A 57,671-nucleotide genomic window follows, 5' to 3' on the forward strand; every position below is an offset into this window, starting at 1 on the left:
GGAACGCGTGCGGAATTCCGGGCCCGAGAAGGCCGGGAAAAGGGAACGCACGCGGGATCGGTACAGGATTCGCGCAGGATTTACGCAGAATGAAATGAGCGCTTCACACGCGGCAACGTGTCAGCAACAAAGGGTGCGACAGCTCACGAACAGGCTCATGAGCAGGATGTTCCCCGTTATTCACGACCCTTGTCAACATTGTGAGTTGCTGAATTAAATAAGGCGAGGTGACGCGGCCAGCGGATCGCGGTAGAGCACATCCAGTGCCACCGCGCCGCCTGCCACCGCGAGCACCGTCTCCGGGAAACTCGTCGGCACGACGCAGGCGGCACGCAGGTCGCCGACCTCTTCGCGCAGCGCGATCAGGCAGTCCTCCCGGTGGATGATCCCGACCTCGGTCACGACCACCGTCTCCGGATTGAGCACGTCGAGCAGCAGCCGGGCCGCCCGCCCGACGGCGCGCGCCCGCTCCACGAGCAGCCGGGCCGCCTCCGGGTCGCCCGTCGCCGCCGCCGTGACCACGTGCATGGGGTTCGTGCCGTCGACGAGGCCCGCCTCCCGTGCCCGGCGGCACAGCGTCCGCTCGCTCAACTCGGCCTGGAGGCAGCCGGTCCGCCCGCAGTCGCAGGACTCCGTGCCGCCGGGTACGGGCAGATGGGCGATCGCGCCCGCCTGGGAGCGGGGACCGTGGTGCACCTCGTCGTTGGTGGCGAAGGCCGCGTCGACGACGTTCCCGACGAACAGATGCAGCACGCTCCGGCTGTCCCGCGCGAGGCCGAACAGCCGCTCCGCGTTGACCAACGCCCGTGCGTGGCCGTCGACATGGACGGGCAGCCCGGTGCGCCGGGCGAACAGCTCGCGCACCGCCACGTCCCGCCAGCCCAGCAGCGGGTGCTCCACGACCGTGCCGGACGCGCGGTCCACCCAGCCGCCGACGGCCACGCCGACGCCGAGAGGCCGGCAGCCGGGGAGGCCGGCCAGGAGCGCGGTCAGTCCGTCGGCGGCCCGCGCCAGCACCCGGCCGGGCTCGCTGTGCTCGTGCTTCAGCTCACGGTGGGCCACCACCCGGCCGCGCAGATCGAGCAGCGCGACCGTGGTGTACGGCACGGCCACATGCACCCCGCCGACCACGAACCGCGTGTCGTCCAGGTCGACGGGGACGTGCGGGCGACCGACCCCGTTCGAGCGCCGGGGCACGGACGCCTCGCGGATCAGGCCGAGTTCGGTGAAGCGGGCGCAGTAGTCCGTCACCGACGCCGGGGACAGGCCGGTCAGCCGGGCGATCGTGCTGCGGGCCACCGGGCCGTGGTCGAGCACGGACCGCAGGACGACGCTCGCGCTCGTCCGGCGCCGGGAAGCGGGGGCGGGGGAGGAGGAGATGGAGGGGGAGATGACCGGGGTTGCCGCGGTGCGGGGCATGGAAGACCGTCCAGGGGAACGGGGCCGACACGTCTCGGAGGCCGAGGCGCGCCGGAGCCCGCCTCACGCGATGGTGATGACTCGCGTGCGGCGACAGGTGGCCGCGCCCTGGCGTCGCAGGTCGACATAGCGACGCGACGTGAAGTTCCGGGCCTGGGCAACCATGGCTGGAAGGGTAGACCGGGAAAGGTGAATCCGGCCAGACCACTAGGATTCATTTGGCGGGACCCTACAGACCCGCCCCCGCCCCGCCAGGTGAGCCCGGCCTCGCTGCCTCCGTGACCGGCGTCACGCCGAAGCCCGTGTAAGCCGCATCCTTTGTCCGGAGCCCACCAAGCCCGCCGTCCAGCCTTTGTCGATCGCTGACGGTGATCGGCCCGGGACCGCTGGGATAGCGTCACCGTGTCCCAGCATGTCCTCGTCACTCGCGGAGTCCTCATGAGCACCGCTGCCGCCACCGCCCGCCCCCGTGAGGTCCTCGCCGACCTCCTGCCCGCGACCCGTCTCCGGGACGTGGCCCTCGTGCTCGGCGGCGCCGCGCTCACCGGCCTCGCGGCCCAGATCTCCGTGCCCGTCCCGGGCTCCCCGGTGCCGGTGACCGGCCAGACCTTCGCCGCCCTGCTGGTCGGCGCCACGCTCGGCGCGAGCCGCGGCCTGGCCTCGCTGGTCCTGTACGCGCTGGCCGGCCTCGCCGGTGTGCCGTGGTTCGCGGGCGGCACCTCCGGCGTCTCCGTCTCCTTCGGCTACATCATCGGCATGATGCTCGCCTCCGCCGCCGTCGGCGCCCTGGCCCGCCGCGGCGCCGACCGCTCCGTCGTGCGCATGGCGGGCACGATGCTGCTGGGCGAGGCGATCATCTACGCCGTCGGCGTCCCGTACCTCGCCTACGCCGCCCACCTGTCCCTGACCGCGGCGATCGCGGCCGGCCTGACGCCGTTCCTGATCGGCGACGCCCTGAAGGCGGCCCTGGCGATGGGCGTCACGCCCACCGCCTGGAAGCTCATCGGCAAGCGCTGACGCCGAAGTCGTCACGGAAGAGGCTCGCCGGGTCGTACTGCGACTTCAGCCCGGCGAGCCTCTCGCGCGTCCCGGCGTCGTAGAACCCCTCGGTCCGGTCACCGGCGCCGAACGCGAAGCCGCGGGCCCGGCCCAGGGTCACGTCCGCGAGCAGCGCGAACGCCGGGTCCAGCACCGCACGTGCCTGCTCACGGTCCCCGGCCGTCAACAGCCGCACCAGGAAGCGCCCGTCGCGATGGGGCACCGAGTTCGGCGCGGGCCGGGCGAGCGCCCCGCCCAGGTGATTGATCTGCACGACGCACATGGGGCCGCCGGCGTCCGGACCGGTACGCGCGAGCACCTCTGCGGCTGCGGCGAGGTCCAGCTCGCCCAGCACCGCGCTGTCCCCGTAGTAGGCGTGCGGGAAGTCCGGATCACTGTGGATGGTACGGCTCTCGGCATACGGCATCTCCCGCAGCGAGTCGGCGAGCACGGGGCCGAACTCCCTGAGCGGGGCGGCCAGTTCCGGCCCGTCGGCGCCGGTGTACGCGACGCGTACGGAGACGACGTACCGGCCGCGCAGATGCGGCGGCAGGGCCGGGACGTCCGGATACGGTACGGCCGCGAAGGACGAGGTCAGCCCGTCGGGCACGGTCCGCGTCCACGCCTCGTACGCCCGCAGCAGGGCCGCCGGGTCGGTCTGGCGGCCGTCGAAGGAGACGGAGCCGCCGTACAGCGTCCGTACCGGGACCAGACCGATCTCCAGCTCGGTGACGATGCCGAAGCCGTGGCCGCCGCCGAGGAGGGCCCAGTACAGGCCGGGGCCGGACTCCCGGGTCACGTGCCGGAGCCGGCCGTCCGCGGTGACGAGGTCCAGGGAGCGCACATGGTCGGCCGCGTAGCCGAACTCCCTGGCCAGGATGGGCAGTCCGCCGCTCAGGGTGTAGGAGACGGCGCCGACGCTCGGGGCCGAGCCGTTGAGGGGCGCCAGGCCGTACGGTCCGGCGGCGGCCACGACCTGGCCCCAGCGGACGCCCGCCTGCAGGCGGACGGTGCGGGCCACCGCGTCGACGCTCACCCTGTCCATGCGCTGCGTCGTGACGAGGACGCCGCCCTCGGACGCGCCGGGCAGCCCGTGGCCGGTGGCCTGGACGCCGATCGGCAGGTGCTCGGCGGCCGCGTACCGTACCGCGGCGCGCACGTCGTCGGCCGAGGAGACGGCGAGGACCACGGCGGGACGCTGTGCGAACCCGGTCTGGAAACCGGCGATCTCCTCGTCGTAGCCGGAGTCGCCGGGGCGAAGGACGAGCGGGCCGGCGGTGTTGTCGGTCGTGTCGGCGATGTTCATGAACGGCATCGTTCCCGCATTACCTGACATCCGCCGTCAGCTTTTCGGGTGAGAAGAGGGCCGGGGTGCGCGGGCGCCCCGGCCCTCTTGCGGAGGTTGCGCAGCCGTCGGGAGTGTCAGCCGCGAAGCTGCCGGGTGGGACGCCGCGACGTCCACCACAGCCCCGCCGCACCCGCCGCCATCAGCGCCGCGCCCGCCGCACCCAGCGGCAGGACGTCCCGCCCGACGCCCGTCTTCGGCAGCTCCTTCTGGTCGCCGCCCGGCGCCACCGGCTTGTTGTCGGTGCCGAGCAGCAGCGGAGTGGCCGGGGCGTTCGGCGACGGGTTCGTCGTACCGAACGGAACCGGGCCCTGCTGCCAGTACGTCTTCTTCCCGTCACCGGACGTCACGGGCAGACAGATCTTGCCGGTCTTGTTCAGGTCGTAGGTGGCATCGACGGCGTACGACTTCGACTTGCCGGCCGCGAGATTGTCGATCGGGCAGGAGAAACCGCTGTTCGAGCCCTTCGGAAGATTACTTTCGGCAATCTGGGAGCAGCCTTGCACGCTCTTGACCGTGAGGCCGTCGAAACCGACGACCAAAAGCTGGATCTTTCCGCTGTCCTTGGTCCCCTCGTTCTTGACCGTGGCGGTAATCGCCGTCTTTTGCGAGCCGTTGTCGACCGAGATCTTCGAAGGCAGGAGCGTGGTCAGCTTCACGCCTGCCGGCGCCTCGTCGACGGCCTTTCCGCCCTTGCTGCTGCCGGGTCCCTGGTCGTCCGCACTGGCGGTGAACGAAAGGATCATCACCGTCGAAAAAGATGCTGCGACCAGCGATCCCGCGATGGTCGTCATGCGACGAGAACTCATGTTCACATCCCCCTTGGCTGCGCCTGAATTCGCAGTACTTGAAGAGCTACCACAAGATTTCTCCGCACTATGCTGGTACGGCCTGAAGTGTGACCATTGTGGGACAGTCGGGACGTTGCAGCGGTAATTGAGGGGGTGCAGCGGATTGCCGGGGAATACGAGAAGCGGCGGAGTTCCAGGGTTGCTGGTGACGGGGCGCTACCGGCTGGTCGAGAGTATCGGCCAGGGGGGAATGGGGCGGGTGTGGCGGGCCGCCGACGAAATGCTCGACCGCCCGGTCGCCGTCAAGGAGATGCGCATCGACGGACTCGACGCCGAGGACACGCGCACCCGCCGCGAACGGACACTGCGCGAGGCCAGGGCGACCGCCCGGATCGACCATCCCAACGTGGTGCGGGTCTACGACGTCGTCGACGAGGGCGAACGGCTGTGGATCGTCATGGAGCTGGTCGGCGGCCGCTCCCTGGAACGGATCGTGGCGCAGGACGGCCCGCTGGCGCCGGGCGCGACGGCACGGATCGGCCTGGGGCTGGTGAGGGCCCTGCGCCAGGTGCATGCGCGCGGTGTCCTGCACCGTGACATCAAGCCGGGCAACGTCCTGGTGGAGGACGGCGCGGAGCGCATCGTGCTCACCGACTTCGGCATCGCCGCGATCCAGGACGCCAAGGCGCTCACCATGGTCGGGATGCTGGTCGGCTCACCCGACTACATGGCGCCCGAGCGCATCTCCGGCCGCCCGCAGGGCCCGCCGTCCGACGTGTGGTCGCTGGGCGCCACGCTCTGCGCCGCCCTGGGCGGCCGTTCCCCCTTCTCCCGCGACACGACCCTGGCCACGCTGCACGCGGTGCTGTACGAGGAGCCCAAACTCCCCGCCGCGGCCGGTCCGTTGCGGGACGTCCTGGCCGCGCTGCTGGAGAAGGACCCCTCGGTCCGCCCGAACCTGGACGACCTGGAGGAGGCACTGCTCCCGATCGCCTTCCCGCCGACCCTGCCGACGCTTCCCGTGGGCGCGGGAGAGGGGAACGGCGGCGCGGAGGAGGACGAGGCGGACGAGCCCGGTGAACCCGCGGCCGAGGAGCCGACGAAGCCTGAAGCCGGGCCCGCCGTGCCGCCCGAGCGGCCCACCCCCGTCTACCTGGACACCCGTCTCGTGCAAGCCGCACGCGACCCCAGGCGACGCGAACCCGAACCTGAACGCGCACCTGAACCCGCGCCTGAACCCGCCGCCGTCCGGGACGCGATACCGCAGGAGACGCCGGAGCCCGCGGCGCCCTCCGCCCACCACCACGTCAACGCCTCCAGCGAGGTCGCCTCCGAAGTGCGCTCGGAGGTCCGTTCCGAGGCCCCGTCGGCCCAGCAGCCGGCCGGTGTCTCCCTGGTCCGCACCCCTACGGTCCCCGAGCAGCAGTCCGTGAACCCGAACGCGGCTGCACCCGGTGCCCGCCGGAGCCCGGCGCCCGTCCCGGAGCTGTCCACCCGCCCCGCCCTGGGCCCGCACCCGCTCCGCACGCCGCCGCGCGAACTCCCCGTCCCCGCAACCCCGGACGGCCCCCGCCGCCCCCGTCGCCGAGCCGGCCTCATCGCGGCCGGCGGCCTGGTCGCCGCGGGTGCCGTCGTGGCCGTGGTCCTGCTGGCGAACTCCGGCTCGCCCGGCGACAATCGCGCGGACTCCTCCTCGTCGTCCGCCGGCACGTCGTCCAGCAGTGCTCCGCCCACCGTGGAAGGCACGGCGAGGCCGCAGACGCTGCCGCCGGGGGTGCATCGCGAGGCGGGCGGGTTCGCGTGGGCGACTCCCAAGGGCTGGCGGCGGGATCTGAAGACGGGGTCGGAGGTGCACTACACGTCACCCGACGCCACGCAGGAACTGGTGGGCAAGTCCTCGATCGCCCGCGGCGACCTGATGGAGACCTGGAAGCAGTCCGAGCAGAACGCCCACCAGGGCCAGAACTACCAGAAGATCCGTCTGGAGCGGACGACGTTCCGCGGCAACCCGGCGGTGATCTGGGAGTACACATTCACCCTGCAGGGCACCCCCTGGCACGCCCGGCTGCTGGGCTTCGACCAGGAGGGGAAGTCGTACCAGATCAGCACGTGGTACCAGCCCGACATCGAGACCCAGGCCCTGAAGGTCTACGACAAGACCAAGGACAGCTTCATCGTGCTGTGAACCACGTGGACACAGGGCAGGGGCCCGCGGCGTCCGCCGCGAGCCCCTGCCTTCATCCGCACTCGTACGTGCGCAACGTCCTTGGCGTCAGCGCGTCTTGACCTCGTCCGGCGCCGTCGCGGCGGACTCGGCCGTCACGGCCGTACGCCCGCCCGACACCTTCTCCTTGACCAGGGCGACGATCAGCACTACCGCTGCCACGAGCAGCGACAGCAGCACGGTCTCGCGTCCGTCGTGCTCCGTGTCCGTGAGCATGTAGCCCAGCACGAACACGATCACACCGGCCGCGGCCCAGGTCAGGTACGGGTACAGCCACATCTTCACGACCAGCTTCTCCGGCGCCTCGGCCTGGATGATCTTCCGCATCCGCAGCTGCGAGAAGCAGATGACCAGCCAGACGAACAGGGCCACGGCACCACTGGAGTTGACCAGGAAGAGGAAGACCGAGTCCGGGAACTTGTAGTTGAAGAACACCGCGACGAAGCCGAAGAGGACGGACGCGATGATCGCGGCCCTCGGCACACCACGGGACGTGGTCCGCGCGAACATCTTCGGCGCGTCACCCCGCTCGCCGAGCGAGAACGCCATCCGGGAGGCCGTGTAGAGGCCGGAGTTGAGACAGGACAGCACCGACGTCAGCACGATGAAGTTCATGATCTGGCCGGCGTGCGCGATGCCGAGGGAGTCGAGGGCGGCGACGTAGGAGCCCTTCTCCTTGATCGTCGGGTCGTTCCACGGCACCAGCGAGACGACGACGAGGATCGAGCCCAGGTAGAAGACCGCGATACGCCAGATGATGCTGTTCGTGGACTTGGTTACCGCCTGCTGCGGGTTCTCCGACTCGCCGGCGGCCAGGGTGGCGATCTCGCTGCCCATGAAGGAGAAGACGACGAGCAGCACGCCGGTGAGGATGGCGCCCGGCCCGTGCGGCAGGAAGCCGCCGTGGTCGCTGAGGTTGCCGAAGCTCGCCTTGTCGCTGTGGACGCCCGGCAGCACACCGAAGATCGCGAGCGCGCCGACGACGATGAACGCGCCGATCGCGACGACCTTGATCCCGGCGAACCAGAACTCGAACTCGCCGTAGGAGCCGACGGAGACGAGGTTGGTGGCGGTCAGCACGAGCATCACGATGAGGGCCCAGCCCCACTGCGGGACGGCCGGTATCCAGCTCTCGAGGATCGTGGCGCCGGCGGTGGCCTCCACCGCGAGCACCACGACCCAGAAGAACCAGTAGAGCCAGCCGATGGAGAACCCGGCCCAGCGGCCGAGCGCCCGGTCGGCGTGAGCGGAGAACGAGCCGGAGGTCGGGTTGGCCGCGGACATCTCGCCGAGCATGCGCATCACGAGCACGACGAGGGTGCCGACGAGGGCGTACGAGAGAAGGATGCCGGGCCCTGCGGTGGCGATGCCCGAGCTGGAGCCGACGAACAGTCCGGCTCCGATGACACCGCCGATGGCGATCATCGTCAGATGACGGTTCTTGAGTCCGGCCTGAAGACCAGTCATGGGGGAATTCCTTCGCGCCTTGTGAGCGGTCGCCGTACGAGCGGTGTACGGGTCGGACCAGTGAAACGGAGGCTATGGAATTCGTGAACCTTTGAAATGGGATCGTTACTTGAGGTTTCCTTGAGGTTCTGTGGCTGAAGACACGGTTCCCCCTGGCCGACACCCGGGGCTGCCAGCCGGAAACAGCCGTGTCACACTCGGAGTCATGCGCGTGTACCTCGGCTCCGACCATGCCGGCTTCGAACTCAAGAACCACCTCGTCGAGTGGCTCAAGGCGGCAGGCCACGACCCCGTCGACTGCGGCCCGCACATCTACGACGCCCAGGACGACTACCCGCCGTTCTGCCTGCGTGCCGCGGAGAAGGCGGCCGCGGACCCCGAGTCCCTCGGCATCGTGATCGGCGGCTCCGGCAACGGCGAGCAGATCGCGGCGAACAAGGTGAAGGGCGTGCGCGCGGCGCTCGCCTGGAGCGAGGAGACCGCGTCGCTCGGCCGCCGGCACAACAACGCCAACGTCGTGGCGGTCGGCGCCCGTATGCACACCACGGAGGAGGCGACGAAGTTCGTCGAGACCTTCCTGGGCACCCCGTTCTCGGGTGACGAGCGCCACATCCGCCGCATCGACATGCTCGCGGACTACGAGACGACCGGCGAGCTGCCGCCCATCCCGGCGCACCACCCGCAGCAGGACTGACGCCCCTCAGGGGGCCGGAAGGACACAGGCACCGTGCCAGAGGGGCACACGATCCACCGGCTGGCGTCGGACTACGCCGACCGCTTCTCCGGCACGGCACCGCGTGTGACCAGCCCCCAGGGCAAGTTCTCCGACGCCGCCGCACTGCTCGACGGCGCCGAACTCACCCGCACCGAGGCCCACGGCAAGCACCTCTTCCTCGGCTTCCGCGACACCGACTGGGTCCATATCCACCTGGGCCTGTTCGGCAAGGTCGCCTTCGGTGACGCCCCCGCCCCGCCCACCGACACGGTCCGCCTCCGGCTGGCGAACGACACCTCGTACGTCGATCTGCGCGGACCGACCACCTGCGCGCTCATCACGGACGCCGAGAAGGTCGCGGTCCACGACCGGCTGGGCCCCGACCCGCTGCGGGCCGACGCCGACCCGAGGGCGGCGTACCGGCGCGTGTCCCGCAGCCGTACGACGATCGCAGCCCTGCTCATGGACCAGAAGGTGATCGCCGGCGTCGGCAACGTCTACCGCGCCGAGGTCCTCTTCCGGCACGGCATCGACCCCTATCGCGCGGGCAGGGACATCACCCCGGCCGAGTGGGACGCCGTCTGGGCCGACCTGGTCGAGCTGATGCGCGAAGGCGTCCGCAACAACCGCATCGACACCGTCCGGCCCGAGCACACCCCGGAGGCGATGGGCCGCCCGCCGCGCGTGGACGACCACGGCGGCGAGGTGTACGTCTACCGGCGGGCCACGCTGCCCTGCCGCCTCTGCGGCGGCGAGATCCGCACCGCCGGCCTCGCCGCCCGCAACCTGTTCTGGTGCCCCGCCTGCCAGCAGGGCTGACGCCCCGGGAGGGTGGCTAGAACCCGTGCGGCAGCCACGGCGCCACGGTGGACGCGAAGGCCACCGACACCTCCGCCAGCGTGCCCTGTCGCAGCTCCCGCACCCGCCCGGCCGCGGCGAGCGCGTCCAGGGGCACGCCGCCGAGATAGGCCGAGCCCAACTCCCGTACGGACAGGGCGAGATCGGGCGCGTCCTCGGTGCGCGTGCAGGACGCGCCCTTCGCGTCGCCGGTCAGCCGCCAACGCCCGGTGTTCCAGGGGCAGAAGGCGTCCTCGACGTCCAGCACGACGTCCACCGGCGCCTGGTACGTCCGCGCCTCCAGCGCCGCCCCGACGTCCACCAGCCGTACGTACAGCGAGTCCCGTACGAGCAGTGAGCAGCGCCGGATGTCGGAGACCAGGTGCTGCCAGCCCTCGCCCATCGGCCGCCCGCGCGTGGTCACCTTCGACGTCAGATCGATGTCGAAGAGGAAGCGCCACAGCGCCGCCTGGGCCGCCGGGTCCAGCGCGTCCAGGTCCTGCAGGACGACCGTGCCCTTGGGGCCCTCCGACTCCCAGCCCGGCTTGATCCGGAAACGGGCGTACCCGACGGTCTCCCCGCCCCGCTGCGCGAGGACGCACTGCAGGGGCGACGCACCGTCCCGCTCGCTCTCCGGGTCGAGCACCCACATCCGCTCCCAGCCCGGAATCCGGGCCACCATGCCGGCACGCCGCGGCACCAGCCGGGCGTACACCGCCTCGCACGCGCCGAGCGCCTCGGCGGGTGATGCGTACCGCAGCCGTACGTCATCGGTGCCGGGCGGCACGGACAGCCGTACGCGGGTCGTGTCGATCTCGGCGGTGACGTGGTACGTGCCGACGCCGTACCCGAACCGACCGTAGATGGCGGGCTCGGAGGCGGTCAGGACGGCCAGCGGCTCGCCCCAGGACCGTACGTCGTCCAACTGCCGCCGCATCATGGACGTCAGCACACCGCGCCGCCGGTGCGTGGCGGCCACGGAGACCATGGTCACGCCCGCCGCGGGCACCGCCGCGCCGCCGGGCACGGTCAGCCGGAAAGCGAATGCCCCGGCCGTCCCCACACACGTATCGTCGTCCCAGGCACCTATGGAACGGTCCGTCCGAGTGAGCTCGCGGAACAGGGCGCGCTCCTCGGCCGCCTCCGGGATTCCGCCGAAGGCACGGATCAGGTTGTCGTACCACTCGTCCCAGTCGTCCTGCCGCAGCACGCGCAAGTCAGTCGCCATGAACCATGCCTACCAGGGCGTTGCGGGACGAGCGAGGGAATTTCGTCTTGGCGGACCCGCAACGGCTTTCTGTGAAGTTCACTGTGAAGTTGAACCTCGGACGGGGGACAAGTGGGACCTCCCGTGCCAAGCAGCTGGTCCGATGGATAGGGTCCCGAACTGATGGCAGCAGGACGAGAGCGGCGCGCGGAAGCCGATACGTTCACGGCCCGGTGGAAAATGCAGTGGCACCGGGTCCGCGTCGGCCTGCGCAGAAGCGCCGTCGACTACTTCCGCGGGGACGGCTCGGACTGGGTCGCGCTGGCCGGACTGCTCATCATGGTCCCGGTGATCGCGGCCGTCACGCTCGCCAACTCCGTGTGGTGCTCCCCTGCCGTGCTGGTCCTGCCGATCGTGGCGGGCGGCCTGCTGCTGCGCCCGGCCAGCCTGCTCGGCCTGTACGCGGCCGCGGCCACGGCCCTGATCGTGGAGTCGGTGAAGCTCGGGCCGTACACGGAGGGCCCGTCCCGGGTCACCCCGGGCGTGGTGCTGGTCGTCGCGGCCTGCGGCTTCTTCGGCCTGCTCATCGCCCAGTTCCGCAGCAGGGTCGGCGTGCCCTGGAGGCGCGGCGGCACCATGCTCTTCGACCTGCGCGAACGCATCCGGGTGCAGAGCAAGCTGCCGACGCTGCCGATGGGCTGGCACCGGGAGATGGCGCTGCGGCCGGCGGGCGGCCAGTCCTTCTCGGGCGACTTCGTGGTCGCCGCCCGCACCAACGGCGGCCGCACGCTGGAGGTCGTCCTGACGGACGTCTCCGGCAAGGGCATGGACGCCGCGTCGCGTGCGCTGCTGCTGTCGGGGGCGTTCGGCGGACTGCTGGGCTCGCTGCCCCCGCACGCCTTCCTCCCGGCGGCCAACGGCTATCTGCTGCGCCAGGACTGGCAGGAGGGGTTCGCCACCTCCATCCACCTCGTCCTGGACCTCGACTCCGGGGACTACGAGCTGTACTCCGCCGGGCACCCCCCGGGCCTCCAGCTGAGCGCGGGCAGCGGGCGCTGGGAGGAGAAGGCCGCCGAGGGCCCGCTCCTCGGCGTCTACGACGGCGCGCAGTTCGACCCCGTGAAGGGCTCGCTGCGCCCCGGCGACGTGCTGATGCTGTTCACGGACGGCCTCGTGGAGACCTCCGAACGCGACATCGTGGAGGGCATCGACCGCCTCACGGGCGAGGCCGACCGCTATGTCGCCGGCGGCTTCCACGGCGCCGCCTGGCACCTCATCGAGGCGGTGGCCAAGGACGTCAACGACGACCGCGCGCTGCTGCTGATCTGCCGCGAGGGCCCGACGGCGACGTCCCAGCCGCCGGCCCTGCGCTGAGCCGCCGGAAGACGGCGGGTGGGGTTTACCCCCGCCCGCATTCGCCAGCCGCCCTCATCGCCCGCCCCACCTCCGGTCCGTAGGTTCGAAGCACCATCCCGGACCGGAAGGAAACAGGCATGTCAGGCGACTGGGCCGTAGAACTGCACGGAGTCCGCAAGCGCTACGGCCGTGGCGGCGGCGCCGTGCACGCCCTGCGCGGCATCGACCTCACCCTGCCCCGGGGCAGCTTCACGGCCGTGATGGGCCCCTCCGGCTCCGGCAAGTCCACCTTCCTGCAGTGCGCGGCGGGCCTGGACCGGCCCAGCGCCGGTACCGTCCGCCTCGGCGGCACCGAGATCACCGGCATGAAGGAGAACAAGCTCACCGCGCTGCGCCGCACCCGCCTCGGCTTCGTCTTCCAGGCCTTCAACCTGCTGCCGTCCCTCACCGTCGAGCAGAACGTCGTCCTGCCGATGCGTCTCGCGGGCCGGCGCCCCGACCGCCGCCGCGCCGCCGAGGTCCTCGCCGAGGTCGGTCTCACCGACAAGGCGCGGCGCCGCCCCGGCCAGCTCTCCGGCGGCCAGCAGCAGCGCGTCGCGATCGCCCGCGCGCTGGTCACCCGCCCCGACGTCGTCTTCGCGGACGAGCCCACCGGCGCCCTGGACACCACGACCGCCGCCGAGATCCTCTCCCTGCTGCGCCAGGCCGTCGACAGCCACGGCGCCACGGTCGTCATGGTCACCCACGACCCGTCGGCCGCGGCCTGGGCGGACCGCGTCCTGTTCCTCGCGGACGGCGAGATCGTCGACCGCCTGGACCGCGCGCCCGCCGAGCGGATCGCCGCCCGCATGACGGCCTTGACCGCGCGCCCCTCCTTCGCACAGGCGGCGGCGTGATGTTCACACCCAACGGTCTCGCCCGCGCGGCGCTCCGCTTCCGGCCCTCCGGGTTCGCCGGCACCTTCGTCGCGCTGGTCATGGCCGCGATGGTGGTGTCGGCGTGCGGCATCCTGCTGGAGACCGGCCTGCGCGCCACCGTCCCGCCCGCCCGCTACGCCGAGGCCCCCGTCGTCGCGGCCGCCGCCCAGACCGCTCCCTACGGCCACGGCGACAACGCCGACAGCGAGCCGGTGCCCGACCGCGCCCGTCTCGACGACTCCCTGGTGGCGAAGGCGGCCACGGCGCCCGGCGCCCGTACGGCCGTCGCCGACGTCACCTTCCCCGGCCGCGGCCCGAACGGCCCCCTGAGCGCCCACAACTGGGGTTCCACCACCTTCACCGGTGAGAAGCTCACCTCCGGCCGCCCGCCGGGGCCGGGCGAGGTCGTCCTGGCCGCGGGCAAGGCCACCGCCGGTTCGCACGTCACCCTCACCACGCCCGAGGGCAGGCACACCTACCGCGTCTCCGGGACCGCCGGCACCGGCGACGCCGCCGCCTGGTTCGCCGACGACGAGGCCGTACGCCTCTCCGGCCACCCCGGCCGCATCGACGCCATCGCGGTGTTCCCCGAGGCCGGCGTCTCCACCGCGGCTCTCCAGTCCCAGGTGGCGCACGCGCTCGGGAAGCACGCCAAGGTGCACACCGGCGACGACCGCGGCGCCGTCGAGGACCCCTCCCTCGGTGAGGCCAAGGAGATGCTCACCGGCATCGGCGGCTCCTTCGGCGGCGTCGCCACCCTGGTCGCCATGTTCACCGCGGCCGGCACGGTCGCGCTCGCCGTGGGCCAACGGGCCCGTGAGTTCGCCCTGTTGCGGGCCATCGGCACCACCCCGCGCCAGATCCGCCGCACGATCGCCACCGAGACACTCCTGGTGGCGCCCCTCGCCGGCGCCCTCGGCTGCCTGCCCGGAATCGCCCTGGCCCGCTGGTGGTTCGGGCAGCTCAAGGACAAGGGCGCCGTGCCGGAGGCGGTCGACCTGTCCGTCTCCTGGATCCCCCTCGTCTCCGCGGCCGGCGCGGTCCTGGTCACCGCCCTGCTCTCCGGCTACACCGCCGCCCACCGCAGCTCCCGTATCAAGCCCGGCCAGGCGCTGAGCGAGGCGTCCGTGGAGCGGCTGCGCATCGGCTGGATCCGTACGCCCCTCGGTATCGCCGCCGCGGCCGGCGGCTTCGTCTGCGCGGGGTTGTCCGCCTCCCTGACCGGCGACGACGCGGCCAACGCGGCCCTGGGCATCGTCTTCCTGTTCATGCTGGCCGTGGCGCTGCTCGGCCCGCTGGTCGCCCGCGCCTGCGCCGGCCTCTTCGGCCTGCCGCTGCGCGGCGCCGGCGCCCCGGCCGCGCTCGCCGCAGCCAACTCCCGTACGAACGCCCGCCGTCTGGCCTCCGCGATCACCCCGATCGTGCTCGCCATGGCGTTCTCCTCGGTCCTGATCTTCATGCAGACCAGCACCGACCGCGTCACCGCCGACCAGCAGCACGCCGGCGTCCTCGCCGACCACATCGTCACCGCCGACCCGGGCCTGACCCCGGACGCCGTACGACGGGCCGGGCACAGTCCCGAAGTCACCGCCGCGGTCGGCCTGTTGAGGACCTCGGTGCTGGTCCCGGCCTCGGGCGGCCTGGAGTCGGCCTCCGCACAGGGCGTCACGGGCTCCGCCCGCGACCTCGCCGCCGTGCAGGACCTGGACGTCGAGCACGGCCGGCTGTCCCTGAAGCGCGGCGAGATCGCGGTCGACGGCCGGCTGGCCGGCAACGCCCACGTCAAGGTCGGGGACCGCCTCCACCTCCGGCTGCCCGACGGCACCAGGGCAGCCCCGGTGGTCGTGGCGACGTACGGACGCGGCATGGGCCTGTCCCAGGTGACGATGGCCCGCGCCGACCTCGCCACCCATGTCACCTCCGCCTACGACACCGAGCTGTGGACGAAGGGCGGAACGGCCGCCGGGCTGGGGCGGATCGGCACGGTCCTGGACCGCGACGGCTACACCACCGCCCAGTCCCTCGACCGCGAGCTCAACGCCTGGGCCAACTCCGTGATGGCCGGCGTCCTCGGCGGCTTCGCGGCCGTCGCCGCCGTCAACACGCTGGTGATGACCGTCCTCGACCGCCGCCGCGAACTCGGCACGCTGCGCCTCATCGGCTCCACCCGCCGCCAGGTGCTGCGCATGATCCGCTGGGAGGCCCTCCTGGTCGCCCTCGCGGGCATCGCCCTCGGCACGGCCATCGCGCTGGCCACCCTGGTCCCGATGATGAAGGGCCTGACGGGACAGGGACCGTACATTCCCCCCATGGTCTACAGCTCCTTCGCCGGCGCGATCGTCGTCCTCGGGGTGACGGCCGCGACCCTCCCGGCCCGCGCGGCGCTGCGCAAGGAGACACTGGACGAGTGACCGGAACATCCCGAACGCCGATGACCCTGGCCGCCGTCGAGGCCACCGCCCGTGCCGCCCATGAGGGGCAGACCGACAAGGCGGGACGGCCCTACGCCGAGCACCTGAGCGCCGTCGCCGAGGGCGTCCGCGCGCGCGGCGGCGACGAGGAGCAGATCGCGGCCGCCTGGCTGCACGACGCCGTCGAGGACGACGCGCTCTCCGCCCAGTGGCTGGAGGAGGCCGCGCTGAGCCGGCGTACGAAGGACATCGTGCGGGCGGTCACCAAGCGGGCGGGGGAGGAGCCGCAGGAGTACGCGGCACGGATCCTCGCGACGCCGGGCGCGCTGCTGGTGAAGGAGGCGGACCTGGCGCACAACGCCGACCCGGCCCGCCTCGCCCGCCTCGCCGACGAGGCGACCCGTAGAAGACTGACCGAGAAGTACACACGGATGCGCGCACTTCTCGGTCTTCGGCAGCCGTCGGTCTAGGCGTTCGCCATCTCGCGCTGCCGCTGCTGCTTCTCGCGCTCGCGGGCCAGCTCCGCCGCGTCCCGCCTGAAGGCCCACTTCATCTCGGGCTCCATCGCGAACCTGAACATCCGCTGCACCGGAGGAGTGCACAGCGCCGTGACCACGGCCGCCGCGGCGAGCGTCACCGCGATCTCACCGAGCGGCTTGTGCATCCACTTGTGGCCGAACCAGCCGTAGAAGTCACCGGCCTTGATCACGAAGCCGTGCAGCAGATAGCCGTACAGCGTGCCCGCGCCGAGGGCGGTGAACCACATCCTGCGGCGCGGCACCCAGGCGAAGAAGCACGCGGTCAGCAGCAGCGAGCAGCCGAACAGCGCGAGCACCATGACCGGCCCGGTCCACCACGGCGCGGCCAACTCCTGGGCGGCGTCACGGTGGTAGAACCACGCGGTGTTCATCCGCGGCACCGCCCACCAGCCGAAGACCAGCGCGGCCGCGAGCACCGGCACCGCGACGATCCGCATCGCCCGCGTGCGCACCATCTGGAAGTGCTCGGGCTTCATGCACAGACCCAGCACGAAGTACGGCAGGAACTGGAGCACACGCTGGAGGTCGAGGTCGTTGCCGATCTCCGGCGAGACCGACCCGAACATCGCGACGCCGAGTGCGATCGGCAGCGGCCGACGCAGGTTCTTCCACAGCGGTGTCGTCAGGCGCCAGATGAACAGCGCGACCAGAAACCAGGTGAGATACCAGGGGTCGAGCAGGCTGACGTCCATGCCCGGGTCGTGGTCGCCGTACCGCTTGAAGAGGGAGTACGCCGTCTCGAAGACGACGTAGGGCACCAGGACACCGGTGACCAGGCGCCTGAGGCGGTCGGGGCGCATGTCGAAACTGCGCGAGAAATAGCCGGAGATGATGATGAAGGCCGGCATGTGGAAGCTGTACACGACGGTGTACACGCCCTCCAGGATGCGGCTGTCACCCTTCAGCGGCTCCCAGGAGTGGCCCATGGCCACCAGCACGATCGCCAGATACTTCGCGTTGTCGAAGAACGCGTCGCGCTGTTTCCCGGGTCCGGCGGGCCGGGCCTGCCGTTCCTGCGACGGGCGCGGACTCGGCACTCCCGACGCCGGCGTGCGTGCCGGAGGGAGCGGCGTTCTGTTGTGGCCGTGCGGCGGCAACGAGTTCGTCACAGACCCTCCCCCCGAAAACGGGGGGAGGCGATCCCGGACCTCGCTGCACATGCGGGGGACGAGGCAGCGTGAAACATCTGAGGAACCCTAGCGTCGTCTGTGGGTTTTCGTAAAACTCCCCACGTCTTTCCTGGTTATTGGCTTCGAGTACCCATCATTAAGGGAAGTTGACTTCCCTGTGTAGGTGATGGTCAACACACCATTACATGTCCCGGTTGTCACGACTCGTCCTGACTAAATGGGGCATATGACCTGGGGGCGACTCTGGTGGAATGTCCGCTTCATTCGCCTTTGCTGGAGCTGCCGTTGAGAGCTGCCGGGTAACCGTGACGACAATTCGAAATGCCTGCGAACGCGTTGTGTGGACATGGAAACGATCCCGTTGAATTCCCTGCGCGGGTGCATCCTCGAAATGCCGTGCGGGGGAGCCGAGTTGGCCCCGCCCGCGGGCCGCGGCCGCCCGCGCCGGGCAAAGGTCCGACATGCTGTGGCCGACGATGCCTCAGGTGCCGCATACCCGGGCCCCGTTGGTGGCACGATGGTTCTGGCGGGGGTGCGCGGGCGCCGGCACCCCCGGGCCGGGAGAGCGGACCGACCTAGGGTGTGATCAGTTGTGGCCATTTCACTGTCAGTGGTGCTTCTGTTGGCGATCATCCTGGTGGTGTTGATCCGGGGAGGCTCGATCAAGGCCGGCCCCGCCATCGTGGCGATCCTCTTCGGCTTCTTCCTGGCGTCGACCGGCATGGCGCCGTCCATCAACCGGTTCCTGAACTCGATAGCCGAGACGATCAACTCGATCAGCTTCTGAACCGCAGCAGCTTCCGGGCCGGCCGGTCTGTGCGGGGCCGCCGCGCGACCGCGCCGCGCCCCGGGCCGGCCACGCCCCGCTCGCCGGCCGTGACGCCCCGCGCAGACACTCAGGGCCCGGTTCCGCGGAACCGGGCCCTGAGTCGTGTGGAGCGGGCGACGGGAATCGAACCCGCGTAGCCAGTTTGGAAGACTGGGGCTCTACCATTGAGCTACGCCCGCACAAGGTGCGCCACGGATCGGTGATCGCGGCACGGTAAGCATCGTAGCGGGTCGGATGCGCTCGGCGCACACCCCTTCCCCGCCCGCACCGGCCCGGCGTCACCGCCCGGGAAATGCGGCGTCCGCACTGACTGCGGGCATGTACCCTACGTGTCGCACCTGACGGGGTGTGGCGCAGCTTGGTAGCGCGTCCGCTTTGGGAGCGGAAGGCCGTGGGTTCAAATCCCGCCACCCCGACCAGCACCGGTCAACACCGGACTCAGGCGCGATCACCTTGGGTGATCGTGTCCCGTGATCGCCTTTGGGGCGTGTCGCCGCTGCCGTTACTATGCAAGCTGCACGCCCGTGTGTCTCTCCTCTACAGAAGTCCTCCGGGCGGCGAAATCCGCCGGACCAGTCTGGCTCCGGCAGAAACCCAGAAGTCAGCCACAAGGAGACCGAACCGTGAAGAGCGCCGTGGAGACCCTGAACCCGACCCGGGTTCGGCTCACTGTCGAGGTGCCCTTCGAGGAGCTCAAGGACAGCCTCGACGCGGCGTACAAGAAGATCAACCAGCAGGTCACGGTGAAGGGCTTCCGGAAGGGCAAGATCCCGGCGCGCGTCATCGACCAGCGGTTCGGCCGCGGTGCGGTCCTCGAGGAGGCGGTCAACGACGCGCTTCCGAAGTTCTACACCGAGGCCGTCAACGAGGCCGAGCTGAACGTGCTGGGTCAGCCCGAGGTGGACATCACGGAGCTGAAGGACGGCGAGACGCTGAACTTCACCGCCGAGGTCGACATCCGCCCCGCCCTGGAGATCCCGGACTACTCCGGTATCGAGGTCGAGGTCGACGCCGTCGAGGTGACCGACGAGGACATCGAGAAGTCCGTGGAGCAGCTGCGTGAGCGCTTCGCGTCGACCTCTCCCGTCGAGCGTGCCGCCGAGGACGGCGACGTCGTCACGATCGACCTGGAGGCCAAGGTCGAGGGCGAGGTCCTCGAGGACGGTGTGGCGAGCGGCGTCTCCTACACCATCGGCTCCGGCGAGCTGCTGGACGGCATCGACGACGCCGTGAAGGGCCTGGAGGCCGGTGGCGAGGCCACCTTCGCCTCCGAGCTCAAGGGCGGCTCGGCGGCCGGTAAGGAGGCCGAGGTCACCGTCAAGGTCACCCAGGTCGCCGCGCGCGAACTGCCCGAGCTGGACGACGACTTCGCGCAGCTCGCGTCCGAGTTCGACACCCTCGACGAGCTGAAGGCGGACAGCCGCAAGCGCCTCGAGAACATGAAGCAGTACGACCAGGCCACGCAGGCCCAGGAGCGCGTCCTGGAGAAGCTGCTGGAGCTCGTCGAGGTGCCCGTCCCCGAGAAGCTGCTCGAGGACGAGATCAACACCCGCAAGCACAACCTGGAGCACCACCAGCTCGGCCAGATGGGCCTCGACCTCGAGAAGTACCTCGAGATCCAGGGCAAGACGGTCGAGGAGTTCGACGCCGAGACCGAGGAAGCCGCGGTCAAGGGCATCAAGACGCAGTTCGTCCTCGACGAGCTCGTCAAGCAGGAGAAGCTCAACGTCAACCAGGAGGAGCTCACCGAGCACCTCATGCGGCGTGCGGCCTCCTCCGGCATGAGCCCCGACCAGTTCGCCCAGGCCGTCGTCGAGGGCGGCCAGGTTCCGCTCCTGGTCGGCGAGGTCGCCCGCGGCAAGGCGCTCGCGGTGGTCGTCGAGTCCGCCACGGTCAAGGACACCAACGGCGAGGTCGTCGACCTCGACGACGAGGACGAGACCGAGCCGGCCGCGGACGTCGCCGCCGAGGCCACGGAGGCCGACGCCACCGAGGCCGAGGAGAAGACCGAGGGCTGACGCCCACGGCGCCTGGCAGGTCGCAGGACGGGCCCCTGGGGACGCGATGTCCCGGGGGCCCGTCGCCGTACGGTGGAACTGTGCCGCGAACAGCCGCGGCGCAACCCGTACGCGGCTGCGAACCCCGCGTCCCCGCGGCGCTACGCCCCCGGCGAACACCCCACTCTCCGGGATTCTCCGAAGGGACCAGCGCGTTAGGGTCCATGAGTACGGGGGCAGGGAAGTCCCGGAAACAGCCCAGCCCCCGGATGGGAACACGTGAAGACGGCCCGGCGCCGTCGTAAGACGAGCAGGTGGATACGTGACGAATCTGATGCCCTCCGCCGCCGGCGAGCCTTCCATCGGTGGTGGCCTCGGCGACCAGGTCTACAACCGGCTGCTCAACGAGCGGATCATCTTCCTCGGCCAGCCGGTCGACGACGACATCGCGAACAAGATCACCGCACAGCTGCTGCTCCTTGCCGCGGACCCGGACAAGGACATCTACCTCTACATCAACAGCCCCGGCGGATCGATCACGGCCGGCATGGCGATCTACGACACCATGCAGTTCATCAAGAACGACGTGGTGACCATCGCCATGGGCCTCGCGGCCTCGATGGGCCAGTTCCTGCTCAGCGCGGGGACCCCCGGCAAGCGCTTCGCGCTGCCGAACGCCGAGATCCTGATCCACCAGCCCTCCGCAGGTCTGGCCGGTTCGGCCTCCGACATCAAGATCCACGCCGAGCGGCTGCTGCACACCAAGAAGCGCATGGCCGAGCTCACCTCGCAGCACACCGGCCAGTCGGTCGATCAGGTCACCCGCGACTCGGACCGTGACCGCTGGTTCGACGCCTTCGAGGCCAAGGAGTACGGCCTCATCGACGACGTCATCCCGACGGCCGCCGGAATGCCGGGCGGCGGCGGCACCGGGGCGGCCTGAGGCCCCCCGTACAGCCCCCAGCCGACCGCCACAGCTCCTAGGAGACAGACAGTGAACGACATCCCCGGCAGCGGCCTGTACGACCGCGCGCGTGCCGAGTACACGGGTCCCGCCGCCGAGTCCCGCTACGTCATCCCGCGCTTCGTCGAGCGCACCTCGCAGGGCATCCGCGAGTACGACCCGTACGCGAAGCTCTTCGAGGAGCGGGTGATCTTCCTCGGCGTGCAGATCGACGACGCCTCCGCCAACGACGTCATGGCGCAGCTGCTCTGCCTGGAGTCGATGGACCCCGACCGGGACATCTCGGTCTACATCAACAGCCCGGGCGGCTCCTTCACCGCGCTTACGGCCATCTACGACACGATGCAGTTCGTGAAGCCCGACATCCAGACGGTCTGCATGGGCCAGGCGGCGTCCGCCGCCGCCATCCTGCTGGCCGCCGGTACGCCGGGCAAGCGCATGGCGCTGCCGAACGCCCGCGTGCTGATCCACCAGCCCTACAGCGAGACGGGCCGCGGTCAGGTCTCCGACCTGGAGATCGCCGCCAACGAGATCCTCCGGATGCGTTCGCAGCTGGAGGAGATGCTGGCCAAGCACTCGACCACGCCGATCGAGAAGATCCGCGAGGACATCGAGCGCGACAAGATCCTCACGGCCGAGGACGCGCTGTCGTACGGCCTGATCGACCAGATCATCTCCACCCGCAAGATGAACAACGCGTCCGTCCGCTGACACTGAGGGACACGGACGCTGTATCGTCTGCCGCCCCTTGGCACGGTTGGTGTGCTTTGACACGCTGCACGTCAAAGTGAACCGCGCCAAGGGGGGCCCGAACGGGGGGCTCGGCAAGGTACCGTCGGATGAAGGCAGCACCAGGAGCCGCTGGATCTAGGCGTCTCCCAGGCGAAGGGGAAGCACACCGTGGCACGCATCGGTGACGGCGGCGATCTGCTCAAGTGCTCGTTCTGCGGCAAGAGCCAGAAGCAGGTCAAGAAGCTCATCGCAGGGCCCGGTGTGTACATCTGCGACGAGTGCATCGACCTCTGCAACGAGATCATCGAGGAAGAGCTCGCGGAGACCAGCGAGGTGCGCTGGGAGGAGCTCCCCAAGCCCCGCGAGATCTACGAGTTCCTCGAGGGCTACGTGGTCGGCCAGGAGGCCGCCAAGAAGGCCCTCTCGGTGGCGGTCTACAACCACTACAAGCGCGTCCAGGCCGGCGAGAACGGCGGGGGCAACGGCCGTGACGACGCGATCGAGTTGGCGAAGTCCAACATCCTGCTGCTCGGCCCCACGGGCTCGGGCAAGACGCTGCTCGCCCAGACCCTGGCCCGGATGCTGAACGTCCCGTTCGCGATCGCGGACGCGACGGCGCTGACCGAGGCGGGTTACGTCGGCGAGGACGTCGAGAACATCCTGCTGAAGCTGATCCAGGCGGCCGACTACGACGTCAAGAAGGCCGAGACCGGGATCATCTACATCGACGAGATCGACAAGGTCGCGCGGAAGAGTGAAAACCCTTCCATCACGCGCGACGTGTCGGGCGAGGGCGTTCAGCAGGCCCTGCTCAAGATCCTGGAGGGCACCACGGCCTCGGTGCCGCCGCAGGGCGGGCGCAAGCACCCCCACCAGGAGTTCATCCAGATCGACACGACGAACGTGCTGTTCATCGTGGGCGGTGCCTTCTCGGGCCTGGAGAAGATCATCGAGTCCCGGGCCGGCGCGAAGGGCATCGGCTTCGGCGCGACGATCCGCTCGAAGCTGGAGCTGCAGTCCAAGGACCAGTTCGGTGACGTCATGCCCGAGGACCTGGTCAAGTTCGGCATGATCCCCGAGTTCATCGGCCGCCTCCCGGTCATCACCTCGGTCCACAACCTGGACCGCGAGGCGCTGCTCCAGATCCTCATCGAGCCGCGTAACGCGCTGGTGAAGCAGTACCAACGTCTCTTCGAACTCGACGGTGTCGAGCTGGACTTCGAGCGCGAGGCCCTGGAGGCCATCGCCGACCAGGCCATCCTCCGCCAGACCGGCGCGCGCGGGCTGCGCGCCATCATGGAAGAGGTCCTGATGTCGGTCATGTACGAGGTCCCGTCCCGCAAGGACGTGGCCCGCGTGGTCGTCACGGCGGACGTCGTCCACTCGAACGTCAACCCGACCCTCATCCCCCGCGACGCCCGCAACGGCCGGGGGCCGGGGGAGCAGAAGACGGCGTAACCGCCCACGGCTGAAGGCCCGGTGCTGAGAAAGCACCGGGCACTTCGCATGTCCGACAAGAACCGTGACGCGTACGAGGCTTGTGTCAGGGCCTGACAAGGCAGCCGACGTAACAACAAAGAGGCGCCCGGCGATCCGCCGGGCGCCCACTGATGCGCTCGGGCTACGCCTTGACGCGCACGTCCTTGCGGAGCTTGGCCGCCAGGGCCGACGCATCGTCGATCGAGGTGGACTTGCCGGTGGCCATGGCCGCGAGGTCGTACGAGAGCACGTACGTCAGCGTGCTGTGGTCACCCCAGATGCAGATCGGCATCTTGGTGGTCTTGCCGGACGACGTGGTCTGGGCGTACTGGCACTTCATGATGCCGTTCGAGAAGCCGGCCGGCTTGACGACCTCAGGGCTGCCGACGAGCTTGGTGTCGGTACCGGAGGACGAGGAGGACTCCTTCTCGGAGTTCTCCTTGGACTTGGCGAACATCGCGTCGACGGCCTTCTCCGGGTCGTCGATGGTGCCGTACACACCCGCGAACATGAGGCTCTTCGCGGTGAGACCGGACCCCGAGGCGTAGGTGGCGCTGACGTCCTTGGCGCCCTTGACCCCCCACGACTCCGCGTCCTTGACGTCGTCGCTCGTCATGGTGTTGCTCTCGCTGTTGCCGCTCTTCTTGTAGTCGCCGCCGAGCACGGTCGACTGCGCCACCAGCTTGTGCGGCCCGTCGTCCGCGATGCCACCGCCTCCGCCGCTGCTGGACCCCCCACCCCCGCCCACCACGAAGTACACGCCGACGCCGATGGCGACGACGACCGCGACCGCGCCGATGATCAGGCCCGTCTTCTTGCCGCCGCCACCGGACTGCGGCGGCTGCGGGGCGCCGTACGGCTGCTGGCCGTAAGGGGCCTGGCCGTACGGGGGCTGCTGGCCGTAGGGGGGCTGCTGCGGCGGGACGCCCTGCGGGGGCTGCTGCGGGTAGCCGTAGCCGGGCTGGGCCGGCGGCTGCTGGGGGTAGCCGTAGCCGGGCTGCTGGGGCGCCTGCGGCGGCTGCTGGCCGTAGGGGCCCGGCTGGCCGTACGGTCCGGGCTGCTGAGGCTGCCCGCCGTACGGGCCCGGCTGGTTGTGGCTCATTTCTGGGTTCCCCTCCAGATGCTCTGTGTGTCCCCGACATCCTGGCGTAGACCGGGGGCGCACGTTCCATCGGGGGCCCCACCGTTACAGAACAAACGCGTTTCGGGACTGCCCCGTGACACCCCTAAACTGAGCGCGTGACCGAGAACGCTCAGCAGCAGCCACCAGCGCCCAGCACCGAACTGCCGACCCAGTACGCGCCGGCCGAGGTAGAGGGGCCGCTGTACGAGCGCTGGGTGGAGCGGGGTTACTTCGAGGCGGACGAGAAGAGCGACAAGCCGCCGTACACCATCGTCATCCCGCCGCCGAACGTCACCGGCAGCCTGCACCTCGGGCACGCCTTCGAGCACACCCTCATCGACGCGCTGACGCGCCGTAAGCGCATGCAGGGGTTCGAGACGCTGTGGCAGCCCGGCATGGACCACGCCGGCATCGCCACGCAGAACGTCGTCGAGCGCGAGCTGGGCAAGGAGGGCAAGTCCCGGCACGACCTCGGCCGCGAGGCCTTCGTCGAGCGTGTCTGGCAGTGGAAGGCCGAGTCCGGCGGGCAGATCTCCGGCCAGATGCGCCGCCTCGGTGACGGCGTCGCCTGGTCCCGCGAGCGCTTCACGATGGACGAGGGCCTCTCCCAGGCCGTCCAGACCATCTTCAAGCGGCTCTACGACGACGAGTTGATCTACCGCGCCGAGCGCATCATCAACTGGTGCCCGCGCTGCCTGACCGCGATCTCCGACATCGAGGTCGAGTACCAGGACGACGACGGCGAACTCGTCTCCATCAAGTACGGCGAGGGTGACGAGACGGTCGTCGTCGCCACCACGCGCGCGGAGACGATGCTCGGCGACACCGCCGTCGCCGTCCACCCCGACGACGAGCGCTACAAGCACCTCGTCGGCAAGCGGATCAAGCTGCCGCTCACCGACCGCACCATCCCCGTCGTCGCCGACGAGCACGTCGACCCTGAGTTCGGCACGGGTGCCGTCAAGGTCACCCCGGCCCACGACCCGAACGACTTCGAGATCGGCCGGCGCCACGACCTGCCCGCCATCGCCGTGATGGACGAGCACGCCATCATCACCGTTCACGGCCCCTTCCAGGGTCAGGACCGCTTCGAGGCCCGCTCGGCGATCGTCGCCGCGCTGCGCGCCGAGGGCCGGATCGTCGCGGAGAAGCGGCCCTACGTCCACTCCGTCGGCCACTGCTCGCGCTGCAAGACCACCATCGAGCCGCGCCTGTCCATGCAGTGGTGGGTCAAGGTCGGCCCGCTCGCCAAGGCCGCCGGTGACGCGGTCCGCGACGGCCGCGTCAAGATCCACCCGCAGGAGATGGAGAAGCGGTACTTCGACTGGGTCGACAACCTCCACGACTGGTGCATCTCACGGCAGTTGTGGTGGGGCCACCGCATCCCGGTCTTCTACGGCCCGAACGGCGAGGTCGTCTGCGTCGGCCCCGACGAGGAGGCGCCGAGCGGTGAGGGCTGGCGTCAGGACACCGACGTCCTCGACACCTGGTTCTCCTCGGGCCTGTGGCCGTTCTCCACGCTCGGCTGGCCCGAACAGACCGAGTCGCTCGCGAAGTTCTACCCGAACTCCGTCCTGGTCACCGGCTACGACATCCTCTTCTTCTGGGTCGCCCGGATGATGATGTTCGGTCTGTACGCGATGGACGGCACCCCGCCGTTCCACACCATCGCCCTGCACGGCATGGTCCGCGACCAGTTCGGCAAGAAGATGTCGAAGTCCTTCGGCAACGCGGTCAACCCGCTGGACTGGATGGACAAGTACGGCAGCGACGCGCTCCGGTTCACCCTGGCCCGCGGCGCCAACCCGGGTGTCGACGTCCCGATCGGCGAGGACTGGGTCCAGGGATCGCGCAACTTCGCCAACAAGATCTGGAACGCGACGCGCTTCGCGCTGATGAACGGCGCGACGGTCGAGGGGCCGCTGCCCGACGCGTCCGCGATGTCGTCCACGGACCGGTGGATCCTGTCCCGGCTCAACTCCGTCGTGGCAGAGGTCGACGCGCTCTACGAGGACTACCAGTTCGCGAAGTTGTCGGACGCGCTCTTCCACTTCGCCTGGGACGAGGTCTTCGACTGGTACGTCGAGCTGTCCAAGACGACGTTCCAGGCGGGCGGGGCGGCCGCGAAGGTCTCCCAGCGGGTCCTCGGCGAAGTCCTCGACGTCACGCTGCGGCTGCTGCACCCGGTCGTCCCGTTCGTCACGGAGACCCTGTGGACCACCCTCACCGGTGGCGAGTCGGTCGTCATCGCCGAGTGGCCGGCGGCTGTGTTTGTTCCTGGTGCTGACGCACCGGGCGGCTTCCGTGACACGTCCGCCGAGAAGGAGATCGAGTCCCTCCAGTCGGTCATCACCGAGGTCCGCCGCTTCCGCGCCGACCAGGGCCTCCAGCCCGGCCAGCGGGTCCCGGCGCGGCTGTCCCTGGACGGCACGGCCCTCGCCCCGCACGAGGCCGCCATCCGTCAGCTGCTGCGCCTGCAGCCGGAGGGCGAGGCCTTCACGGCCACGGCCACCCTGCCGGTGGCCGGCGCGGAGGTCGCCCTCGACCTCTCCGGCACGATCGACGTCGCGGCGGAGCGCAAGCGCCTCGCCAAGGACCTCGCCGCCGCGGAGAAGGAGAAGGCCCAGGCCACGGCGAAGCTCGGCAACGAGGCGTTCCTGGCGAAGGCCCCGGACAACGTCGTGGACAAGATCCGCGGCCGCCTGGCCAAGGCGGACGAGGACATCACCCGCATCAAGGCCCAGCTGGACCGCCTGCCCCAGCAGTAGGTTTTTCAGGGACGCGGGGAACTGCGCGACAAGCCACGACGTTCCCCGCGCCCGCCCGACGGCCGGCACCCCCCACTCCCTGGGCGACCTGTCGGTGCCGCTCCGTAGACTGGCCCCGTGAGCGACCAGAACGAGCCCGACCCCTTCGACGAGCTGATCGCGGAGGAGACCGGCCGCGACCCCGATCTCGCGGTGATCGAGGCCGGCAGCCGCACCCTGCGCACCCAGGGCGGAGCCCCGAGCGCAGACGTGCCGACGCGCCCCGAGGACCCCGAGACGGACGCCGCCCTGCGCCAGGTCGAGACGGAGCTGGCCACCCGGTGGGGCGAGACCAAGCTGGAGCCGTCGGTCAGCCGGATCGCCGCGCTGATGGACGTGCTGGGCGAGCCGCAGCGCTCGTACCCCTCGATCCACATCACGGGCACGAACGGCAAGACCTCCACGGCCCGCATGATCGAGGCCCTGCTCAACGCCTTCGAGCTGCGCACCGGCCGCTACACCTCCCCTCACGTCCAGTCGATCACCGAGCGCATCAGCCTCGACGGCGCACCCATCGACGCCGAGCGCTTCGTCGAGACGTACGAGGACATCAAGCCGTACATCGAGATGGTCGACTCCCAGCAGGAGTACCGGCTGTCCTTCTTCGAGGTGCTGACCGGCATGGCGTACGCCGCCTTCGCCGACGCGCCCGTGGACGTCGCGGTCGTCGAGGTCGGCATGGGCGGCTCCTGGGACGCCACCAACGTCATCGACGGGGACGTCGCCGTCGTCACCCCCATCGACCTCGACCACACCGACCGGCTCGGCGGGACGCCCGGCGAGATCGCCAAGGAGAAGTCCGGGATCATCAAGCAGGACGCCACGGTCATCCTGGCCCAGCAGTCCGTCGACGCGGCCCAGGTGCTGCTGAAGAAGGCCGTCGACGCCGACGCCACGGTGGCCAGGGAAGGGCTCGAGTTCGGCGTCGTCGCCCGCCAGGTCGCCGTCGGGGGACAGCTGCTCACCCTGCGCGGCCTGGGCGGCGAGTACGGCGAGGTGTACCTCCCCCTGCACGGCCCGTACCAGGCGCACAACGCCGCCGTGGCGCTCGCCGCCGTCGAGGCGTTCTTCGGCGTCGGCGCCCAGCGGCCCGAGCCGCTCGACATCGACACCGTCCGCAAGGCGTTCGCCGCCGCCTCCTCACCGGGCCGCCTGGAAGTCGTACGGCGCTCGCCCACCGTCGTCCTGGACGCGGCCCACAACCCGGCGGGCGCCCGCGCCACCGCCGAGGCCGTGGGGGAGGCGTTCGACTTCAGCCGGCTGATCGGCGTCGTCGGCGCGAGCGGCGACAAGAACGTACGCGGCCTCCTCGAGGCCTTCGAGCCGATCTTCGCCGAGGTCGTCGTCACGCAGAACTCCAGCCACCGCGCGATGGACGCCGACGAACTCGCCGCGATCGCCGTGGAGGTGTTCGGGGACGACCGCGTCCAGGTCGAACCGAGGCTGCCCGACGCCCTGGAAGCCGCGATCACGCTGGCCGAGGAGGAGGGCGAGTTCGCCGGCGGCGGTGTGCTCGTCACCGGCTCCGTCATCACCGTCGGCGAGGCCCGACTGCTCCTGGGAAGGCGCTGACCACCCTTGCGTACGCTCTGTGCTTCGACCCTGATCGGCGAGTTCTTCGTGATCGGCTTCGCCGGCCTGGTCGCCATGAAGGACCCCGACCTGACCACGGCGACGGTGTGGACGGTCAGCGGCATCGCGATGTTCCTGTGCCTGGCGCTGTGCGGCGTCGTGACGCGTCCGGGCGGCATCGTCCTCGGCTGGATCCTCCAGGTCGCGCTGATCGCCTCCGGTTTCGTCGTTCCGACGATGTTCTTCCTGGGCGCGGTCTTCGCGGCCCTGTGGTGGGCCTCGGTGTACTACGGCAGAAAGATCGACGAGGCGAAGGCACGGTTCGCCGCGGAGGCCTCCTCCACTCCTGACGCTGCGTAACTCCGCTCCGGACACGCCCTGTAATCTTCGAACACCCGCAACGCCCTTGATCCCTAGGAGCCCTGTCGTGACTCAGCGCACCCTCGTCCTGCTCAAGCCCGACGCCGTTCGACGTGGCCTGACCGGCGAGATCATCAGCCGCATCGAGCGCAAGGCCGGCTGGCAGATCACGGCGCTGGAGCTGCGCACCTTGGACCAGGACACGCTGGAGCAGCACTACGGCGAACACAAGGGCAAGCCCTTCTACGAGCCGTTGGTGGCGTTCATGGCCTCCGGCCCGGTCGTGGCGCTGATCGTCGAGGGCGAGCGGGTCGTCGAGGGCGTGCGCGCGCTCGCCGGACCGACCGACCCGATCGCCGCCGCACCCGGCTCCATCCGCGGCGACTACGGCGTGATCGTGCGGGAGAACCTCATCCACGCCTCCGACTCCGAGGAGTCCGCCGAGCGCGAGGTGAAGATCTTCTTCCCCGGCCGCGCGTGACGTCCCGGCCGCCAGAAGTGTGAGGTCGAGGCGTTTACCCTCGATCATCTGGCATATGCGTGGCGATCGAGGGAACGAGTGCCCCCGAACGCCCCTCTCACCAAGCGAACGCACCCAGCATCTGCTGACAATGGCGGAGACCCTTACGCAGTGTTCGTGCAGGCGCCATTACGATGGAAGCCTTCACGTCACAGCACCCACTTCGCCTACCTGAAAAGCCCTCAAAAGCTCCCAGGAAGGCCAGACGAATCCTGATGGGGAACTCAATGTCGTTCATCGGCCGTGACATGGCTGTCGACCTCGGGACCGCCAACACGCTGGTGTACGTCAGGGGTCGCGGGATCGTACTCAACGAGCCGTCCGTCGTCGCGATCAACACCAACACCGGTGGCATCCTCGCGGTCGGCGCCGAGGCGAAGAAGATGATCGGTCGGACTCCTGGCAACATCGTTGCCGTACGACCTCTGAAGGACGGCGTCATCGCCGACTTCGAGATCACCGAGCGAATGCTCCGCTACTTCATCCTGAAGATCCACAAGCGGAGGTATCTGGCCCGGCCGCGAGTCGTCGTCTGTGTGCCCTCGGGCATCACGGGCGTCGAGCGCCGTGCCGTCATCGAGGCCTCGTCCCAGGCGGGCGCGCGCCAGGTGCACATCATCGAAGAGCCCATGGCGGCCGCCATCGGCTCCGGCCTCCCGGTCCACGAGGCCACGGGCAACATGGTGGTGGACATCGGCGGCGGCACCACCGAGGTCGCGGTCATCTCGCTCGGCGGCATCGTCACCGCCCAGTCCATTCGCGTCGCGGGGGACGAACTGGACAACGCGATCATCCAGCACATCAAGAAGGAGTACAGCCTTCTCCTCGGTGAGCGGACGGCCGAACAGATCAAGATCACGATCGGTTCGGCGTACGACCTGGACGCCGACGAACACACCGAAATCCGCGGCCGGGACCTCGTCTCCGGGCTGCCCAAGACCGTCGTGATCTCCGCGGGCGAAGTGCGCAAGGCGATCGAGGAGCCGGTCAACGCCATCGTCGACGCCGTCAAGACGACCCTGGACAAGTGCCCGCCGGAGCTGTCCGGCGACATCATGGACCGGGGCATCGTGCTGACGGGCGGCGGGGCGCTGCTGCGCGGACTCGACGAGCGGCTGCGCCGGGAGACCGGAATGCCCATCCACATCGCCGAGGATCCGCTGGACAGCGTGGCGCTCGGATCCGGCAAGTGCGTCGAGGAGTTCGAGGCGCTCCAGCAGGTGCTGGACGCCCAGCCGCGCAGATGAAGTAACTCTTCGATTCCGCCGTACGAGACGATCTCTTCTCGTGCGGCGGATCGTTGATATTGAGGCATAAGCTCACCCATAAGCCTCTGCACACCCAACACCTGAACATCCAGACCTCTGCACATTCCTATGAGGAAGGCACGGCCGCCGCACGTGAGGGACACACGAGAGAGCCGGCTGCTCCTGGTGCTGCTGATCGCCATCGCGTTCGCGTTGATCACGGTGGACATCCGCGGTGGGGAGGATTCACCGGTCGACGGCGCCCGCCAGGTGGCGGCCACGGTGTTCGGCCCGGTCGAGAACGGGGTGTCGTCGGCGGTCAACCCGGTCGGTGACGCGGTCTCCGCGGTCCGCGACTCGGGCACCCGCCACGACCGGCTCGCCCGCCTGGAGACGGAGAACGCGGCTCTCAAGGCGAAGCTCGGCAGCGACGATCGCAACTCCAGCCGGCTCAAGCAGCTCGACAAGATGCTGAAGGTGTCCGCCGAGGGGCAGTACGGCATCAAGGGCGCCCAGGTCATCGCCATAGGAGCGGCCCAGGGCTTCTCCTGGACGATCACCATCGACATCGGAGCCAACGACGGCATCAAGCGGGACATGACCGTGCTGAACGGCGACGGTCTGGTCGGGAGAGTCACCAATGTCGGTCCCGACGTCTCGACCGTGCTGCTCGCCAACGACCCGGACTTCACCGTCGGCACCCGCATGGAGAACAGCGACGAGCTCGGGTTCGCCTCCGGACAGGGCGACCGCCCGCTGCGCGTCGAACTGCTCAACAGCAAGGCGGACGTGAAGAAGGGCGACCGGCTCGTCACCTTCGGCTCCCAGGCCGACAAGCCCTTCGTGCCGGGCGTGCCGGTCGGCGTGGTCTCCCGCGTCGACCCGTCCGGCGGCGACCTGACCCGCACCCTCTACGTCACGCCGTACGCCAGCTTCACCAAGCTCGACGTCGTCGGCGTCGTCGTAGTGGCCCCGAAGAAGGACCCGCGCGACACGGTCCTGCCGCAGAAGCCCAAGCCGACCCCCACGCCGACGGTCACCGTCACGGTCACCCCCTCGGCCAGTGCGCCCGTCGACGGCCAGACCCCGCAGCAGTAGGAGCTGAATCCCCATGCGCGTCAACCGGATCCTGCTCTCCGCCGCCCTGATCGTGGTGGCCATGGTGGTTCAGGTCAGCGTCCTCGCCCGGCTCCATCTGCCGGGCGCCGTCCCCGACTTGCTGCTGCTGACCGTGCTGGGCCTGGCCCTGGTGTACGGCCATGTCGGCGGCGCCCTCGTCGGCTTCGGCGCCGGCCTGCTCGCCGACCTCGCACCGCCCGCCGACCACGCCGCCGGGCGCTACGCCCTCGTGCTGTGCGTCATCGGCTATCTCGCCGGGCTGGCCAAGCCGGACCACGGGCGGCTGAAGTCGGCCACCGGCCCGATGGTCGTCGTGGTCGCCGCCGCCCTCGGCTCGACCCTGCTGTACGCGGGCGTCGGCGCCCTCGTCGGCGACACGGCCGCCCGTCATGTCGGCCTCGCCGGCCTGCTGTTCACGGCGGCGCTCTACGACCTGCTCCTCGCGCCCTTCGTGGTCCCCGGGGTCATGTTCCTGGCCCGGCGCGCGGACAACGACCCCCTCGCCGCGGAGGCGGCCTCCTCGTCCAAGAAGACGACCGACATCTCCTCCGGCTGGATCTCCGCCGGGACCGGCCTCAAGGTCGGCGGCCAGCGCGGTGCCCTGGGCGGCCTGAAGACCAAGGCCAGAACCCGCAGCGCGCGCGTGGGGCGTATCAAGGGGGTCAAGCGGCTGTGAGGGCGCGTGAGTTGGCGGCCGTCGTTCACAGGTCCGTCGGATATGACACGTACACACACTGAGAGGGGGAGGCAGCCGCAGTGACCAACATCCCCGAGACCGGACGGACCCCACGGGTCCAGATCCGACTCGTCGTCATCCAGATCCTCGTCCTCTCCCTGCTCGGGACCCTCGGCGGCCGGCTGTGGTATCTCCAGATCCGTGAGGGCTCCGCCTACGCCAAGGAGGCGTCCGGCAACCACGTCCAGCAGGTCGTCGATCCCGCCGTTCGCGGCTCGATCCTGGACGCGCGCGGTGTGCCGCTCGCGGACAACGAGACCCGCCTGGTGGTCTCCGCCTCCCGCACCGACCTGCTGAAGATGAAGGACGACGGCAAGGCCGTCCTGACCAAGCTGGCCGGGGTCCTGGGCATGACACCCACGGAGGTCATGCAGCGGGTCCGGCTCTGCGACGCCAAGACGCCCCAGCCGTGCTGGAACGGCTCGCCGTACCAGCCGATCCCCATCACCGACGAGGCCACGCCCCGCCAGGCCATGCAGATCCGCGAGCGCTCCGAGGACTTCCCCGGCATCAGCGCCGAGCCCGAGGCGCTGCGCCGCTACCCGGCCCCCGGCAAGGCCAACACCTCCCAGGTCCTCGGCTATCTCTCGCCGGTCACCGACGAGGAGATCACCAAGGCCGAGCACACCAGCTCGCCGTATCTGCGCTCCGACCAGGTCGGCCGCAGCGGCCTGGAGCGTCAGTACGACAAGGAGCTGCGCGGCAAGGCCGGCGTCACCCGTTACGAGGTCGACAACCTCGGGCGCGTCATCGGCAAGGCCAAGTCCGATGCCGCACAGCCCGGTTCGAACCTCGTCACCAGCATCGACTCCCGCGTCCAGCGGGTCGCCGAGTACGAGCTGGACAACGCGATGAAGATCGCCCGGGGCCAGTACGACAAGGTCACCGGCGAGAAGTACAAGGCAGACTCGGGCGCCGTCGTCGTGATGGAGGCCAAGACCGGCCGTATCGTCGCTATGGCGTCCGCGCCCACGTACGACCCGAACGTCTGGGTCGGCGGCATCTCCGCCAAGGACTACAAGCAGCTCACCGGCAAGGGTTCCGACTACCCGCTGCTCAATCGCGCCATACAGGGTCAGTCCGCGCCCGGTTCGACCTTCAAGGTGGTCTCCACGGCCGCCGCGGTCGAGGCCGGCTACCCGTGGGACGGCGGCTACCCCTGCACCAGCTCGTACTCGGTCGGCGGCCAGGTCTTCAAGAACTTCGAGGGCGAGAGCTTCGGCCCCATCTCGCTGGGCCGGGCGCTCGAGGTCTCCTGCGACACCGTCTTCTACGGTCTCGCCGACCGGCAGTGGAAGAAGGACGGCGGCATCAACCCGAAGAAGGGCCAGCCGAAGGACTACTTCTACAAGGCCGCCCACCAGTTCGGCCTCGGCAAGCAGACCGGCATCGACCTGCCGAACGAGGTCTCCGGCCGCGTCCCGGACCGCCAGTGGAAGCTGGACTACTGGAAGGCCAACAAGGACGCCTGGTGCAAGTCCGGCAAGAAGGACGGCAGTTACGTCGAGAAGATCGCCTACGAGAACTGCCTCGAGGGCAACAAGATGCGCGAGGGCGACTCGATCAACTACTCCATCGGCCAGGGTGACACGCTGCTCACCCCGATCCAGGAGGCGATGATCTACGGGGCGCTCGCCAACGGCGGCACCGAGTACGTCCCCACCATCGGCAAGGCGGTCATCAGCGCCGACGGCAAGACGGTCACGCCGATCAAGCCGCAGGTCAAGGCGAAGCTCCCGGTCAGCCAGGCCACCCTCAAGGGGATGAACAAGGCGCTCGCGGGTGTCGTCACCAGCGGTACCGCCGCCTGGAAGTTCCAGGGCTGGCCGCAGGACAAGATCACGCTGCACGCCAAGACCGGTACCGCGGAGGTCTACGGCAAGCAGACCACCTCGTGGCTGGCCACGTACTCCAAGGACTACACGGTCGTCATGACGATCGCCCAGGCCGGTACGGGTTCCGGCGCATCCGGTGAGGCCGTGCGCAACATCTACAGCTCCCTCTACGGCGTCCAGGGCGACGGCTCGATCGACAAGAAGAAGGCGCTGCTTTCCACACCGCAGAAGGGCCTGCCCAAGGTCAAGACGGACGGCACGATCGACTCGCCGAAGGTCGCCAAGGACCCGGTCAAGGACCTGAAGAAGGCCCAGGAGAAGGGCGCGGCCAACCCCGACGGGACCCAGCCGGCCGCGACCACGGCCTCGCCGACCGCGACCAACCGGACCACTCGCAGGCGGCCGCGCAGGCGCGGGAACCGGAGGATGCTCACATGACCGGCAACAGCTTCTCCGTCCCGGGGTACGGGCCCCGGCGGGCGGGCTGGGCACGGGTCTTCGCCCGTGACTCACTCGCCCGCCGGCTGGACTGGCCGATACTGCTCGCGGCCGTCGCGCTGTCGCTGATCGGCACGGTCCTCGTCTACTCGGCGACCCGCAACCGCAACGAGATCAACCAGGGCGACCCGTACTACTTCCTCATCCGGCACCTCATGAACACCGGCATCGGGATCGGCCTGATGATCGGCATCGTCTGGATCGGCCACCGCTCCCTGCGCACCGTCATCCCGATCCTGTACGGCATCTCGGTCTTCCTGATCCTGATGGTGCTCACCCCGCTCGGCTCCACGGTCAACGGCGCGCACTCGTGGATCGTGCTCGGCGGCGGCTTCTCCCTCCAGCCCTCGGAGTTCGTGAAGATCACGATCATCCTGGGCATGGCGATGCTGCTGTCGGCGCGGGTCGACGCGGGCGACAAGAAGTACCCCGACCACCGCACGGTCCTTCAGGCCCTGGGCCTGGCCGCCGTACCGATCCTGATCGTGCTGCTCATGCCCGACCTCGGCTCGGTCATGGTGATGGTGGTGATCATCCTCGGCGTGCTGCTCGCCTCCGGCGCCTCCAACCGCTGGGTGTTCGGTCTCATCGCGGCCGGCGCCACGGGCGCGGTCGCCGTCTGGCAGCTGCACATCCTGGACGACTACCAGATCAACCGGTTCGCGGCCTTCGCCAACCCCGCCCTCGACCCGGCGGGCGTCGGCTACAACACCAACCAGGCCCGGATCGCGATCGGTTCGGGCGGTCTGACCGGCGCGGGCCTCTTCCACGGCTCGCAGACCACCGGCCAGTTCGTGCCCGAGCAGCAGACGGACTTCGTCTTCACGGTGGCGGGGGAGGAGCTCGGCTTCGTCGGCGCGGGGCTGATCATCCTGCTCCTCGGCCTGATCCTGTGGCGGGCCTGCCGCATCGCCCGCGACTCCACGGAGCTGTACGGCACGATCGTCGCCGCCGGGATCGTCGCCTGGTTCGCCTTCCAGATCTTCGAGAACGTCGGCATGACCCTCGGCATCATGCCGGTCACGGGCCTGCCACTGCCGTTCGTCTCGTACGGCGGCTCGTCGATGTTCGCCGTCTGGATGGCCGTGGGGCTGTTGCAGTCCATCAAGGCGCAGCGGCCCATGTCGGCGTAGTGAACCTGGTGTTGCACCCGGGTTCGCCAGCAATTCACCCCCGAGGGGCCCTGCCGCTCGGGGGTGGATCCCACTAGATTCAGGGCATGGCGGACACGAAGCGTGAGATCGAACGGAAGTACGAATCCGACGACAGTGGCCTGCCGGACCTGACCGGCGTGACCGGGGTCGACGCCGTCGTCGACAAGGGTGTCGCGCATCTCGACGCCACGTACTACGACACCGCCGACGAGCGCCTCGCCGCCTCCGCGATCACGCTGCGCCGCCGCACCGGCGGTGCCGACGCGGGCTGGCACCTGAAGTTCCCCGTCGCCCCCGGCGTCCGCGACGAGATCCACGCCCCGCTCTCCGACAGCCTGCCGCGCAGCCTCGCCGGGCTGGTCCGCTCCCGTGTCCGCGACGCCGAACTGCTGCCCGTGGTCCGGCTGCAGTCCGACCGCGACATCCGCGACCTCGTCGACGCCGGAGGCCGGCTGCTCGCCGAGGTCAGCGTGGACGCCGTACGCGCGGAGCGGCTCACCGGCGACGGCGGCGTCGCCCAGTGGACCGAGCTGGAGGTCGAGCTCGCCGACGGCGGCGACCCCACCTTCCTCGACAAGGTCGACAAGCGGCTGCGCAAGGCGGGTGTACGGCCCTCCGGATCGGCGTCGAAGCTGGCCCGGGCGCTGGCGGAGACGGCACCGCGCAAGACGGGCGGAAAGGGCGGCAAGGCCGGTAAGTCCGGGAAGAAGGCGGGCGGTCAGCAGCGGCCGAAGTCCCCGGAGACGGCCGGTGACCATGTCCTCGCCTACCTCCGCGAGCAGCGGGACGCCCTGGTCGAGCTCGACCCGGCCGTGCGGCAGGACGGGTACGACTCCGTGCACCGTATGCGCGTCGCCACCCGCCGGATGCGCAGCGCCTTCCGCTCGTACGCCAAGGTCCTCGACCGGACCGTGACCGACCCCATCGGCGAGGAGCTGAAGTGGCTGGCCGGCGAGCTCGGCGTCGACCGGGACCAGGAGGTGCTCACCGAGCGCCTCACCGCGGCCCTGACCGAGCTGCCCCGCACCCTCGTCCACGGCCCGGTGCGCACCCGGCTGCGCAGCTGGATGCACGCCCGGCACAGCGGATCGCGGCGCCGCCTGATCGGCGTCCTGGACTCCAGGCGATACCTGGCGCTGCTGGACGGCGTGGACGCGCTGATCTCCGACCCTCCGCTGCTCCAGGCGGCCGCCGGCAGTCCGGAGAAGGTGATCGTCAAGGCCGTACGCAAGGACTACGGCAAGCTGGCCGGCCTGGTGGAGCAGGCCCTCGCCGCGGAGTGCGGCTCCGACCGGGACCTCGCCCTGCACGAGGCGCGCAAGAAGGCCAAGCGGACGCGGTACTCGGCGGAAGCCGCCATCGCCTCCCTCGGCGAGCCGGCGACCGCGCTGGCCAAGTCGATGAAGTCGCTGCAGAACCTGCTCGGCGTCCACCAGGACAGCGTCATGACCCGCCAGACCCTGCGCGAGCTGTCGGCCGTGGCGCACGCGGCGGGGGAGAACGTCTTCACGTACGGGCTGCTCTACGGCCGCGAGGAGGCGCGCGCGGCGGCGGCCGAGGCGGAGCTGCCGGGGGCGTGGCGGGAGGTCACGGGCGGGATGCGGGTGTGAGGCGGGGGCGCGGACCGACCGGGCCCGACGGGCCGCGCGGCGATCCGGGCGGTCGGGGCGGCCGCCGCGTCGCGTTAGGCTGGATGGTCACCCCTGTCAGTTCCGTCCAGCCCCCCGAAGGTTTGCGAGATGCCTGCCGAAGTCGCTGCGGCCGCCGAGTCCGTGTTCCCGCAGCTCGAAGCTCTGCTCCCGCATGTGCAGAAGCCGATCCAGTACGTGGGCGGAGAGCTCAACTCCACCGTCAAGCCGTGGGAGTCCTGTGACGTCCGCTGGGCGCTGATGTACCCGGACGCCTACGAGGTCGGACTGCCCAACCAGGGCATCATGATCCTCTACGAGGTCCTGAACGAGCAGGAGGGCGTCCTCGCCGAGCGCACCTACAGCGTGTGGCCGGACCTGGAGGCGCTGATGCGGGAGCACGGCGTCCCGCAGTTCACGGTGGACAGCCACCGGCCGGTGCGGGCCTTCGACGTGTTCGGTCTCTCCTTCTCCACGGAGCTCGGCTACACGAACATGCTGACCGCGCTGGACCTGGCGGGCATCCCGCTGGAGTCGAAGGACCGCGGCCTGCACGACCCGATCGTGCTGGCGGGCGGCCACGCCGCCTTCAACCCCGAGCCGATCGCGGACTTCATCGACGCGGCGATCATCGGCGACGGCGAGCAGGCCGTGCTCGACATGACGCGGATCATCAAGCAGTGGAAGGCGGAGGGCCGTCCCGGCGGCCGCGAGGAGGTCCTCTTCCGCCTGGCGAAGACCGGCGGCGTGTACATCCCGGCCTTCTACGACGTCGAGTACCTGCCCGACGGCCGGATCGCCCGCGTGGTCCCCAACAAGTCGGGCGTCCCGTGGCGCGTGTCCAAGCACACGGTCATGGACCTGGACGAGTGGCCGTACCCGAAGCAGCCCCTGGTTCCGCTGGCCGAGACGGTCCATGAGCGCATGTCCGTGGAGATCTTCCGCGGCTGCACCCGCGGCTGCCGCTTCTGCCAGGCGGGCATGATCACCCGCCCGGTCCGCGAGCGCTCCATCACCGGCATCGGCGACATGGTCGACAAGGGTTTGAAGGCGACGGGCTTCGAGGAGGTCGGCCTCCTCTCGCTCTCCTCGGCGGACCATTCGGAGATCGGCGACATCGCCAAGGGCCTGGCGGACCGCTACGAGGAAGACAAGATCGGCCTCTCCCTCCCCTCCACCCGCGTGGACGCCTTCAACGTCGACCTGGCGAACGAGCTCACGCGCAACGGCCGCCGCTCGGGTCTGACCTTCGCCCCCGAGGGCGGCTCCGAGCGCATGCGCAAGGTCATCAACAAGATGGTCTCGGAGGAGGACCTGATCCGGACCGTCTCCACCGCCTACGGCAACGGCTGGCGCCAGGTGAAGCTGTACTTCATGTGCGGCCTGCCTACGGAGACCGACGAGGACGTCCTGCAGATCGCCGACATGGCGATGAACGTGATCGCCGAGGGCCGCAAGGTCTCCGGCCAGAACGACATCCGCTGCACGGTCTCGATCGGCGGCTTCGTCCCCAAGCCCCACACGCCCTTCCAGTGGGCCCCGCAGCTCTCCGCGGAGGAGACGGACGCCCGCCTGGAGAAGCTCCGCGACCGGATCCGCGGCGACAAGAAGTACGGCCGCTCCATCGGCTTCCGCTACCACGACGGCAAGCCGGGCATCGTCGAGGGCCTGCTCTCCCGCGGCGACCGCCGCATCGGCGCCGTCATCCGCGCTGTCTACGAGGACGGCGGCCGCTTCGACGGCTGGCGCGAGCACTTCTCCTACGACCGCTGGATGGCCTGCGCCGAGAAGGCCCTCCCCGCCTTCGGCGTGGACGTCGACTGGTACACCACCCGCGAGAAGACCTACGAGGAGGTCCTCCCCTGGGACCACCTCGACTCGGGCCTCGACAAGGACTGGCTCTGGGAGGACTGGCAGGACGCCCTCGACGAGACGGAGGTCGAGGACTGCCGGTGGACGCCTTGCTTCGACTGCGGGGTGTGTCCGCAGATGGACACGACCATCCAAATCGGCCCGACCGGGAAGAAGTTGCTGCCGCTGACCGTGAAGAACGCTGCGCCGGCGGCCGGGGGGCATGCGCACTGACGTGACCCTGGCCGCGCCTGGTGGGGTGTGCCGATGGCCCTCGGTCCGGGTGCACCTCGGTCGGGCGAGTGACAGACTGTGGAGTCACGGAGTCCAGCTGTGATCGATCCGCTCGCCGACCGGTTGGGGGCTGTTCATGACTTCCGAAGCGCGGCACGCCCCGGGTGCGGCACTCGCCGGGCAGACGGTCGTCGTGGTGGGCGGCAGCGCGGGGATCGGGCTGGAGACCGCGCGGCAGGTGCGGGCGGCCGGCGGTGAGGTGGTGCTCACCGCGCGCAACGCCGAACGTCTGAAGCCGGCGGCGGACGAGCTGAACGCGCTGAGCACGGCCGTCTTCGACGCCCAGGACACCGATCACCTGGAGCGCTTCATCAGGGAGCTGCCCGGGCAGGTCGACCATGTGCTGGTCACGGCGGGCAGCCCGTCGTACACACCCCTCGACGAGATCGATCTGGCCGACGCCGGACGGGACTTCGGCGGGCGTATCGCGATGCTGCTGGCGGTGGCGCGGGCGAGCCGGGACAAGGTCAGGGCCGGGGGCACGCTGCTGTTCATGGGCGGCACCGGCGGCCGGCGGCCCGCCGTCGGGATGGCCGTGATGGGCGCCCTCACCGCGGCGCTGCCGGCGCTGACCGCCAACCTGGCAGTGGAGATCGCCCCGATCCGGGTCAACCTCATCGCGGCCGGATTCGTGGACACGCCGTTGTCGGCGTCCCTGCTCGGCGACCAACTCGAGGCGCGCCGTGAGCAGTTGAGTAAGACGCTGCCCATCGGCCGGGTGGTCGGCCCGGCGGACGTGGCCGCCCTGGCGGTGCACCTCATGGTCAACGACGCGCTCACCGGCGCCACTTACGACATCGACGGCGGCCAGCAGCTCGTCGCACCCTGATCGTCCCTTCGCAGCGGGAGGCACGAACCATGGACATGAAACTCGAGGTCGTCGTGGTGCCGGTGGCCGACGTCGACCGGGCCAAGGACTTCTACACGGCGCTGGGCTGGCGGCTCGACGCGGACATCGCACCGGACGGCGGCTTCCGGGTCGTGCAGGTGACTCCTCCGGGCTCCCCGGCGTCGGTCATCTTCGGTACGTCCGTCACGGATCAGGCACCGGGCTCGGCGCAGGGCCTGCAGCTGATCGTCGACGACATCGTGGCCGCCCGCGACGAGTTGAAGCGACGCGGTGCGGACCCGGGCGACGTGTTCCACGACGCCACCGGCGTCTTCCACCACGGCGGCACCGACGCCCGGGTGCCCGGACCCGATCCGCAGCGCAACAGCTACGGCTCCTTCCTGTCGTTCAGCGACCCGGACGGCAACGGCTGGCTCCTTCAGGAGATCACCACCCGGCTCCCCGGGCGGCTGGACCCCGCCACCACCGGCTACGCCTCGGCCGAGGACCTGGCGAGCGCCCTGCGACGGGCGGCCGCGGCCCACGGTGAGCACGAGGCGCGCACCGGCGCGGAGGACCCCGACTGGCCTGACTGGTACGCGCGTTACATGGTGAGCGAGCAGTCGGGATCGGAACCGCCGTCATGAGCCGGGCCGCGGCCCGGTGACAGGCATCGCCCAGGGTGACTGTTGCTGGTTACAGTTATTTGGTCACGGCCGGTTGTGGGGACAACCGGAGTTCTGGTCGGCTTCGCCGGCGTCCTGGGGAGGGCTTGCGGTTCATGGGTCGTCGCTCTAGTGGTTTTGTCGGTGTCTGGGCCGAGACGCAACGGCAGCAGCAGCGTCAGGCGGAGGCCGAGGCCAGGCGGCAGCGGGAACAGGCGCGGCAGGCGCGGGCCTTTCAGCGGCATGCCGCCCAGACCCGGCGGGAGTACCGGCAGGCGGAGGCCCGGCGACGTACCGAGGAGCTGGAAGGGGAGGTCGCGGCGCTCCAGGCAATCCTTGCCGCCGGCTGCCGGGCCCCGGCCTTCCGGGTGGCCTCGCTCATGCGCTCCGTGGACGTGCAGCCCTTCGCACCGGGGCAGTTGGCCGTGTCCCTGACCATGCCGGACCCGAACCGGTACCAGGCACAGGGCGGGTGGACCGCGAACCGGCGCGCGCAGGCGGAGGCCGAGGCGCGGGCCCGCTTCGAGCGCGACTGGTACGCGGCGCAGGCCGCGGAGCAGCAGCGGCAGCAGCAGTTGGCGGCGCAGCAGCGTGAGTACACGCAGTGGGCAGAGGCGCAGCTGTCGGAGGTGCGCCGGCACAACGCCGGTATCACGGAGGTCGTCGAAGGGGTCCGCCGCAGGGACCCTGATGCCGCCGTGGAGTACTTCTCCGCGGCCCTCTACTCGTCGGCGGCGTGGCCCGAGGGCTTTCCCCGGCAGATCGCGGCGGCCTACGATCCCGCGGCCCGGGAGCTGGTGCTCGACTGGGAGCTGCCGGGGTACGGCGTCGTACCGGAGACGAAGTCGGTGCGGTACATGCCGACCGTCGACCAGGACAAGGAGACCCCGCGCCCGGTGGGGCAGCGCCGGGCCCTGTACCGCGAGGTGCTCGCCCAGTCCATGGTGCTGGTGCTGCACGAACTGTTCGCGGCAGACGAGTTCGACGCGCTCGAGTCCGTGGCGCTGAACGGCTTCGTGGACGACCACGACCCGGCGACCGGGCGGCAGGCGCACATCTTCCTGGCCACCGTCATGGCGCGGCGGTCCGTCTTCGGCGGGCTGCACCTGGCGCAGGTGGACGCGGTGAGCTGCCTGACCGACGGCCTGCGGGGGCAGCTCGCGGCCCGGCCGGACCAGCTCGCTCAGGTGCGGCCCGGGCGGCGGCCGCAGGATGTGGGGAACGCCGTCGTCACCCACGGCGGGGACGCGGAACCGGGTCTGCGCGGGGACGGGGAGCCTGATCCGGACGAGGACGGGGAACCGGATCTGTACGAGATGGATCCGATCGCGTTCGAGGCGCTCGTCGCCGACCTCTTCCGGGCGATGGGGATGCAGGCCGTGACGACCCAGCGCTCGAACGACGGCGGCGTGGACGTCGACGCCGTGGACCCCACCCCGATCCGCGGCGGCAAGATCGTCGTGCAGGTGAAGCGCTACCGCAACACCGTGCCGCCCACGGCCGTCCGTGACCTGTACGGCACGGTGCAGGACGTCGGCGCCAACAAAGGGGTGCTGGTGACGACGGCCGGGTTCGGCCCCGGCTCGTACACCTTCGCCAACGGCAAGCCGCTGGAGCTGGTCCCGGGTGGTGAACTCGTCGACCTGCTGCACCGGCACGGACTGCGGGGGCGTCTGGGGACGGGCGGACGGGCGACGCCGGCGCGGACCGCGCCGCCCGGCGCCGCGGTCCTGCCCGAGGACCACAACGTACTGGGCATGTCCTGGTCCGGCGGGGTGGCGCTGGACGTGTGCGCGCTCGTCTGCTCCGGCAACCGCGTCCTGAGCGACGACCACTTCGTCTTCTTCAACAACCGGCGTACGCCGGACGGTTCGGTGGTCGCGCTCCCGGCCACGCCGCCGGACAAGGCGGCCGTACGCGTCTCCTTCGACGCGCTGCCGGCGAGCGCCGACCGGTTCGTCCTGGTCGCCGCCGTCGATCCGGAGGCGGATCCGGACGCCGACTTGTCGGGGTTCACGAACGCCTGCATCCGCCTGCTGGACCCCCGGATGACCGAGCTCGACCGCCTGGAGGTCTCCGACGGCCGCCCCGGTGAGACCGCCCTGGTGCTCGGTTCCTTCCGGCGCAGGAGCAGCGGCGACTGGGAGTTCGTGCTCGGCGGCAAGGGCTACCCGGGCGGGCTGGAGCAACTCGTTCAGGACTACGGCATCGAGGTGGCGTGACCACGCCCTGACGAATCCCGGACGACTTCCACTGTCCGGGATGCTGCTCGGGGTCGAGCAGCCGGCGCAGCAACTCGGCGTCGGGGATGGACAGTTGGCCGGCGAAGGGCGCGAGGACGGCCGCGCGCACCGCGCCTGAGCCGGTCGGCGGCCGTCGACGGTCGCGGGCCGCCTGTGCCGCTGGCCGTGGCCGTCCTCCTGACGGTGATCCCGGCCGCATATCTGGCGATCTCGGCCGATCAGAGCCACGACGTGGCCGCCGTGCGGAAGCTGCGGGCCGAGCAGCGGGGGCTCGTCCACGAGACGCCCTCCGCGGTGCAGCGCGGCGTGTACCAGGTGCCGATACCACCCGGTGCCGGCGCTGTCGCCTTCTTGGAGGCCAACACCTGGGAGAAGGACTCGCTGTACGGGCAGTTCACCACCGCCCGCGCCGGGCTCACGGCCTTCCTGGCCCGGATCGGCACCGGCCGCGCGCCTGCGCGACGGCCGCGTCACCGTCGGAGTCCTCCGCAGCCTGAGCGCCCGCGTCCGCCGGCGCTTCCCGGCGGGCCGCCACCGGACGGGGCCCGGCACCAGCATGGCGCCGCCTCCCCGGGGTACCCCGGGGATCGCGGCTCTGATCGATCCAGAGGTGATCCCTGATGTCCGCGCCTCAACTGCCGGGCGTGTTCGCCGACCTCGCGCCGCTCCTGAACCACTGGGGCTACACGGCGGTCGGCGGCCTGCTCTTCCTGGAGGACTTCGGTGTGCCGGCCCCCGGGGAGACGGTGCTGATCGCTGCCGCCGTGTACGCGGGAGCGGGGCAGCTGAACGTCGTCGCGGTCGCCGTGATCGCCTTCGTCGCCGCCGTCTGCGGCGACAACGTCGGCTACGTCATCGGCCGCTACGGCGGCCACCGCCTCGTCACCCGCTACGGCCGTTACGTGCTGCTCACCCCGGCCCGGGTCGAGAAGGCGGAGGCCTTCTTCGTCCGTAACGGCGGGAAGGTCATCACGGTCGCCCGCTTCGTCGAGGGCCTGCGCCAGGCCAACGGCATCGTCGCCGGACTGAGCGAGCTGCCCTGGCGCCGCTTCATCTTGTTCAACGCCCTGGGCGCGGCGTTGTGGGTGGGCGTCTGGGTGACCCTCGGCGAGCTCGCCGGAACCCACATCGGCACCCTGTACCCGACCATCCAGCGCTACGAGCTGTACGTCCTCATCGGCGTCGGCGCCGTCCTCGCCGCCCTCGTCGCACGTCATCTGCTGCGCCGCCGTCAGCGGCGGCAGGAGCGCGCCTCCGCGGCGAGCCCCGCGGAGTAGGAGCGCAGGGTGCGGGAGGAGAGGGGCCAGGTCCGCGGGCGGGGGCCCAGCCGGCGACGCAGGCCGCGATCCCCACCCGTCCGGCGACATCGGCGGCGCGCGCCCCGGGCGTCGGCAGACCGCCGATCCCCGCCGTCCACAGCCAGTGGCCGAGCAGCGGACGGACGGCCGGCTGATGCCAGATCTTGCTGGGCGCGACGGCCTGCTGACGGGTGAAGAAGCCCGATCGCAGCTCCGCCCGCCACCGCGTCAGGCCGAAGGCGGTCAGGCACCAGGGTTTCCCCATGCGCACGTCACGTCACGTCACGTCACGGCACCGCCGTCCGGACGGAACTCGATCACACGGTCACTCGGTCACTCGGTCACTCGGTCCTACGTCCGCCCGGGGTCGTCCCCGTGCAGCATCCGCTCCAGCATCCGCTCGTCCTCCGCCGACAGATCGGACACGAACCGGGCCGGCACCGCCCCGCGGTCCCCGCCCTCGTCCAGCAGCGCGTGCATCCCCGCCGCCGCGAGGCCCGGCTGGTCGTGCACGCGCGCGTGCAGATGGCCGCGGCCCTCCTTGCGCCGGGTCACCAGCCCCATGTCGCGCAGCCGCGTCAGGATCGTGAGCACCGTGGTGTACGCCGTGTCGCCGCTCAGGCGCTCCTGCACCACGGCCGCGTTCGAGGGTCAGCCGGCCGCCCAGAGGGCCGCCGGCACCTCGCTCTCCAGCTCGCCGCGTGCTCGCCGCCCGGACTCCCTGGCGCCCGCCACCTGGCACCTCCTTCTGCTCGGCGGCCCGTCCGCCCACGGGACCTCCCCGGCCGGTCCGAATTGCTACGAGACGTAGAAAAACAGGCCGTGCGGACGCCGCCGGGCCGGTGGCGCACTCAGGCGCCCGCTGCCGAGGAGCGGCCGCGGTGGGCGACGTGCAGGATGCCCGTCGACGCGGCGACGCGGTCGAGGCCGTACACGGCCGCCGTGCACAGCACCACCCAGGCGGAGAGGATCACCACGCCCTTCCCGACCCCGTCGTGGTGGAAGTAGGCGAGCCCGTTGACGGCCCGCACCCCGACACCGGCCGGCATGACGGAGGCCATGGGCTGCAGCCAGCCGGGCAGGAAGGACGGGGGCAGCACGCCGCCGCTGGAGGCGTTGCCCATGACCAGCATGAAGATCGAGCCGAGCGGGATGCCGAGCGAGCCGAAGACCCGGATGAGCAGGCCGGTCCCGGCCGCCACGGCGCCGGCCATGAGCGCGATGACGCCGGCGAGGGGGAGGAAGGACCCGGGTATGGCGTCGAAGACCGTACTCGCGATGAGCGCGGTGGCCAGGCCCCCGGCGACGGCGAAGACCGCGAGGCTGAGCAGGCGCTGGGCGAAGGGCAGGCGTGGCGCCAGCTGGTACGTCATCTGACCGAACAGGAATCCCGCGAGGACCAGTCCGAAGGAGGCGTAGAAGACGGAAAGCCCGCGGCTGTCCCCCTTCGACAGCGGGAGGATGTCCCGCACCTCGATCCGCCTGCCGTCGGGTGTGGCTGCGTGGCCGAGCGGGGTGACCATGGCCTGGACGGCGAGGCCGTTGGCGCCCGCGTACAGCAGGCGCGGCGATCCGGAGGTGTCCACGTAGGCGGCGTACGCGGTGCGGTGCTCGACCGCCGACCGGGCGGCGTCGGCGTCCTGGTAGCGCTCCACCTGGAACGCGTCGGGCGCCGCGCGCTGCAGCCGTACGTCGAAGAGCGCCGCCGCCCGGTCCGAGGCGGCCACGGCGACCGGCAGCCGGTGGGCCCGCGGCGTGTGGAAGGCGGCGAGGAAGACGGCGACGAAGACCAGGCCGATGGTGAGCACGGTCACGACCGGGGCCAGCACCGCCTTGGGGCCGGTCAGGCCGGGCCGGACGGGTGCGGCGTCGGGCGGTGTCCCCGCGCGGTGGCGGCCTACGTCCGGATGGGTGTCGGGCTTCATGACGTCCTGCTTCAGCACGAGCGCGTCTCCTGGTGAATCGCACCTCCCGGGGAGGTGGCGGATGCGTCCCGCACCCACAAGTCAGCAACTGCTGACATTGCGACTGTAGGCGAATCCGGTGCCTGCGTCCAAGGAGGGCCGCGGCGGTGCGGAACCCTCCTGGTGCGCAGGTGCCGGCCCCGGCATGACAGAGTCGCAGGGAGTGACAGGCCGTAACAGGAGGGACGTCGCGCCGATGAGCGCCGAGAAGCCCGCGCGCCGGAGGGACTCCGCGCGCAGCAGAGAGCTGTTGGTGCGGGCCGCGGGCGAACTGCTCGCCGAGCGCGGGTTCGAGCGCACCACCGTGCGCGACATCGGCGAACGCGCGGGGCTCGACCAGGCCCTGATCGCCCGGTACTTCGGGGGCAAGGCGCAGCTCTTCATCGCCGCCCTGCGCGCCGAGGCGGGCGACGATCTGGAGCTGGACCTGCTCGATCCCGAGCGGGTGGGGGAGCTGTTCGAGCGCATCGGGCAGCGCGGCCCCGGCCCCATCTTCCAGGCCGCGGTCCAGCGCCCGCGCGACCCCGCCGTCGAGACCGCCACCCACGAGGAACTCCGGATCCGGCTGATCGCACCTTTGCGGGAGGCCTACGAGCGGCAGGGGCTGGACCGGCCGCAGCTGCGGGCCGAGGTGGCGGTGGCCGCCTTCGTCGGCGTGCTGCTGGGCCGCGGCTCCGGTGCCTTCGAGGAGCTGGCGGCCGCCGGCCCGCAGGAACTGCTGCCCTTGGTGCAGAGCCTGCTGAGCCACTGAACGGGCGGCCCGCACCCCGCGGACCCGAACTCCCCGCCCGAGGAAGGGCGGTTCGGCGCCGGGCGCCCTACTCTGGCGGCATCACGCGGTTCTCCTCACCTGCACGGGAGGTCTCATGGCCGGGACGAGCGATCTCCTCACCACGGCACGGCAGGAACACCTGAAGTACTACGCGGTGCTGAGCACCCGCCTGCCCGACCTGGAGGGCGAGGTGATCGACGCGGCGCACGACGCGATCCGCGGCCTGGCGGCACCCGCCCCGGACGCGGACGTGCCCTCCTCCGTCTATCCGCCGGTGCTCGAGGCCGTCGCCGCGGCAGTCGAGTACTGCGAGTTCACCGGGCACCCTGAGGGTGTGCGGTACTACCGGTACTGGCATGCCCTGCTGGTGGCTGACCAGGCCCTGTGTGACTGACCGATCCGGGATCCGCGGCGGCGGCTGCGGCGTCCAGGCCTGTATGGATCTGCAGAAGCCGCCCGCCGGGACACCGGAACAGCAGCCCGCGCGGCAGGCCCCCGAAGGGCGGTGCGGCCGGCACTCGCCTTCGCCCGGGAATCCGTCCGGCAGGCACGGGCCGACTTCCGGCGCACGCTCTTCGGCGAGCCCCCGGAACCGGTCGAGCCTGTGGACCGGCGGGAACCTGTGGGCCGCGCGGCACGTACTCTTGGTAGCAGTACGACCGCACTCACGAAGGACTGAGCGACACTGGGCAAGCGACAGCCCGAAGGCCGGCCGCCCGCACCCGCGGTGCAGCGCATCCGACTGCGCTACACCAAGCGCGGCCGCCTCCGGTTCACCAGCCACCGTGACTTCCAGCGCGCCTTCGAGCGTGCGCTGCGCCGCGCCGAGGTGCCCATGGCGTACTCGGCGGGGTTCACGCCGCATCCGAAGGTGTCGTACGCCAATGCCGCACCCACCGGCACGGGCAGTGAGGCGGAGTACCTGGAGATCGCCCTCACCCAGGAGCGGGATCCGGAGCGGCTGAGAGCGCTGCTCGACGCGTCGCTGCCCGACGGGCTGGACATCGTCGACGCGGTCGAGGCCCGCACCTCCGGCCTCGCCGACCGGCTCACGGCTTCCGTGTGGGAGCTGCGGCTGGAAGGCGTCGACCCGGCGGAGGCTGAGCGCGCCGTCGCGGCCTTCAACGCCGCAGGGACCGTCGAGGTCCAGCGCAAGGCCAAGAACGGCATCCGCACCTTCGACGCGCGCTCGGCGGTCGCGGAACTGGAAACGCACCGTTCGACGGCTGATAGGCCGACCGACCAGCCCTGTGCGATACTGCGGCTGGTTGTTCGGCACGTGACGCCTGCCGTACGACCCGACGACGTCCTGTCCGGTCTCCGCGCCGTGGCCGACCTGGCGCCGCCGGTCCCCGCAGCGGTGACCAGGCTGGCGCAGGGGCTGTTCGATGAAGAGACCGGCACGGTGACCGACCCGCTCGCGCCCGACCGCGAGGCAGCGACGGCCCTATCCATGGCCGACTCCGCTGCCGCCGCGAAGGCGCCGGCGTAAGGAAGGTCCCGCGAAGGACGGACGTCGAAGCGCCGCCCTCGTACTCGGGAGCCACCTGGGTCGGGCAGCGCACCGACCAGAAGACTTTCGCCAGGCCGTACGCATGAGGTGTACGGAACCGGCGAGACAGGACACGGAAAGCTCCCGTGCGGCGCCCGCGCCCCGGACGGCGGCACCGCGCATCGCGCGAGCCGCGGACGTCACCGGCGTTCTGCCGGACCAGGCGCGGCGCCCGGGAGCCTGACGGGAGAAATGCCCGCATGCTCGAACCGACCGAACCCGCAGAGTCCTCGACGGGCTCCGAACTGAACACTCCGAGCGACACCTTGCCGCCGCGTCGTCGGCGCCGTGCCGCTTCCCGCCCGGCGGGTCCCCCCGCCGCGGCCGCCTCCGAGACCCCGGAGGAGATCGTCGCGCCGGCCATACCGGCCGATGACGACCACAAGGCCGACGAGGACGAGACCACCGAGGTGGCGGCCACCGCCGCGTCCGAAGAGGCCGTGGAGACCGAGGCGCCCGCTGCGCCTGCGCGGCGCCGTGCGACCCGCCGTGCGTCCGCGCCCGCCGGGGCACCCGCCGCTGCCGAGACGGCCGAGACCGTCGTGGCGGCCGCCGCTCCCGCCGAGGCCGAGACCGAGGCTGAGGAGAGCGCGGCCGACGAGACGCCCGCGCCCGCCGCGCGTACGCGGCGCCGTGCCACCCGCCGTGCCTCCGCGCCGGCCGGTGCTCCCGCTGCCGCCGAGGCGGCTCCCGCCGAGGACGCCGAGCCTGCCGCCGCGGCCGAGACCGCCGAGCCTGCCGTCGAGGACGCCGAGCCTGCCGAAGAGGCCGCCCCGCGCCGCACCCGTCGCCGGGCCACGCGTCGTGTGACCGCGCCCGCCGAGGAGGCGGCCGCGACCGACGCCGAACCCGTGGAAGAGCCTGCCGCCCAGCCCGCCGCCGTCGCCGAGGAGGCGCAGGCGCCCGCCGCCGAGCAGGCCGAGGAGGAGGCCGCGCCGCGCCGCTCGCGTCGCCGGACCGCCCGTAAGGCCGCGACCGGGTTCTCCGCGCCCGCCCGGGCCGCGGCGGACGCCGAGGACGCCGAGGACGCCGAGGGCGAGGAGCCGCGCCGCCCGGCGCGCCCCGCCGTCGCCGTGTTCCAGGCGCCCGTCTTCACCGAACCGCAGTTCCAGACGCCGGAGCGGGCCGCCGCCCAGGCCGCAGCCCAGCACGCCGAGGAGCCCGCCGAACCGGAGGAGCTTCCCGAGGAGCGGTCCGAAGAGCGGTCCGAGGAGCGGTCCGGGGCGCGCCGCCGGCGCCGTCGCCGGGGCGCCGCGTTCGGCGACGAGGCCGATACGCAGACCACCGAGACCGCCGAGGACGAGCCGGAGGAGGCCGAGGAGCAGTCCGAGGACGCCGCCGACGGCGACGACTCCGAGGAGACCGGTTCGCGCCGTCGCCGTCGTCGTGGCGGCCGTCGCCGCCGTCGTGGCGACACCGCCGACTCCGGTGGTGACGACGAGTCGGACGAGTCCGACGAGAGCGCCGCGCAGGACGAGGACACGGCCGAGCAGTCCGAGGACGACGACGAGGAGGGGGCCGACGAGAGCGGCGGCTCCTCCAGCAGCCGCCGTCGTCGCCGTCGCCGCCGTCGCGCCGGTGACTCCTCCGCGGACGCCGAGCCCGGCGAGGGCGACCCCGAGCGCACCGTCGTCAAGGTCCGCGAGCCCCGGCCGAAGTCCGAGCCGTCCGACGAGGTGCAGTCCATCAAGGGCTCCACACGTCTGGAGGCCAAGAAGCAGCGCCGCCGCGAAGGCCGTGAGCAGGGCCGCCGCCGTGTGCCGATCATCACCGAGGCCGAGTTCCTGGCCCGCCGTGAGGCCGTCGAGCGCGTGATGGTCGTCCGGCAGAGCGGTGAGCGCACGCAGATCGGTGTCCTCGAGGACGGCGTGCTCGTCGAGCACTACGTCAACAAGGAGCAGTCGACCTCGTACGTCGGCAACGTCTACCTGGGCAAGGTCCAGAACGTGCTGCCGTCGATGGAGGCCGCCTTCATCGACATCGGCAAGGGCCGAAACGCCGTGCTCTACGCCGGTGAGGTCAACTTCGAGGCGCTCGGCATGGCCAACGGCCCGCGCCGCATCGAGTCCGCCCTGAAGTCCGGCCAGTCGGTCCTCGTCCAGGTGACGAAGGACCCGATCGGCCACAAGGGCGCGCGTCTGACCAGCCAGGTCTCCCTCCCGGGCCGCTACCTCGTGTACGTCCCCGAGGGCTCGATGACCGGCATCAGCCGCAAGCTGCCCGACACCGAGCGGGCCCGGCTGAAGACCATCCTCAAGAAGATCGTCCCCGACGACGCGGGCGTCATCGTGCGCACCGCCGCCGAGGGCGCCAGCGAGGACGAGCTGCGCCGCGACGTCGAGCGGCTCCAGGCGCAGTGGGAGGACATCCAGAAGAAGTCGAAGAACGGCAACGCCCCGACGCTGCTGTACGGCGAGCCGGACATGACCGTCCGCGTCGTCCGCGACATCTTCAACGAGGACTTCACCAAGGTCGTCGTCAGCGGCGACGAGGCGTGGGAGACCATCCACGGATACGTCTCGCACGTCGCGCCGGACCTCGCCGACCGCCTGTCGAAGTGGACCTCCGAGGTCGACGTCTTCGCCACCTACCGGATCGACGAGCAGCTCTCCAAGGCGCTGGACCGCAAGGTCTGGCTGCCCAGCGGCGGTTCGCTGGTGATCGACCGGACCGAGGCGATGGTCGTCGTCGACGTCAACACCGGCAAGTTCACCGGCCAGGGCGGCAACCTCGAGGAGACCGTCACCAGGAACAACCTGGAGGCGGCCGAGGAGATCGTCCGCCAGCTGCGGCTGCGCGACCTCGGCGGCATCATCGTCATCGACTTCATCGACATGGTCCTGGAGTCCAACCGGGACCTGGTGCTGCGGCGCCTGCTGGAGTGCCTGGGCCGCGACCGTACGAAGCACCAGGTCGCCGAGGTCACCTCGCTGGGCCTGGTGCAGATGACCCGCAAGCGGGTCGGCCAGGGCCTGCTGGAGTCCTTCTCCGAGACCTGCGTCCACTGCAACGGCCGCGGTGTCATCGTGCACATGGAGCAGCCGACCTCCGCCGGTGGCGGCGGCAAGCGCAAGAAGCGCGGGCGCGGCGGCGACGGGCACGTCCACGAGCACGAGACCGCGCAGGCCGTCGAGGTTCCGGAGACCGCCGAGGAGTCCGAGGCCGAGGTCGCCGCCGAGGCGGCGGCGCCGGTCGCGCTGGCCGAGCCCGACTTCTCGCCCGACGAGGAGCTGTACAGCAGCGTCGCCGAGGCGGAGGCCGCGGCCGGCCGTGGCCGCTCGCGGCGCCGGTCGGGCCGCCGGGCGTCCGCTCCGGCGGGTGCGCCGCGCCGCGAGGAGAGGAAGTCCGAGGCTCCGACGGCCCAGGAGGTCACCGTCGAGGCCGAGGTGGAGCGTCCGGTGCAGCCGGAGCCCGCCGCCGAGGTGCTCGCCGAGCCCGCGGCCATGGAGGACGCCGTCGCTCCGGCGGATTCTCCGGCCGCCGACGAGGCCGCGCCCAAGGGGCGTGGACGCCGTCGCGCCACCCGCAAGGTGTCCGCTCCGGCGGGCTCGCCCGCGGGGGCCGAGGCAGCCGTGGTGACGATCGCCGAGTCCGCGCCGGCCGCCGAGGCCGAGCCGGTCGCGGAGTCCGCCCCGGAACCCGAGGCTCCGGCGGAGAGCGCCACCCCGGCCCGTCCGCGGCGCCGCGCCGTGCGCAAGGAGACCGCGCCCACCGCGTCCGAGGAGACGGCCGTCATGGTCGTCGCGTCGGGCACGGCGGACGAGGCGCCGGCCGCGCAGGAGGGCGCCGAGGAGGCCGCTCCGGCCAAGAAGACGGCCCGTAAGACGGCCAAGAAGGCCACCGCGAAGAAGGCCGCCACCAAGAAGACGGCGGCCAAGAAGACGGCGGCGAAGAAGACCACGGCCAAGAAGGCGGCGAAGACCACCAAGACGGCCGCGGCCAAGACGACGGCGAAGAAGGCCGCGGTCTCGGCCGCCGCCGACGAGAGCTGATCCGCGCGAGCGGAGCGATGCAGTGAGGTGTGCGGCCGGTCCATGTGACCGGCCGCACGTCTGTGGGGCCCGGCCCGGTTTGACCCCCTCGGCACCCGCCCCGTAACCTTGACCGTCGGCGTGTCCATGGACTAGGACGCGCCACATCCCCGTAAACCTCTTCCTCCGGAGCGCCGGGTGCATTGCACCGGCCGCCCTGGAGAGGCCGCCCGTCTTTCCGGACGGCTGGACTGCGGGGGTGCCGTTCCCGAGCGAGAGAGTGAGATCCGCGTGTACGCCATCGTGCGCAGCGGTGGTCGCCAGCACAAGGTTGCTGTCGGCGACATCGTTGAGGTTGACAAGATTTCCACCGCCAAGGTTGGCGACACGGTCGAGCTCTCGACCCTGCTCGTTGTCGACGGCGAGTCCGTGACCAGCGACCCGTGGGTGCTGGCCGGCATCAAGGTTCAGGCCGAGATCGTGGACCACCACAAGGGTGTCAAGATCGACATCCTTCGCTACAAGAACAAGACCGGCTACCGCCGTCGCCAGGGCCACCGCCAGCAGTACACGGCGATCAAGGTCACTGAGATCCCCACGGCTGCGAAGTAAGGGACTGAGAACAGATGGCACACAAGAAGGGCGCATCGTCCACCCGGAACGGTCGCGACTCCAATGCCCAGCGGCTCGGCGTGAAGCGCTTCGGCGGTCAGGTCGTCAACGCGGGTGAGATCCTGGTCCGCCAGCGCGGCACCCACTTCCACCCCGGTGCGGGCGTCGGCCGTGGCGGCGACGACACGCTGTTCGCGCTGCAGGCCGGTTCGGTGGAGTTCGGTACCCACCGTGGCCGCAAGGTCGTGAACATCGTTCCGGTCGCCTGAGTCCTCGGACTTCACGGCTCTGACCGAACGTTTCGCGAGGCGGACCTCACTTCCCGGTCGGGAAGGCGGGTCCGCCTTTCGCGTGTTAGGCAAGAGACATATCCGTATGTATTCGCAGTGCTGGAGGCACCTACCATGACCACCTTCGTGGACCGCGTCGAACTGCATGTCGCCGCGGGTAACGGAGGCCACGGCTGTGCCTCCGTCCACCGTGAGAAGTTCAAGCCGCTCGGCGGGCCCGACGGCGGCAACGGCGGGCGTGGCGGGGACGTGATCCTCACCGTCGACCAGTCGGTGACGACCCTCCTCGAGTACCACCACTCCCCGCACCGCAAGGCCACCAACGGCAAGCCCGGCGAGGGCGGCAACCGCTCCGGCAAGGACGGCCAGGACCTGGTGCTGCCGGTGCCGGACGGCACGGTGGTGCTGGACAAGGCGGGCAACGTGCTCGCGGACCTCGTCGGCCACGGCACCTCGTACGTCGCCGCCCAGGGCGGTCGCGGCGGACTCGGCAACGCGGCGCTGGCCTCGGCCCGCCGCAAGGCGCCCGGCTTCGCGCTGCTCGGCGAGCCGGGGAACCTCCAGGACATCGTCCTGGAGCTGAAGACCGTCGCCGACGTGGCGCTCGTGGGCTACCCGAGCGCGGGCAAGTCCTCGCTGATCTCGGTGCTGAGCGCCGCCAAGCCGAAGATCGCCGACTACCCCTTCACGACGCTGGTCCCGAACCTGGGCGTGGTGACCGCCGGCTCGACCGTCTACACCATCGCCGACGTGCCGGGGCTGATCCCGGGCGCCAGCCAGGGCAAGGGCCTGGGGCTGGAGTTCCTGCGGCACGTGGAGCGGTGCAGCGTGCTGGTGCACGTGCTGGACACTGCGACGCTGGAGTCCGAGCGCGACCCCGTCTCCGACCTCGACGTCATCGAGGAGGAGCTCAAGCAGTACGGCGGGCTCGACCGGCGGCCGCGGCTCGTCGTCCTCAACAAGATCGACGTACCCGACGGCAAGGACCTCGCCGAGATGGTGCGGCCGGATCTGGAGGCGCGCGGTTACCGGGTCTTCGAGGTGTCGGCGGTGGCCCATCTCGGCCTGAAGGAGTTGTCGTTCGCGCTCGCCGACCTGGTGGCCAAGGCGCGTGCCGCGCGGCCGCAGGAGGAGGCGACGCGGATCGTCATCCGGCCCAAGGCCGTCGACGACGCGGGCTTCACGGTGACGCAGGAGGAGGACGGGCTGTTCCGGGTGCGCGGCGAGAAGCCCGAGCGCTGGGTGCGGCAGACCGACTTCAGCAACGACGAGGCCGTCGGCTTCCTCGCCGACCGGCTCAACCGCCTCGGTGTCGAGGAGGAGCTGATGAAGGCGGGCGCCCGGTCCGGCGACGGTGTCGCGATCGGACCCGAGGACAACGCCGTGGTCTTCGACTGGGAGCCGTCGATGATGTCCGGGGCCGAGATGCTCGGCCGGCGCGGCGAGGACCATCGCTTCGAGGCACCGCGACCCGCGGCGCAGCGGCGCCGGGACCGCGACGCGGAGCGGGACCAGTCCCTTCGGGAGTTCGACGGGTTCGAGCCGTTCTGACCGGCTGAACCGAGACACGAGGGCCGGCGCTGGTCACCAGCGCCGGCCCACGCCGCGTCGCGGCACGAACGCGAAATTCGGCTCGATCTTCCCGTACCGAACATGCCCGAGATGCCCGTCAATTGAGGCGACGCGGGATCCGCTGTGACCAGATCACGTTCCTCCCGTTGTTCCTGTGTCGCGACGGGTCTCCTGTTGTCTGCCCATTTGTCATGCACGCGAAGGGTTGCGTTCAGTCCGTGGACCGTCCGGCTGCGTGAGCTTTCACGTGTCCAAGAGGCCTGCGAGGCAAGGGAGTTAGCCGATGACCGGAGCAAGCTCGCCAGACCGACGCCGCTTTCTGACCGCCGGCACAGCCGTACTCGGAGCCGCCGCCTCCGCCGTGCTCTGGCTGCCGGGCACCGCGCGGGCGGCCGAAGGCACACTGCCCGACGGGGTCTTCAGCCTCGGGATCGCCTCCGGTGACCCGCTGCCGGACGGCATCGTGCTGTGGACCCGGCTCGCCCCCGCCCCCCTGGCCGGCGGCGGGATGCCCGACCAGGTGGTCCCGGTCGAGTGGGAGATCGCCGAGGACGAACGGCTCAGGAAGACGGTGCGCCGGGGCGTCGCCCAGGCCCGCCCCGAGTTCGGGCACAGCGTCCACGTGGACGTCCGCGGCCTGCGCCCGGACCGTGCCTACTGGTACCGCTTCAGAGCGGGCGGCCAGATCTCGCCCACGGGCCGCACCCGCACCGCCCCCCACCCGCACGCGAAGAACGGCTTCCTGCGGGTGGCCCTCGCGTCCTGCCAGAACTGGCAGCACGGCTACTTCACGCCGTACGCCGACATGGTCGAGCAGGACCCAGACTTCGTCCTGTTCGTCGGCGACTACATCTACGAGTCCACGCCGTCGTCGGCGGGTCCGCGCCGGCACGAGGGCACGGGGGAGCCGTACACCCTGGAGCAGTACCGCAACCGGTACGCGCAGTACCGTACCGACCCCGACCTGCTGACGATCCACGCCAGCGCGCCCTGGGTGGTCACGTTCGACGACCACGAGGTCGACAACGACTGGGCCGGCGAGGTCCCGCAGGACCCGGACAAGCAGTCCCACGACGCCTTCGTGGCCCGGCTGACCGCGGCCTTCCAGGCGTACTACGAGCACATGCCGGTCCGGGCGACCGCGATCCCGAGCGGCCCGCACATCCAGATGTACCGCCGCCTTGAGTTCGGCCGCCTGGTGCGCCTCAACGTCCTCGACACCCGCCAGTTCCGCAGCGACCAGGCGACCACGCAGGCCGGTGCGGAGGACCCGTCGATGACCATGCTGGGCGCGGAGCAGAAGGCCTGGCTGATGGACGGGATGCTGGACTCGCCCGCCCGCTGGAACCTCGTCGCCTCGCAGATCATGATGGCCGAGACCGACATCCTGCCCGGCGAGGGCAAGCTCTGGTACTACGACGCCTGGGACGGCTACCAGGTCGAACGCAACGCCCTGCTGGACGAGTTCGCCGAGGTCCGCAACCCGGTCGTGCTCAGCGGCGACCGCCACCTGACGATGATCAGCGACCTGAGGACCGACTACTCCGACCCGGAGTCCGAGGTCGTGGGCGCCGAGTTCGTCGGTACGTCCATCTCCAGCAACGGCGACCAGGACCAGGCCGCCTTCCACGCCCAGTGGGACCCGCTGAAGGCGGACAACCCGCACTGGAAGTTCATCGACGCCCACCGCGGCTACCACCTCTTCGACATCCACCGCGACGGCATCGACGCGCAGGTGCGGGTGGTGGACACGGTCGTACGT

46 protein-coding genes, 2 tRNA genes and 1 pseudogene (1 of these 49 only partly in view) are annotated in these 57,671 nt (G+C 70.8%); 38 read left to right on the forward strand and 11 right to left on the reverse strand.

Going from position 1 to position 57,671, the window contains the following annotated elements; all coding sequences use genetic code 11:
• Positions 1-213: 213 nt before the first annotated feature.
• Positions 214-1,419, reverse strand: coding sequence for an ROK family protein (locus ACGFYN_RS06445; RefSeq protein ID WP_393864612.1), 1,206 nt, complete (start codon positions 1,417-1,419; stop codon positions 214-216).
• A gap of 438 nt (positions 1,420-1,857) precedes the next feature.
• Between ACGFYN_RS06445 and ACGFYN_RS06450 the strand changes: the two genes are divergently transcribed.
• Positions 1,858-2,436 carry a biotin transporter BioY gene (locus ACGFYN_RS06450; protein ID WP_393864613.1) on the forward strand — a complete coding sequence of 193 codons (579 nt, stop codon included), beginning with the start codon at positions 1,858-1,860 and terminating at the stop codon, positions 2,434-2,436.
• Here the strand turns inward: ACGFYN_RS06450 and ACGFYN_RS06455 are convergent.
• Positions 2,420-3,763, reverse strand: coding sequence for an FAD-binding oxidoreductase (locus tag ACGFYN_RS06455; protein WP_393864614.1), 1,344 nt, complete (start codon positions 3,761-3,763; stop codon positions 2,420-2,422). The genes ACGFYN_RS06450 and ACGFYN_RS06455 overlap by 17 nt on opposite strands.
• A 116-nt stretch (positions 3,764-3,879) precedes the next feature.
• A complete protein-coding gene (locus ACGFYN_RS06460) occupies positions 3,880-4,611 on the reverse strand; it encodes an LPXTG cell wall anchor domain-containing protein (RefSeq protein ID WP_393864615.1) in 732 nt (243 codons plus the stop codon).
• A gap of 187 nt (positions 4,612-4,798) precedes the next feature.
• Here ACGFYN_RS06460 and ACGFYN_RS06465 point away from each other — a divergent pair, with 187 nt between their 5' ends.
• Positions 4,799-6,778: a protein kinase gene (locus tag ACGFYN_RS06465; protein ID WP_393864867.1), complete on the forward strand. Its 1,980-nt coding sequence runs from the start codon at positions 4,799-4,801 to the stop codon at positions 6,776-6,778.
• A gap of 87 nt (positions 6,779-6,865) precedes the next feature.
• On the opposite strand, the gene ACGFYN_RS06470 is transcribed toward ACGFYN_RS06465, so the two are convergent.
• Complete coding sequence (locus ACGFYN_RS06470) at positions 6,866-8,284, reverse strand: amino acid permease (protein WP_393864616.1); 1,419 nt, start codon at positions 8,282-8,284, stop codon at positions 6,866-6,868.
• 205 nt (positions 8,285-8,489) lie between these two features.
• On the opposite strand from ACGFYN_RS06470, the gene ACGFYN_RS06475 reads away from it, so the two are divergent.
• Both ACGFYN_RS06475 and ACGFYN_RS06480 read left to right on the forward strand, forming a co-directional pair.
• Positions 8,490-8,978: a ribose-5-phosphate isomerase gene (locus ACGFYN_RS06475; RefSeq protein WP_393864617.1), complete on the forward strand. Its 489-nt coding sequence runs from the start codon at positions 8,490-8,492 to the stop codon at positions 8,976-8,978.
• A gap of 33 nt (positions 8,979-9,011) precedes the next feature.
• Positions 9,012-9,818, forward strand: coding sequence for an Fpg/Nei family DNA glycosylase (locus ACGFYN_RS06480; protein ID WP_393864618.1), 807 nt, complete (start codon positions 9,012-9,014; stop codon positions 9,816-9,818).
• Positions 9,819-9,834: 16 nt separating this feature from the next.
• On the opposite strand, the gene ACGFYN_RS06485 is transcribed toward ACGFYN_RS06480, so the two are convergent.
• Positions 9,835-11,064 carry a GNAT family N-acetyltransferase gene (locus ACGFYN_RS06485; RefSeq protein ID WP_393864619.1) on the reverse strand — a complete coding sequence of 410 codons (1,230 nt, stop codon included), beginning with the start codon at positions 11,062-11,064 and terminating at the stop codon, positions 9,835-9,837.
• 162 nt (positions 11,065-11,226) lie between these two features.
• On the opposite strand from ACGFYN_RS06485, the gene ACGFYN_RS06490 reads away from it, so the two are divergent.
• The 4 genes from ACGFYN_RS06490 to ACGFYN_RS06505 all read left to right on the forward strand — a co-directional run bounded on the left by ACGFYN_RS06490 (position 11,227) and on the right by ACGFYN_RS06505 (position 16,197).
• Entirely contained in the window at positions 11,227-12,417 is a 1,191-nt protein-coding gene (locus tag ACGFYN_RS06490) for a PP2C family protein-serine/threonine phosphatase (protein ID WP_393864620.1), read from the forward strand.
• A gap of 119 nt (positions 12,418-12,536) precedes the next feature.
• Positions 12,537-13,295, forward strand: coding sequence for an ABC transporter ATP-binding protein (locus ACGFYN_RS06495; protein ID WP_393864621.1), 759 nt, complete (start codon positions 12,537-12,539; stop codon positions 13,293-13,295).
• Positions 13,295-15,727 (forward strand): FtsX-like permease family protein, encoded by a 2,433-nt coding sequence (locus ACGFYN_RS06500; protein ID WP_393864622.1) that lies wholly within the window; start codon positions 13,295-13,297, stop codon positions 15,725-15,727. Before ACGFYN_RS06495 ends, ACGFYN_RS06500 begins: the two co-directional genes overlap by 1 nt.
• A 20-nt stretch (positions 15,728-15,747) precedes the next feature.
• The gene (locus tag ACGFYN_RS06505; protein WP_393864868.1) at positions 15,748-16,197 is read left to right on the forward strand and encodes an HD domain-containing protein; all 450 of its coding nucleotides are present in this window, start codon (positions 15,748-15,750) and stop codon (positions 16,195-16,197) included.
• On the opposite strand, the gene ACGFYN_RS06510 is transcribed toward ACGFYN_RS06505, so the two are convergent.
• On the reverse strand, positions 16,194-17,375 hold the full coding sequence (locus ACGFYN_RS06510) for an acyltransferase family protein (protein WP_393864623.1): 1,182 nt from the start codon (positions 17,373-17,375) through the stop codon (positions 16,194-16,196). The two genes, ACGFYN_RS06505 and ACGFYN_RS06510, sit on opposite strands and share 4 nt — an antisense overlap.
• 613 nt (positions 17,376-17,988) lie before the next feature.
• On the opposite strand from ACGFYN_RS06510, the gene ACGFYN_RS06515 reads away from it, so the two are divergent.
• The gene (locus ACGFYN_RS06515; RefSeq protein ID WP_026178055.1) at positions 17,989-18,183 is read left to right on the forward strand and encodes a hypothetical protein; all 195 of its coding nucleotides are present in this window, start codon (positions 17,989-17,991) and stop codon (positions 18,181-18,183) included.
• A gap of 147 nt (positions 18,184-18,330) precedes the next feature.
• On the opposite strand, the gene ACGFYN_RS06520 is transcribed toward ACGFYN_RS06515, so the two are convergent.
• A tRNA-Gly gene (locus ACGFYN_RS06520) sits at positions 18,331-18,404 on the reverse strand.
• A gap of 163 nt (positions 18,405-18,567) precedes the next feature.
• Here ACGFYN_RS06520 and ACGFYN_RS06525 point away from each other — a divergent pair.
• The 5 genes from ACGFYN_RS06525 to clpX all read left to right on the forward strand — a co-directional run bounded on the left by ACGFYN_RS06525 (position 18,568) and on the right by clpX (position 23,376).
• A tRNA-Pro gene (locus tag ACGFYN_RS06525) sits at positions 18,568-18,644 on the forward strand.
• Positions 18,645-18,848: 204 nt separating this feature from the next.
• The gene (tig, locus tag ACGFYN_RS06530) at positions 18,849-20,243 is read left to right on the forward strand and encodes a trigger factor (protein WP_393864624.1); all 1,395 of its coding nucleotides are present in this window, start codon (positions 18,849-18,851) and stop codon (positions 20,241-20,243) included.
• Between the two features lie 313 nt (positions 20,244-20,556).
• Positions 20,557-21,165 (forward strand): ATP-dependent Clp protease proteolytic subunit, encoded by a 609-nt coding sequence (locus ACGFYN_RS06535; protein ID WP_393864869.1) that lies wholly within the window; start codon positions 20,557-20,559, stop codon positions 21,163-21,165.
• A gap of 51 nt (positions 21,166-21,216) precedes the next feature.
• On the forward strand, positions 21,217-21,897 hold the full coding sequence (locus ACGFYN_RS06540; protein ID WP_393864625.1) for an ATP-dependent Clp protease proteolytic subunit: 681 nt from the start codon (positions 21,217-21,219) through the stop codon (positions 21,895-21,897).
• A gap of 189 nt (positions 21,898-22,086) precedes the next feature.
• Complete coding sequence (clpX, locus tag ACGFYN_RS06545; protein WP_393864626.1) at positions 22,087-23,376, forward strand: ATP-dependent Clp protease ATP-binding subunit ClpX; 1,290 nt, start codon at positions 22,087-22,089, stop codon at positions 23,374-23,376.
• A 163-nt stretch (positions 23,377-23,539) separates the two neighbouring features.
• Here clpX and ACGFYN_RS06550 read toward each other — a convergent pair whose 3' ends face one another.
• On the reverse strand, positions 23,540-24,499 hold the full coding sequence (locus ACGFYN_RS06550) for a hypothetical protein (protein WP_393864627.1): 960 nt from the start codon (positions 24,497-24,499) through the stop codon (positions 23,540-23,542).
• A gap of 137 nt (positions 24,500-24,636) precedes the next feature.
• Here ACGFYN_RS06550 and ACGFYN_RS06555 point away from each other — a divergent pair, with 137 nt between their 5' ends.
• From ACGFYN_RS06555 to ACGFYN_RS06620, 14 genes are all read left to right on the forward strand, one after another.
• On the forward strand, positions 24,637-27,288 hold the full coding sequence (locus tag ACGFYN_RS06555) for a valine--tRNA ligase (RefSeq protein WP_393864628.1): 2,652 nt from the start codon (positions 24,637-24,639) through the stop codon (positions 27,286-27,288).
• Between the two features lie 117 nt (positions 27,289-27,405).
• A complete protein-coding gene (locus ACGFYN_RS06560; RefSeq protein ID WP_393864629.1) occupies positions 27,406-28,899 on the forward strand; it encodes a bifunctional folylpolyglutamate synthase/dihydrofolate synthase in 1,494 nt (497 codons plus the stop codon).
• Between the two features lie 6 nt (positions 28,900-28,905).
• Positions 28,906-29,259, forward strand: coding sequence for a DUF4233 domain-containing protein (locus ACGFYN_RS06565; protein ID WP_393864630.1), 354 nt, complete (start codon positions 28,906-28,908; stop codon positions 29,257-29,259).
• 67 nt (positions 29,260-29,326) lie between these two features.
• Positions 29,327-29,740, forward strand: coding sequence for a nucleoside-diphosphate kinase (gene ndk, locus ACGFYN_RS06570; RefSeq protein WP_393864631.1), 414 nt, complete (start codon positions 29,327-29,329; stop codon positions 29,738-29,740).
• 266 nt (positions 29,741-30,006) lie between these two features.
• Complete coding sequence (locus ACGFYN_RS06575) at positions 30,007-31,026, forward strand: rod shape-determining protein (RefSeq protein ID WP_005479350.1); 1,020 nt, start codon at positions 30,007-30,009, stop codon at positions 31,024-31,026.
• Between the two features lie 153 nt (positions 31,027-31,179).
• Positions 31,180-32,124, forward strand: coding sequence for a rod shape-determining protein MreC (gene mreC / locus ACGFYN_RS06580; protein ID WP_393864632.1), 945 nt, complete (start codon positions 31,180-31,182; stop codon positions 32,122-32,124).
• Positions 32,125-32,137: 13 nt separating this feature from the next.
• Entirely contained in the window at positions 32,138-32,821 is a 684-nt protein-coding gene (gene mreD, locus ACGFYN_RS06585; RefSeq protein ID WP_393864633.1) for a rod shape-determining protein MreD, read from the forward strand.
• Between the two features lie 80 nt (positions 32,822-32,901).
• Positions 32,902-35,154 carry a penicillin-binding protein 2 gene (gene mrdA, locus ACGFYN_RS06590; RefSeq protein ID WP_393864634.1) on the forward strand — a complete coding sequence of 751 codons (2,253 nt, stop codon included), beginning with the start codon at positions 32,902-32,904 and terminating at the stop codon, positions 35,152-35,154.
• Positions 35,151-36,347: a rod shape-determining protein RodA gene (rodA, locus tag ACGFYN_RS06595; RefSeq protein ID WP_393864635.1), complete on the forward strand. Its 1,197-nt coding sequence runs from the start codon at positions 35,151-35,153 to the stop codon at positions 36,345-36,347. The genes mrdA and rodA overlap by 4 nt, the downstream gene beginning before the upstream one ends.
• Positions 36,348-36,433: 86 nt before the next feature.
• A complete protein-coding gene (locus ACGFYN_RS06600; protein WP_393864636.1) occupies positions 36,434-37,978 on the forward strand; it encodes a CHAD domain-containing protein in 1,545 nt (514 codons plus the stop codon).
• 129 nt (positions 37,979-38,107) lie between these two features.
• Positions 38,108-40,081 carry a TIGR03960 family B12-binding radical SAM protein gene (locus ACGFYN_RS06605; RefSeq protein WP_393864637.1) on the forward strand — a complete coding sequence of 658 codons (1,974 nt, stop codon included), beginning with the start codon at positions 38,108-38,110 and terminating at the stop codon, positions 40,079-40,081.
• Positions 40,082-40,217: 136 nt separating this feature from the next.
• Positions 40,218-40,970 (forward strand): SDR family oxidoreductase, encoded by a 753-nt coding sequence (locus tag ACGFYN_RS06610; protein WP_393864638.1) that lies wholly within the window; start codon positions 40,218-40,220, stop codon positions 40,968-40,970.
• Positions 40,971-40,999: 29 nt separating this feature from the next.
• Positions 41,000-41,617 carry a VOC family protein gene (locus tag ACGFYN_RS06615; RefSeq protein ID WP_393864639.1) on the forward strand — a complete coding sequence of 206 codons (618 nt, stop codon included), beginning with the start codon at positions 41,000-41,002 and terminating at the stop codon, positions 41,615-41,617.
• A gap of 134 nt (positions 41,618-41,751) precedes the next feature.
• Positions 41,752-43,857, forward strand: a complete 2,106-nt coding sequence (locus ACGFYN_RS06620) for a restriction endonuclease (RefSeq protein WP_393864640.1) — start codon at positions 41,752-41,754, stop codon at positions 43,855-43,857.
• 239 nt (positions 43,858-44,096) lie between these two features.
• Here the strand turns inward: ACGFYN_RS06620 and ACGFYN_RS06625 are convergent, their stop codons facing one another.
• Positions 44,097-44,297 carry a hypothetical protein gene (locus ACGFYN_RS06625; RefSeq protein WP_393864641.1) on the reverse strand — a complete coding sequence of 67 codons (201 nt, stop codon included), beginning with the start codon at positions 44,295-44,297 and terminating at the stop codon, positions 44,097-44,099.
• A 201-nt stretch (positions 44,298-44,498) separates the two neighbouring features.
• On the opposite strand from ACGFYN_RS06625, the gene ACGFYN_RS06630 reads away from it, so the two are divergent.
• Positions 44,499-45,155, forward strand: coding sequence for a DedA family protein (locus ACGFYN_RS06630; RefSeq protein ID WP_393864642.1), 657 nt, complete (start codon positions 44,499-44,501; stop codon positions 45,153-45,155).
• Between the two features lie 372 nt (positions 45,156-45,527).
• Here ACGFYN_RS06630 and ACGFYN_RS06635 read toward each other — a convergent pair whose 3' ends face one another.
• Together ACGFYN_RS06635 and ACGFYN_RS06640 are read right to left on the reverse strand one after the other, a co-directional pair.
• Positions 45,528-45,812 (reverse strand): BlaI/MecI/CopY family transcriptional regulator, encoded by a 285-nt coding sequence (locus tag ACGFYN_RS06635; protein WP_393864643.1) that lies wholly within the window; start codon positions 45,810-45,812, stop codon positions 45,528-45,530.
• Between the two features lie 215 nt (positions 45,813-46,027).
• Positions 46,028-47,119, reverse strand: a complete 1,092-nt coding sequence (locus ACGFYN_RS06640; RefSeq protein ID WP_393864644.1) for an ABC transporter permease — start codon at positions 47,117-47,119, stop codon at positions 46,028-46,030.
• A gap of 217 nt (positions 47,120-47,336) precedes the next feature.
• Here ACGFYN_RS06640 and ACGFYN_RS06645 point away from each other — a divergent pair, with 217 nt between their 5' ends.
• From ACGFYN_RS06645 to ACGFYN_RS06685, 9 genes and pseudogenes are all read left to right on the forward strand, one after another.
• Complete coding sequence (locus tag ACGFYN_RS06645) at positions 47,337-47,891, forward strand: TetR family transcriptional regulator (RefSeq protein ID WP_393864645.1); 555 nt, start codon at positions 47,337-47,339, stop codon at positions 47,889-47,891.
• A gap of 115 nt (positions 47,892-48,006) precedes the next feature.
• The gene (locus ACGFYN_RS06650) at positions 48,007-48,306 is read left to right on the forward strand and encodes a hypothetical protein (RefSeq protein WP_393864646.1); all 300 of its coding nucleotides are present in this window, start codon (positions 48,007-48,009) and stop codon (positions 48,304-48,306) included.
• Between the two features lie 96 nt (positions 48,307-48,402).
• Positions 48,403-48,591: pseudogene (locus ACGFYN_RS06655) on the forward strand (hypothetical protein); the annotation flags it as partial.
• 48 nt (positions 48,592-48,639) lie between these two features.
• Positions 48,640-49,404, forward strand: a complete 765-nt coding sequence (locus ACGFYN_RS06660; protein ID WP_393864647.1) for a TIGR03936 family radical SAM-associated protein — start codon at positions 48,640-48,642, stop codon at positions 49,402-49,404.
• A 260-nt stretch (positions 49,405-49,664) separates the two neighbouring features.
• The gene (locus ACGFYN_RS06665; RefSeq protein ID WP_393864648.1) at positions 49,665-53,456 is read left to right on the forward strand and encodes an Rne/Rng family ribonuclease; all 3,792 of its coding nucleotides are present in this window, start codon (positions 49,665-49,667) and stop codon (positions 53,454-53,456) included.
• Between the two features lie 270 nt (positions 53,457-53,726).
• The gene (rplU, locus tag ACGFYN_RS06670) at positions 53,727-54,047 is read left to right on the forward strand and encodes a 50S ribosomal protein L21 (RefSeq protein WP_165331511.1); all 321 of its coding nucleotides are present in this window, start codon (positions 53,727-53,729) and stop codon (positions 54,045-54,047) included.
• A 14-nt stretch (positions 54,048-54,061) separates the two neighbouring features.
• Positions 54,062-54,316 (forward strand): 50S ribosomal protein L27, encoded by a 255-nt coding sequence (gene rpmA, locus ACGFYN_RS06675; RefSeq protein ID WP_356180782.1) that lies wholly within the window; start codon positions 54,062-54,064, stop codon positions 54,314-54,316.
• A 135-nt stretch (positions 54,317-54,451) separates the two neighbouring features.
• Entirely contained in the window at positions 54,452-55,888 is a 1,437-nt protein-coding gene (obgE, locus tag ACGFYN_RS06680) for a GTPase ObgE (RefSeq protein WP_393864649.1), read from the forward strand.
• Between the two features lie 304 nt (positions 55,889-56,192).
• Positions 56,193-57,671: the 5' portion of an alkaline phosphatase D family protein gene (locus tag ACGFYN_RS06685; RefSeq protein ID WP_393864650.1), read on the forward strand. Its footprint extends 72 nt past the window's final position; the window shows 1,479 of its 1,551 coding nt (coding positions 1-1,479); it begins with the start codon at positions 56,193-56,195; the stop codon falls past the right edge of the window.

The organism is Streptomyces sp. NPDC048419 (assembly GCF_043200415.1).
Taxonomy (GTDB): Bacteria; Actinomycetota; Actinomycetes; order Streptomycetales; family Streptomycetaceae; genus Streptomyces.

Excerpts from the sequence above, each read along its gene's own strand:
- ACGFYN_RS06665 (WP_393864648.1), top strand. The coding sequence starts at position 49,665 with ATGCTCGAACCGACCGAACCCGCAGAGTCCTCGACGGGCTCCGAACTG.
- ACGFYN_RS06505 (WP_393864868.1), top strand. The coding sequence starts at position 15,748 with ATGACCCTGGCCGCCGTCGAGGCCACCGCCCGTGCCGCCCATGAGGGG.
- ACGFYN_RS06475 (WP_393864617.1), top strand. The coding sequence starts at position 8,490 with ATGCGCGTGTACCTCGGCTCCGACCATGCCGGCTTCGAACTCAAGAAC.
- ACGFYN_RS06605 (WP_393864637.1), top strand. The coding sequence starts at position 38,108 with ATGCCTGCCGAAGTCGCTGCGGCCGCCGAGTCCGTGTTCCCGCAGCTC.
- ACGFYN_RS06620 (WP_393864640.1), top strand. The coding sequence starts at position 41,752 with ATGGGTCGTCGCTCTAGTGGTTTTGTCGGTGTCTGGGCCGAGACGCAA.
- ACGFYN_RS06455 (WP_393864614.1), bottom strand. The coding sequence starts at position 3,763 with ATGAACATCGCCGACACGACCGACAACACCGCCGGCCCGCTCGTCCTT.
- ACGFYN_RS06645 (WP_393864645.1), top strand. The coding sequence starts at position 47,337 with ATGAGCGCCGAGAAGCCCGCGCGCCGGAGGGACTCCGCGCGCAGCAGA.
- rodA (WP_393864635.1), top strand. The coding sequence starts at position 35,151 with ATGACCGGCAACAGCTTCTCCGTCCCGGGGTACGGGCCCCGGCGGGCG.
- ACGFYN_RS06600 (WP_393864636.1), top strand. The coding sequence starts at position 36,434 with ATGGCGGACACGAAGCGTGAGATCGAACGGAAGTACGAATCCGACGAC.
- rpmA (WP_356180782.1), top strand. The coding sequence starts at position 54,062 with ATGGCACACAAGAAGGGCGCATCGTCCACCCGGAACGGTCGCGACTCC.
- obgE (WP_393864649.1), top strand. The coding sequence starts at position 54,452 with ATGACCACCTTCGTGGACCGCGTCGAACTGCATGTCGCCGCGGGTAAC.
- ACGFYN_RS06615 (WP_393864639.1), top strand. The coding sequence starts at position 41,000 with ATGGACATGAAACTCGAGGTCGTCGTGGTGCCGGTGGCCGACGTCGAC.
- ACGFYN_RS06550 (WP_393864627.1), bottom strand. The coding sequence starts at position 24,499 with ATGAGCCACAACCAGCCGGGCCCGTACGGCGGGCAGCCTCAGCAGCCC.
- ACGFYN_RS06630 (WP_393864642.1), top strand. The coding sequence starts at position 44,499 with ATGTCCGCGCCTCAACTGCCGGGCGTGTTCGCCGACCTCGCGCCGCTC.
- ACGFYN_RS06495 (WP_393864621.1), top strand. The coding sequence starts at position 12,537 with ATGTCAGGCGACTGGGCCGTAGAACTGCACGGAGTCCGCAAGCGCTAC.
- ACGFYN_RS06445 (WP_393864612.1), bottom strand. The coding sequence starts at position 1,419 with ATGCCCCGCACCGCGGCAACCCCGGTCATCTCCCCCTCCATCTCCTCC.
- ACGFYN_RS06500 (WP_393864622.1), top strand. The coding sequence starts at position 13,295 with ATGTTCACACCCAACGGTCTCGCCCGCGCGGCGCTCCGCTTCCGGCCC.
- ACGFYN_RS06485 (WP_393864619.1), bottom strand. The coding sequence starts at position 11,064 with ATGGCGACTGACTTGCGCGTGCTGCGGCAGGACGACTGGGACGAGTGG.
- ACGFYN_RS06470 (WP_393864616.1), bottom strand. The coding sequence starts at position 8,284 with ATGACTGGTCTTCAGGCCGGACTCAAGAACCGTCATCTGACGATGATC.
- ACGFYN_RS06535 (WP_393864869.1), top strand. The coding sequence starts at position 20,557 with ATGCCCTCCGCCGCCGGCGAGCCTTCCATCGGTGGTGGCCTCGGCGAC.
- ACGFYN_RS06575 (WP_005479350.1), top strand. The coding sequence starts at position 30,007 with ATGTCGTTCATCGGCCGTGACATGGCTGTCGACCTCGGGACCGCCAAC.
- ACGFYN_RS06650 (WP_393864646.1), top strand. The coding sequence starts at position 48,007 with ATGGCCGGGACGAGCGATCTCCTCACCACGGCACGGCAGGAACACCTG.
- mreD (WP_393864633.1), top strand. The coding sequence starts at position 32,138 with ATGCGCGTCAACCGGATCCTGCTCTCCGCCGCCCTGATCGTGGTGGCC.
- ACGFYN_RS06610 (WP_393864638.1), top strand. The coding sequence starts at position 40,218 with ATGACTTCCGAAGCGCGGCACGCCCCGGGTGCGGCACTCGCCGGGCAG.
- ACGFYN_RS06490 (WP_393864620.1), top strand. The coding sequence starts at position 11,227 with ATGGCAGCAGGACGAGAGCGGCGCGCGGAAGCCGATACGTTCACGGCC.
- ACGFYN_RS06450 (WP_393864613.1), top strand. The coding sequence starts at position 1,858 with ATGAGCACCGCTGCCGCCACCGCCCGCCCCCGTGAGGTCCTCGCCGAC.
- ACGFYN_RS06460 (WP_393864615.1), bottom strand. The coding sequence starts at position 4,611 with ATGAGTTCTCGTCGCATGACGACCATCGCGGGATCGCTGGTCGCAGCA.